Source organism: Veronia nyctiphanis (assembly GCF_004116385.1).
GTDB lineage: Bacteria > Pseudomonadota > Gammaproteobacteria > Enterobacterales > Vibrionaceae > Veronia > Veronia nyctiphanis.
Window position 1 is genome coordinate 1 of the sequence record NZ_PEIB01000027.1, and the last position, 57,671, is coordinate 57,671.

At 46.6% G+C, this 57,671-nt stretch carries 65 protein-coding genes (1 of these 65 running past the window's edge); 18 read left to right on the plus strand and 47 right to left on the minus strand.

Annotated features, from left to right (window positions below; all coding sequences use genetic code 11):
- Positions 1 to 270: 270 nt before the first annotated feature.
- Entirely contained in the window at positions 271 to 498 is a 228-nt protein-coding gene (locus CS022_RS17830) for a helix-turn-helix domain-containing protein (protein WP_129123419.1), read from the minus strand.
- A 172-nt stretch (positions 499 to 670) separates the two neighbouring features.
- A complete protein-coding gene (locus CS022_RS17835) occupies positions 671 to 1,111 on the minus strand; it encodes an SF0329 family protein (RefSeq protein WP_129123420.1) in 441 nt (146 codons plus the stop codon).
- Positions 1,112 to 1,550: 439 nt separating this feature from the next.
- On the opposite strand from CS022_RS17835, the gene CS022_RS17840 reads away from it, so the two are divergent.
- Together CS022_RS17840 and CS022_RS17845 are read left to right on the plus strand one after the other, a co-directional pair.
- A complete protein-coding gene (locus CS022_RS17840) occupies positions 1,551 to 1,802 on the plus strand; it encodes a type II toxin-antitoxin system HicB family antitoxin (protein WP_129123421.1) in 252 nt (83 codons plus the stop codon).
- 25 nt (positions 1,803 to 1,827) lie between these two features.
- Positions 1,828 to 2,085 carry a hypothetical protein gene (locus tag CS022_RS17845; RefSeq protein ID WP_129123422.1) on the plus strand — a complete coding sequence of 86 codons (258 nt, stop codon included), beginning with the start codon at positions 1,828 to 1,830 and terminating at the stop codon, positions 2,083 to 2,085.
- Here CS022_RS17845 and CS022_RS17850 read toward each other — a convergent pair.
- Positions 2,049 to 2,306, minus strand: coding sequence for a helix-turn-helix domain-containing protein (locus CS022_RS17850; RefSeq protein WP_129123423.1), 258 nt, complete (start codon positions 2,304 to 2,306; stop codon positions 2,049 to 2,051). The two genes, CS022_RS17845 and CS022_RS17850, sit on opposite strands and share 37 nt — an antisense overlap.
- A gap of 446 nt (positions 2,307 to 2,752) precedes the next feature.
- Between CS022_RS17850 and CS022_RS28210 the strand changes: the two genes are divergently transcribed.
- The 6 genes from CS022_RS28210 to CS022_RS17880 all read left to right on the plus strand — a co-directional run bounded on the left by CS022_RS28210 (position 2,753) and on the right by CS022_RS17880 (position 6,936).
- Entirely contained in the window at positions 2,753 to 2,944 is a 192-nt protein-coding gene (locus tag CS022_RS28210) for a response regulator transcription factor (protein WP_129123424.1), read from the plus strand.
- A 23-nt stretch (positions 2,945 to 2,967) separates the two neighbouring features.
- Positions 2,968 to 4,212, plus strand: a complete 1,245-nt coding sequence (locus tag CS022_RS17860) for an HlyD family secretion protein (RefSeq protein ID WP_129123425.1) — start codon at positions 2,968 to 2,970, stop codon at positions 4,210 to 4,212.
- Entirely contained in the window at positions 4,212 to 6,338 is a 2,127-nt protein-coding gene (locus tag CS022_RS17865; protein WP_129123426.1) for a peptidase domain-containing ABC transporter, read from the plus strand. Before CS022_RS17860 ends, CS022_RS17865 begins: the two co-directional genes overlap by 1 nt.
- Before the next feature lie 163 nt (positions 6,339 to 6,501).
- A complete protein-coding gene (locus tag CS022_RS17870) occupies positions 6,502 to 6,636 on the plus strand; it encodes a class IIb bacteriocin, lactobin A/cerein 7B family (protein WP_161569668.1) in 135 nt (44 codons plus the stop codon).
- 11 nt (positions 6,637 to 6,647) lie between these two features.
- Positions 6,648 to 6,800, plus strand: a complete 153-nt coding sequence (locus CS022_RS17875; RefSeq protein ID WP_129123428.1) for a class IIb bacteriocin, lactobin A/cerein 7B family — start codon at positions 6,648 to 6,650, stop codon at positions 6,798 to 6,800.
- 1 nt (position 6,801) lies between these two features.
- A complete protein-coding gene (locus CS022_RS17880) occupies positions 6,802 to 6,936 on the plus strand; it encodes a class IIb bacteriocin, lactobin A/cerein 7B family (protein ID WP_129123429.1) in 135 nt (44 codons plus the stop codon).
- A gap of 490 nt (positions 6,937 to 7,426) precedes the next feature.
- On the opposite strand, the gene CS022_RS17885 is transcribed toward CS022_RS17880, so the two are convergent.
- Entirely contained in the window at positions 7,427 to 7,756 is a 330-nt protein-coding gene (locus tag CS022_RS17885; RefSeq protein ID WP_129123430.1) for a hypothetical protein, read from the minus strand.
- Complete coding sequence (locus CS022_RS17890; protein ID WP_129123431.1) at positions 7,749 to 8,123, minus strand: hypothetical protein; 375 nt, start codon at positions 8,121 to 8,123, stop codon at positions 7,749 to 7,751. Before CS022_RS17890 ends, CS022_RS17885 begins: the two co-directional genes overlap by 8 nt.
- Before the next feature lie 527 nt (positions 8,124 to 8,650).
- Here CS022_RS17890 and CS022_RS17895 point away from each other — a divergent pair.
- The 5 genes from CS022_RS17895 to CS022_RS17915 all read left to right on the plus strand — a co-directional run bounded on the left by CS022_RS17895 (position 8,651) and on the right by CS022_RS17915 (position 13,778).
- Positions 8,651 to 8,872 (plus strand): hypothetical protein, encoded by a 222-nt coding sequence (locus CS022_RS17895; RefSeq protein ID WP_129123432.1) that lies wholly within the window; start codon positions 8,651 to 8,653, stop codon positions 8,870 to 8,872.
- Positions 8,869 to 10,236, plus strand: coding sequence for an MvaI/BcnI family restriction endonuclease (locus tag CS022_RS17900; protein ID WP_129123433.1), 1,368 nt, complete (start codon positions 8,869 to 8,871; stop codon positions 10,234 to 10,236). The genes CS022_RS17895 and CS022_RS17900 overlap by 4 nt, the downstream gene beginning before the upstream one ends.
- Before the next feature lie 20 nt (positions 10,237 to 10,256).
- A complete protein-coding gene (locus tag CS022_RS17905; protein WP_268967909.1) occupies positions 10,257 to 10,769 on the plus strand; it encodes a very short patch repair endonuclease in 513 nt (170 codons plus the stop codon).
- A 73-nt stretch (positions 10,770 to 10,842) separates the two neighbouring features.
- A complete protein-coding gene (dcm, locus tag CS022_RS17910) occupies positions 10,843 to 12,573 on the plus strand; it encodes a DNA (cytosine-5-)-methyltransferase (protein ID WP_129123435.1) in 1,731 nt (576 codons plus the stop codon).
- Between the two features lie 80 nt (positions 12,574 to 12,653).
- Positions 12,654 to 13,778 (plus strand): hypothetical protein, encoded by a 1,125-nt coding sequence (locus CS022_RS17915; protein WP_129123436.1) that lies wholly within the window; start codon positions 12,654 to 12,656, stop codon positions 13,776 to 13,778.
- Between the two features lie 44 nt (positions 13,779 to 13,822).
- Here the strand turns inward: CS022_RS17915 and CS022_RS17920 are convergent, their stop codons facing one another.
- From CS022_RS17920 to CS022_RS25490, 13 genes are all read right to left on the minus strand, one after another.
- Positions 13,823 to 14,407, minus strand: a complete 585-nt coding sequence (locus CS022_RS17920; protein WP_129123437.1) for a recombinase family protein — start codon at positions 14,405 to 14,407, stop codon at positions 13,823 to 13,825.
- Positions 14,408 to 14,557: 150 nt separating this feature from the next.
- On the minus strand, positions 14,558 to 15,370 hold the full coding sequence (locus CS022_RS17925) for an EVE domain-containing protein (protein WP_129123438.1): 813 nt from the start codon (positions 15,368 to 15,370) through the stop codon (positions 14,558 to 14,560).
- A 93-nt stretch (positions 15,371 to 15,463) separates the two neighbouring features.
- A complete protein-coding gene (locus CS022_RS17930) occupies positions 15,464 to 16,501 on the minus strand; it encodes a hypothetical protein (RefSeq protein ID WP_129123439.1) in 1,038 nt (345 codons plus the stop codon).
- A 337-nt stretch (positions 16,502 to 16,838) separates the two neighbouring features.
- Positions 16,839 to 17,651, minus strand: a complete 813-nt coding sequence (locus tag CS022_RS17935) for a hypothetical protein (protein ID WP_129123440.1) — start codon at positions 17,649 to 17,651, stop codon at positions 16,839 to 16,841.
- 66 nt (positions 17,652 to 17,717) lie between these two features.
- Entirely contained in the window at positions 17,718 to 18,494 is a 777-nt protein-coding gene (locus tag CS022_RS17940) for a hypothetical protein (RefSeq protein ID WP_129123441.1), read from the minus strand.
- Positions 18,491 to 19,231 carry a hypothetical protein gene (locus CS022_RS17945; protein ID WP_129123442.1) on the minus strand — a complete coding sequence of 247 codons (741 nt, stop codon included), beginning with the start codon at positions 19,229 to 19,231 and terminating at the stop codon, positions 18,491 to 18,493. Before CS022_RS17945 ends, CS022_RS17940 begins: the two co-directional genes overlap by 4 nt.
- The gene (locus CS022_RS17950; protein ID WP_129123443.1) at positions 19,231 to 20,604 is read right to left on the minus strand and encodes an AAA family ATPase; all 1,374 of its coding nucleotides are present in this window, start codon (positions 20,602 to 20,604) and stop codon (positions 19,231 to 19,233) included. The genes CS022_RS17945 and CS022_RS17950 overlap by 1 nt, the downstream gene beginning before the upstream one ends.
- A 10-nt stretch (positions 20,605 to 20,614) precedes the next feature.
- On the minus strand, positions 20,615 to 20,965 hold the full coding sequence (locus CS022_RS26605) for a DUF1998 domain-containing protein (RefSeq protein WP_235869596.1): 351 nt from the start codon (positions 20,963 to 20,965) through the stop codon (positions 20,615 to 20,617).
- Positions 20,966 to 21,033: 68 nt separating this feature from the next.
- Positions 21,034 to 21,240, minus strand: a complete 207-nt coding sequence (locus CS022_RS26610) for a hypothetical protein (protein ID WP_235869599.1) — start codon at positions 21,238 to 21,240, stop codon at positions 21,034 to 21,036.
- Between the two features lie 20 nt (positions 21,241 to 21,260).
- On the minus strand, positions 21,261 to 21,602 hold the full coding sequence (locus tag CS022_RS26615) for a hypothetical protein (protein ID WP_235869605.1): 342 nt from the start codon (positions 21,600 to 21,602) through the stop codon (positions 21,261 to 21,263).
- 142 nt (positions 21,603 to 21,744) lie between these two features.
- Entirely contained in the window at positions 21,745 to 22,392 is a 648-nt protein-coding gene (locus CS022_RS26620; protein WP_235869607.1) for a hypothetical protein, read from the minus strand.
- A complete protein-coding gene (locus CS022_RS17960; RefSeq protein WP_235869609.1) occupies positions 22,385 to 25,579 on the minus strand; it encodes a helicase-related protein in 3,195 nt (1,064 codons plus the stop codon). The genes CS022_RS26620 and CS022_RS17960 overlap by 8 nt, the downstream gene beginning before the upstream one ends.
- A 533-nt stretch (positions 25,580 to 26,112) precedes the next feature.
- Positions 26,113 to 26,283 carry a hypothetical protein gene (locus CS022_RS25490; RefSeq protein ID WP_201746318.1) on the minus strand — a complete coding sequence of 57 codons (171 nt, stop codon included), beginning with the start codon at positions 26,281 to 26,283 and terminating at the stop codon, positions 26,113 to 26,115.
- A gap of 203 nt (positions 26,284 to 26,486) precedes the next feature.
- Between CS022_RS25490 and CS022_RS17965 the strand changes: the two genes are divergently transcribed.
- Positions 26,487 to 27,410, plus strand: a complete 924-nt coding sequence (locus CS022_RS17965) for a transcriptional regulator (RefSeq protein ID WP_129123444.1) — start codon at positions 26,487 to 26,489, stop codon at positions 27,408 to 27,410.
- 631 nt (positions 27,411 to 28,041) lie between these two features.
- On the opposite strand, the gene CS022_RS17970 is transcribed toward CS022_RS17965, so the two are convergent.
- From CS022_RS17970 to CS022_RS17995, 8 genes are all read right to left on the minus strand, one after another.
- Positions 28,042 to 29,583, minus strand: coding sequence for an HNH endonuclease (locus CS022_RS17970; protein ID WP_129123445.1), 1,542 nt, complete (start codon positions 29,581 to 29,583; stop codon positions 28,042 to 28,044).
- Positions 29,584 to 30,030: 447 nt separating this feature from the next.
- A complete protein-coding gene (locus CS022_RS24920; protein WP_161569669.1) occupies positions 30,031 to 30,195 on the minus strand; it encodes a hypothetical protein in 165 nt (54 codons plus the stop codon).
- 140 nt (positions 30,196 to 30,335) lie between these two features.
- A complete protein-coding gene (locus CS022_RS17975; RefSeq protein ID WP_235869642.1) occupies positions 30,336 to 30,818 on the minus strand; it encodes a lecithin retinol acyltransferase family protein in 483 nt (160 codons plus the stop codon).
- Between the two features lie 130 nt (positions 30,819 to 30,948).
- Positions 30,949 to 31,548: a recombinase family protein gene (locus tag CS022_RS17980; RefSeq protein WP_129123446.1), complete on the minus strand. Its 600-nt coding sequence runs from the start codon at positions 31,546 to 31,548 to the stop codon at positions 30,949 to 30,951.
- 152 nt (positions 31,549 to 31,700) lie between these two features.
- A complete protein-coding gene (locus tag CS022_RS27795; RefSeq protein ID WP_328590407.1) occupies positions 31,701 to 32,090 on the minus strand; it encodes a hypothetical protein in 390 nt (129 codons plus the stop codon).
- Entirely contained in the window at positions 32,087 to 32,767 is a 681-nt protein-coding gene (locus tag CS022_RS27800; protein WP_328590408.1) for a replication initiation protein, read from the minus strand. The genes CS022_RS27795 and CS022_RS27800 overlap by 4 nt, the downstream gene beginning before the upstream one ends.
- A gap of 415 nt (positions 32,768 to 33,182) precedes the next feature.
- Positions 33,183 to 33,494 carry a hypothetical protein gene (locus tag CS022_RS17990; RefSeq protein WP_129123447.1) on the minus strand — a complete coding sequence of 104 codons (312 nt, stop codon included), beginning with the start codon at positions 33,492 to 33,494 and terminating at the stop codon, positions 33,183 to 33,185.
- Positions 33,487 to 34,128 (minus strand): AAA family ATPase, encoded by a 642-nt coding sequence (locus tag CS022_RS17995; RefSeq protein WP_129123448.1) that lies wholly within the window; start codon positions 34,126 to 34,128, stop codon positions 33,487 to 33,489. Before CS022_RS17995 ends, CS022_RS17990 begins: the two co-directional genes overlap by 8 nt.
- Positions 34,129 to 35,285: 1,157 nt before the next feature.
- On the opposite strand from CS022_RS17995, the gene CS022_RS18000 reads away from it, so the two are divergent.
- From CS022_RS18000 to CS022_RS18005, 3 genes are all read left to right on the plus strand, one after another.
- Positions 35,286 to 36,500: a DUF6035 family protein gene (locus CS022_RS18000; RefSeq protein ID WP_129123449.1), complete on the plus strand. Its 1,215-nt coding sequence runs from the start codon at positions 35,286 to 35,288 to the stop codon at positions 36,498 to 36,500.
- Positions 36,501 to 36,844: 344 nt separating this feature from the next.
- On the plus strand, positions 36,845 to 36,994 hold the full coding sequence (locus tag CS022_RS24925; RefSeq protein WP_161569670.1) for a hypothetical protein: 150 nt from the start codon (positions 36,845 to 36,847) through the stop codon (positions 36,992 to 36,994).
- 41 nt (positions 36,995 to 37,035) lie between these two features.
- Complete coding sequence (locus CS022_RS18005; protein ID WP_129123450.1) at positions 37,036 to 37,581, plus strand: hypothetical protein; 546 nt, start codon at positions 37,036 to 37,038, stop codon at positions 37,579 to 37,581.
- A 12-nt stretch (positions 37,582 to 37,593) separates the two neighbouring features.
- On the opposite strand, the gene CS022_RS18010 is transcribed toward CS022_RS18005, so the two are convergent.
- From CS022_RS18010 to CS022_RS25495, 13 genes are all read right to left on the minus strand, one after another.
- A complete protein-coding gene (locus CS022_RS18010) occupies positions 37,594 to 38,178 on the minus strand; it encodes a recombinase family protein (protein ID WP_129123437.1) in 585 nt (194 codons plus the stop codon).
- Between the two features lie 150 nt (positions 38,179 to 38,328).
- Positions 38,329 to 39,141, minus strand: coding sequence for an EVE domain-containing protein (locus CS022_RS18015; protein ID WP_129123438.1), 813 nt, complete (start codon positions 39,139 to 39,141; stop codon positions 38,329 to 38,331).
- Between the two features lie 93 nt (positions 39,142 to 39,234).
- Positions 39,235 to 40,272, minus strand: a complete 1,038-nt coding sequence (locus CS022_RS18020; protein ID WP_129123439.1) for a hypothetical protein — start codon at positions 40,270 to 40,272, stop codon at positions 39,235 to 39,237.
- 337 nt (positions 40,273 to 40,609) lie between these two features.
- On the minus strand, positions 40,610 to 41,422 hold the full coding sequence (locus CS022_RS18025) for a hypothetical protein (protein WP_129123440.1): 813 nt from the start codon (positions 41,420 to 41,422) through the stop codon (positions 40,610 to 40,612).
- A 66-nt stretch (positions 41,423 to 41,488) separates the two neighbouring features.
- A complete protein-coding gene (locus CS022_RS18030) occupies positions 41,489 to 42,265 on the minus strand; it encodes a hypothetical protein (protein ID WP_129123441.1) in 777 nt (258 codons plus the stop codon).
- On the minus strand, positions 42,262 to 43,002 hold the full coding sequence (locus tag CS022_RS18035; protein WP_129123442.1) for a hypothetical protein: 741 nt from the start codon (positions 43,000 to 43,002) through the stop codon (positions 42,262 to 42,264). The genes CS022_RS18030 and CS022_RS18035 overlap by 4 nt, the downstream gene beginning before the upstream one ends.
- On the minus strand, positions 43,002 to 44,375 hold the full coding sequence (locus CS022_RS18040) for an AAA family ATPase (protein ID WP_129123443.1): 1,374 nt from the start codon (positions 44,373 to 44,375) through the stop codon (positions 43,002 to 43,004). Before CS022_RS18040 ends, CS022_RS18035 begins: the two co-directional genes overlap by 1 nt.
- Positions 44,376 to 44,385: 10 nt before the next feature.
- The gene (locus CS022_RS26625) at positions 44,386 to 44,736 is read right to left on the minus strand and encodes a DUF1998 domain-containing protein (RefSeq protein WP_235869596.1); all 351 of its coding nucleotides are present in this window, start codon (positions 44,734 to 44,736) and stop codon (positions 44,386 to 44,388) included.
- 68 nt (positions 44,737 to 44,804) lie between these two features.
- Positions 44,805 to 45,011, minus strand: coding sequence for a hypothetical protein (locus CS022_RS26630; protein ID WP_235869599.1), 207 nt, complete (start codon positions 45,009 to 45,011; stop codon positions 44,805 to 44,807).
- 20 nt (positions 45,012 to 45,031) lie between these two features.
- Entirely contained in the window at positions 45,032 to 45,373 is a 342-nt protein-coding gene (locus tag CS022_RS26635; RefSeq protein WP_235869605.1) for a hypothetical protein, read from the minus strand.
- Positions 45,374 to 45,504: 131 nt separating this feature from the next.
- Positions 45,505 to 46,164: a hypothetical protein gene (locus CS022_RS26640; protein WP_235869649.1), complete on the minus strand. Its 660-nt coding sequence runs from the start codon at positions 46,162 to 46,164 to the stop codon at positions 45,505 to 45,507.
- Positions 46,157 to 49,351, minus strand: coding sequence for a helicase-related protein (locus tag CS022_RS18050; protein ID WP_235869609.1), 3,195 nt, complete (start codon positions 49,349 to 49,351; stop codon positions 46,157 to 46,159). Before CS022_RS18050 ends, CS022_RS26640 begins: the two co-directional genes overlap by 8 nt.
- Positions 49,352 to 49,884: 533 nt before the next feature.
- Complete coding sequence (locus CS022_RS25495; RefSeq protein WP_201746318.1) at positions 49,885 to 50,055, minus strand: hypothetical protein; 171 nt, start codon at positions 50,053 to 50,055, stop codon at positions 49,885 to 49,887.
- Positions 50,056 to 50,258: 203 nt separating this feature from the next.
- On the opposite strand from CS022_RS25495, the gene CS022_RS18055 reads away from it, so the two are divergent.
- A complete protein-coding gene (locus CS022_RS18055; protein ID WP_129123444.1) occupies positions 50,259 to 51,182 on the plus strand; it encodes a transcriptional regulator in 924 nt (307 codons plus the stop codon).
- Positions 51,183 to 51,814: 632 nt separating this feature from the next.
- On the opposite strand, the gene CS022_RS18060 is transcribed toward CS022_RS18055, so the two are convergent.
- From CS022_RS18060 to CS022_RS18085, 8 genes are all read right to left on the minus strand, one after another.
- Positions 51,815 to 53,356 carry an HNH endonuclease gene (locus CS022_RS18060; protein WP_129123445.1) on the minus strand — a complete coding sequence of 514 codons (1,542 nt, stop codon included), beginning with the start codon at positions 53,354 to 53,356 and terminating at the stop codon, positions 51,815 to 51,817.
- A gap of 447 nt (positions 53,357 to 53,803) precedes the next feature.
- Positions 53,804 to 53,968: a hypothetical protein gene (locus CS022_RS24930; protein WP_161569669.1), complete on the minus strand. Its 165-nt coding sequence runs from the start codon at positions 53,966 to 53,968 to the stop codon at positions 53,804 to 53,806.
- Between the two features lie 140 nt (positions 53,969 to 54,108).
- The gene (locus CS022_RS18065; RefSeq protein WP_235869642.1) at positions 54,109 to 54,591 is read right to left on the minus strand and encodes a lecithin retinol acyltransferase family protein; all 483 of its coding nucleotides are present in this window, start codon (positions 54,589 to 54,591) and stop codon (positions 54,109 to 54,111) included.
- 130 nt (positions 54,592 to 54,721) lie between these two features.
- Positions 54,722 to 55,321 (minus strand): recombinase family protein, encoded by a 600-nt coding sequence (locus CS022_RS18070; protein ID WP_129123446.1) that lies wholly within the window; start codon positions 55,319 to 55,321, stop codon positions 54,722 to 54,724.
- A gap of 152 nt (positions 55,322 to 55,473) precedes the next feature.
- Positions 55,474 to 55,863 carry a hypothetical protein gene (locus tag CS022_RS27805; RefSeq protein ID WP_328590407.1) on the minus strand — a complete coding sequence of 130 codons (390 nt, stop codon included), beginning with the start codon at positions 55,861 to 55,863 and terminating at the stop codon, positions 55,474 to 55,476.
- Complete coding sequence (locus CS022_RS27810) at positions 55,860 to 56,540, minus strand: replication initiation protein (RefSeq protein WP_328590408.1); 681 nt, start codon at positions 56,538 to 56,540, stop codon at positions 55,860 to 55,862. Before CS022_RS27810 ends, CS022_RS27805 begins: the two co-directional genes overlap by 4 nt.
- Before the next feature lie 415 nt (positions 56,541 to 56,955).
- Entirely contained in the window at positions 56,956 to 57,267 is a 312-nt protein-coding gene (locus CS022_RS18080; protein ID WP_129123447.1) for a hypothetical protein, read from the minus strand.
- A protein-coding gene (locus tag CS022_RS18085) for an AAA family ATPase (RefSeq protein ID WP_129123448.1) crosses the window boundary here: on the minus strand, positions 57,260 to 57,671 show its 3' portion. Its footprint extends 230 nt past the window's final position; the window shows 412 of its 642 coding nt (coding positions 231–642); the start codon falls outside the window, past its right edge — the gene reads right to left on this strand; the stop codon is at positions 57,260 to 57,262. The genes CS022_RS18080 and CS022_RS18085 overlap by 8 nt, the downstream gene beginning before the upstream one ends.

Here is a 57,671-nt window from a genome sequence, read left to right on the forward strand (position 1 = left end):
ACGCAGTCGCGTTTGTCATACGTCCCCATCGTGCCTGTGTCTCTCAAAATAAAGCTGGCATAAAGCATTCATCAACCATGCCTAAAGCAAGATAAAGCATACCTAAAGCACATTTAAAGCAAGGTAATGCACAAATGATGCATTAAAACAGCACAAATGTAGCCGAAATAAAGCATTTATGAGGCATCTCATGAAAAGTAGCCAGAAAGTCCACTCGTTTCCCCCCGTCCTTACCAACAACGGCGGACTGGATGTCTGGAGGGGACAAAGCTACGCCGCCCGCTCGTCACCCTGCTTGCTAACTGCATTATGTAGCGCATAAGCAACCAGATAAAACATAGAGGGCTTACCTTCGCCCCTTACCAGCTTGCTTAGGGTGCTTTGTTGGAATGAATAGCCAACTTCGGCAGAAATAAGCTGCGCGGCTTTGTTCTGTGAGCCGGCTTGAGCAACAAGTTCGGCTATCCGTTGTTGAGGTGCTTTAGTACATATGGTCATAGTTTATGCTCCTGCGAAGAACTCAAAATAGATGACCAGCGCAGCGCCAGCAAAACTCGCAAAGACAGTGCCACCGACAATAAAAAAGTCCCGATGCTTTTTTATGAACTCAATTATTTTCATGTGTTGTTCTCCTTGATATGACACATTTAAATTTTTGTAGTGAGCCCGGTTATGTCAGCCGGGCTTCAATCACACGTATCGCCGCAGGGTTCGACAGCTTCTCTTTCAGGAGCGGTAAACGCCGCCTGCCAATTCTTTTATCCGACGCTTTGAGGATATCCGTCAGCCCCCAGTGATCATGTTCGAATACACGGTTAAACACCGCGTCTTTGGGGGTATCGATATACTCCCTGAGCAGGCTGGAGATATCTGAAACATCCATGATGTACGGAAAAGCGCCTGTCGGGGCTCTTTCCGGATTCTCCCTGCCCATAAAATCGCCGGGGTAGTCCCACAACACCTCTTTACCCAGCGTGAGCCAGTATCTCGGAATGTTGGTATCACCGTAATTTGATGCCATCCGGTAAGCCCTGCATTGCAGCTGGATCTTAAGCCCGTCAGCGACAAGCAGATAATACTCTTTCTGAAGTTTGCTCCAGGGCTTACTCATGTTTATAAAATCCTGACTGTAGCGGCCGGGTGAGGCGTATTGAGGGGGAACCGGTCAGGGAAAATAAAGGTAAGGTCGGCCAACGAGACTCTTCGAACGCTCCGGGAAGCGGGTCGGCAACAACCCCCCAGGCCCCAGTTTCGGACGCCCTAGGAGCCCCGTTGACACAACGAACATCTGAACGTTCCGGGGAGAAAGGCCAGTTGCCAACCTCAAACCCCTTAAGGAAGCTGTCCAAACTTCGTCAGTGATATAAAAGTAACGGCCTGCAGACAGGCTGTCAACGGTAGTTAAATCAATGGGATGCTGACCGGTTGGTTTGTCGTTAGGACGGGTGAAATACAGGCAGTGATCAGCAGATATCTGTCATGCTCTTTCTGGGTTTACGGTATGATTCGCAGGACACAGCATGTGATCAGAAGAACAGTGAGGAGTAAAAATGTTATATCCGGTAGCCGTTGAAGAGGGTAACGATGATCATGCCTTTGGTGTTGTTGTACCCGATATGCCGGGCTGTTTTTCAGCAGGAGACACACTTGATGAGGCGTTACAGAATGTGACTGAAGCCATTGTCCTGTTTCTGGAGGATTATTCAGAACTCCCCGCCGCTACGGAGCGCTCCACTCTGAAATCCGCCCCTGAATTTGAGGGCTGGACGTGGCATATGATTGAGGTGGAAGTGGATGTTTAATGACACCTGATGTGACTCATAGTCCGTGGCCTTTCAGGCAACAAAACCGGATAATAACAAGAAACACAGGGGAGCAGACATGACGCAGGATACCGACCCCGGGGTCAGCCTCGAGGAGCACTACAAAGGGTACGTGATTTACTTAGAAAACAACGCCGATCAGCATACCGGCGGCTACGAATACAGTGTGTCTGACGGAGACAATATTCTGACTGAAGGTCTGGAGTTTGACAGCGAGCAGGCGCTTCAGCAGGCCCGCGACTTTGTCGACGCGCTGGACTGAGTTTCCATTTCTGACAGGCGGGAGAGAAACCCGCCGGTTTCCGCCCCGAGCGCTGTCAGCAGTTTCTCGAGTGTATCAAGGGTGATGTTGCGGCGGTTGCGCTCGACCCCTGAAATAAAGGTTCTGTCGACACCGGACAGTTTCGCCAGTTTTTCCTGACTGAGCCCGGTCTCAAGCCGGACAACCCGCAGCAGTTGTGCGGTATTTTCCCGAACAGGCATATACGCCTCCTTCAATGATCACGCCGGCACAGTATCAGGGCATCAGTCACCTGACCACGGACTATGAATCACATTTTTTATTTAATACCGACGCCAAACCACTATAAGCACATTCCCAGAAGCATTCCTTAGTTTTATTACACGCTAGAGTGGAAAAATTAAAGTACTCATTCAAAAACACTGAAAGCTACCCTAATGTGTAGTTTTAAATTAATAAGTTTATAAAAAACAAAAAAAATAATATAAACCGAAGAATAAAAATCGAAAAATACTTACAAAAACATCTTCTCAACGATGAAATCAAAGCTAAGTCAATAAATAAAACGCCTTTATTTTAAGAATTGGCCTCAATTATTGATCCTGAGCCATACATTGAAATCTAGACATTTCCATTTGAGAAAATAGAAATACCATATGCAATATTGAAACAATAAAGGTATGAAAGTATGGAGTTCACACCGCGTCAATGCCAGATCATCAACCTAGTGGTTCAAGGCTACTCAAACAAGGAAATAGCTAAGAAACTGTTCATAACAGAAAACACTGTAAAATATCACTGCAAAGTCCTATTCGCTAAATTTGAAGTAACTAGCCGCACTCAGCTGATATTTAAATTCAGCATCAAAAAATCTGCATAATTATTAAAATCCAGGTATAAAAAATGACCCTATTCCGGCAACAAGCCGTTGATGAGCAGTATCAGCGGCTTTATGGTAGTGTAACTATCTCACCTCCTATATCTCTTCATATATTATCAGCAGTAATATTATCTGTTGTAAGTGTAATATTTATTTATATCTCTCTTGCAGACTATTCACGTAAAGAAAAAGTCAGAGGGTACCTGTTACCAGAGTCTGGAGTCCTGAAGGTTTATGCAAATCAATTGGGTACAGTTGACCAAATATTAGTAAATGAGGGAGACCACGTAGAACAAGGGCAAATATTAGCCAGAGTAACGTTAGCCCGAACAACTGTTACTGGTAGCGAACTGAATGAAAGCCTACTGGCAGAACTAGAGCAACAGCTTCTGCTTTTAAACACTGACAAAAGTCGTTATCAGAAATTAGCAAACATCAACCAGCAAAAGTTAAAACTAAAGCTCAGTGGGCTCACAGAAAGCTTGCTACTTATCAAACGCCAAAAAGATTTACTGGATAAGACTGTTGCTACACGTGAGGCGCAATATCGAAAACTTAAAGTGCTGGTCGATAATGGGCATGCAACAGAAACACAGCTTCAAGACCGCTACCAAGCGCTTCTGTCAGCTCGCCGTGACATGGAGGCAAATGCATCAAACAGGGTTACTGTTGAAATCCAATTCAATGATCTGAAAAGTGAGCTGGAAATGATACCACATCAACTCGGAATGGAGTTGACTGAAAATGCCAGGAGAAGGTCATTATTGACACAGCAAATAGAAGAAACACGGAACAACCATAAGTTTGCAGTAGTAGCGGTGGAGTCGGGAGTTGTTACATCTATCTCTGTTAAAGAGGGTGAGTTTCTTTCAAATAATCGCTCACTGATGAGCATATTACCTTCGGGCTCTGAACTCATTGCTGAGTTGCTTATCCCAACAAGATCTGCAGGTTTCATAAAGAGAGGAAGTGCTACCCGCCTTCGTTTTGATGCTTTTCCGTATCAGCGTTTTGGGTTGATGGAAAGTGAAATCTTTCAGGTTGATAAGGCTTTGACTCTGTCTAACAGTCACAATATCCCCTTATCCCTTAACGAGCCCGTGTACAGGGTAAGAACACGCCTGCCCTATCAGGCAATAACAGCTTACAACCAGAGTTTTCCGCTAAAGAGCGGCATGCTGCTCGAAGCAGATATTGTCATAGATCAACGCTCACTACTCGAATGGCTACTGGACCCTATCTTTAGTCTAAAAGGGAGAATAGGTTAATGAGTATTTCACATGTACAACAGGATGAGCCTATTAACCCAGTTACATTATTGGAGTATTCCGGACAACGACGCGTACCGCTTATCCTCCAAACAGAAATTGCCGAATGTGGGCTGGCATCGCTGGCTATGGTCGCATCCTACCATGGTCACAAAATTGATATGGCTGGGATCAGACGGCTTTTTACTGCAAATCATAGCGGTATGAACCTTCAGCAAATAATCGAGGTAGCCGATAAATTAAACATGGCAAGCCGCGCTCTTCAATGCCCTTTGGAAGAAATAGGAAACTTGGCTCTTCCATGTATATTGCACTGGGATATGAATCATTTTGTCGTTTTGACAGGGGTAAGCAAAAATAAAATTACGGTAAATGATCCAGGCATGGGAAAAGTAACTTTTACCACTGAAGAGTTCTCCAAACACTTCACCGGAATCGCCTTGGAGCTGACACCAACCAGTGCCTTTAAAAAAAGTGACAATCGCAAGCAAATGCGAATAACCCAGCTTTGGAGCAAAATAAGCGGGTTTAAACGAACATTATCAAGCCTCCTCGCGCTGTCTATGCTATTGCAAGTATTCGCGTTGACAACACCTTACTACATGCAATTGGTCATCGATGAAGTTCTCGTTAGCTATGATGAATCTTTGCTCGTAGTACTCGCAGCAGGATTTGGGCTTCTTTGTCTTATTTCGGTCATAACAAGCATACTCAGAAGTTACCTAATACTCAGAGTTTCAAGCATGATGAATATGCAAATGGGAGTAAATCTATTACGACACTTAATGCGACTGCCAATGACATACTTTGAAACTCGTCATGTGGGAGACATAGTTTCCCGTTTCGGTTCACTTGCAGCCGTTAGAGAGCGCATAACAACCGGGCTTGTAGAGACATTTGTTGACGGAATTATGGCTATTGCCGTTCTGGTAATGATGCTCCTTTACTCAGCAAAATTGACACTAGTTGTGGTCGCAGCCGTCGCTCTCTATGCATTATTACGCATTACACTCTACTACCCGTTCCATCGTGCAACTGAGGAATCAATTCAGGCAAGCGCAAAAGAACAGTCAAACTTTCTCGAGAATATCAGAGGTATTCAAACCATTAAGTTATTCGCCTGTGAACCTATGAGACAGGGAATATGGCAAAACCGTTTCGCTGAAGTTATCAACGCTGATATCAGGCTAGGTAAACTCAGGATCAGCTTTGATGCTATCAACACATTGCTATTTGGTATAGAAAATGTGCTAGTGATCTATTTTGCAGCAATGTTTGTCATGGATGGAGAACTAACAGTAGGAATGATCTTAGCGTTTGTTGCTTACAAGCGGCAACTCACTGAGCGCGCATCAAACTTCATTGAGCAGCTCATAGAGTTCCGTATGTTACGGTTACATATGGATAGAATTTCTGACATAGCCATGTCTGAGCAAGAGAGTGACAGAGATGGGGTTGGTATATCGGATAAAATTAAGGGGCGTATTGAACTGAAAGATATTAGCTTTGCTTACAGCGACAATGACCCAGAGGTTATATCAAATCTTAGTTTAACCATCGAGCCCGGTGAATCAGTAGCAATAACAGGTAGTTCAGGCTGTGGAAAAACAACACTTGTAAAAATAATGCTGGGACTTTTAACACCAACAAAAGGTCAGGTCTTAATCGATGGAGTCGATATCCGACAGGCAGGTTTAGTACCTTATCGAAAGTGTGTTGCAGCAGTAATGCAGGATGACCACCTTTTGACAGGCTCTATTGTAGACAATATATGCTTTTTCGATTCAGAGCCGGATCTGAATTCAATTTACAAGTGCGCGAAAATCGCTTCTATTCATGAAGACATAATCAAAATGCCAATGGGTTACAACACCATGGTGGGAGATATGGGAAGTCAGTTTTCTGGGGGACAAATACAACGTTTGCTTCTAGCTCGAGCGCTTTACCAGAAACCTGATGTACTATTTATGGATGAAGCAACAAGCAGTCTTGACGTAAATAATGAAGCAGTAATAAGCCAGCAAATTAAAGAACTTGAGATAACACGAGTAATTATTGCTCACAGACCTGAAACACTAAGACATTCAGGGCGTGTCGTCTTCATGGAAAAAGGAAGTATTTCATAACAATCCATAAAACCACCCTAAATGATCATTAAACTCTCACTCAATGTATTAAGTGAGTCGCAAAAAAAAAACAAGACTACTCTTTTAAGTAGTTAAAAACAAAAAACTTAAAAATTAATATACCAATCACCAGATAATGGTAAAACAAAAAAGGATTTATATTATGAAAACACTTAACACTAAAGAAATAAGCAATGTAAATGGTGGCGTACCTCCAATGTTAGTTGTATGGGGTGTATATACTGTTCTGGCACCAGCATTTGCTTATGGTGTTGCTAAAGGTGCTTCAGGTAACTAAGGAATAATAAAATGAAAGAGCTTAATAAAAACGAAATTAAAAATGTTAATGGCGGTCTTGGCCCACTAGTAATTCCAGTAGCTAAAGCCGTTGTTAGTGTTATTGGTGGAGTGAGTGGCGCAGCTGCCCTTGGGTATGTTCTGGGTAAGAAGCTAAGGGACTAAGATGAAAGAACTTAATACAGCAGAAGTAAAAGAAGTAGCCGGTGGAGCACTTCCTGTAGCAGTAATTGCTGTCACAGAAGCTATCGCATTTGTTGGCGGTGTGGCTGGTATTGCTGCTTGGTTACTTGACGATTAAGTAACTTATTGATGGAGCATGTGATTATAGATAGTTGCTTGCTCCATTTTAGATAAAGATCTAAAAAAAAATTAAAAAAATTCATAAAAAAACTTTTTTTATTATAATGATTTTTTTATGAGGTAAAAAAATGTTTGTTGAATATAAGCTGAATTTTTTCTTTCTATCTATAACTATAATACCATTTATTATAAGCTATATCCCTTCTATAAGAAGGTACCTTATCAGAGTGTCTTCAGGGGAAAGAAACCTTATCATCCCAATACTACCAGCTATACCATTAGCATTTCTTATGGGTATTGATAATACATTTTTTGGTAAATTCATCACTATTATATTTATGCTTTATTTTCTTTTTGTATATTCAATCGCTTTTTCTAATTACTTAGAAAAAGATAATAACTAACCAAACATATTAATTATTATCTTTAAAATAAAGACTTCGTGCCCTAAAAGGCATAACTTACGTAAGTTATGCCTTTTTCGTAATTTATTTAATTCTTGTACTGAGCCCGGTGAACTCACTGAATACCGACTCAAGCATGTCGCAGTAAACCCCTGACTGGCTGCTTATTTCCGGACACTCAAATGAGCGGCGGCAAAGCGTAAATGCTGAGACCGTATATGTATCTGACGGGTCAAGCACTATCCGGATTCGGTTAATACCACTTTTCGCAAACCGGGCAGGAAGATCAAACTGCAACCCCGGCGCCTCGAGAGCGACGAACTGCCGCGCCCCTGTCATGGCCACAAACCGGTTACCGCCCAGCTGGCTGAGAATGGTTCTGGCAACGGTGCGGTTATAGTCTGAATTATTCATTTTCAGCCTCCCACTCATCAGCAGCATCAATAAAGCACTCGAGAGCCTCAACCGTGTGTATCAGCCAGCCGTAAGGTCTCAGTGCCACATTCAGCGCCGTAACCATTTCATACACACTGGGGTTTAACGCCCGTAACTTGCAGTAAAGATCAAACAGCCGCTTATCCATCACTTCAGCCCGGAACGGGCGCAGGGAGCTCATTGCTGTGGAGCCTGAGTGATGCAACGGTGATACGTTGCCCGCCTGACGGGCATTTGTGGAGCAGGGTGCTGAAGGGACTGAACGTGACATGGCTTTTCTCCTCTGGGTTAGTGTCTCATCGCCGTTTTCGCCTGCCTGCCCGAACGCCTGCCGGGTTCTGGCCATCAGGGGCGCGCTGTCTGCGTTTATTTACCCTTGAGGGACAGGTTCAGGCATGCGAAGGGACTGCAAGGCAGCGGAAAAAGGTGAAGAGATACGGCAGGGGCTGAAGCAGTCGGGAAGAGCCGTGCACCCGTTGCGACACTTTGCCCGTCAGGCGGAAGGCTTTGGATCTTTAAGCTCTGGTTGTTGTTCCGGGAAAGCATCGAAAGAACAGTTTCGTAAAACAAGAAATGACCCGTCTTGGCGGCTACATTCCCGGTGTGGAAGTACTCTGTCGAACATCGACAGACATTTGTTCAAAGGGGTGTCCGATTGGACACCACAACCAAAAAAAATAATAAACAAAAACATATTAATTCACACTAAACACATGTAAAAGTATTATAAATCAATTATTTACTTAATTTATCGTGGTTTAACATTACCCATTTTATGTTTTTATGTAATTGATCTGTTGATCATTAGTGGATATAGTCTCCCCCGAAATCTCATATATGACACTTAATCTCATAAATGAATCGGGAGACACAGTGATGTGGAAAACCAGCAAAACGGAACATCGTGCAGTTCATACCTCAGAATTTGATGAATGGGGGAACTGCCCTCAGTGTGGCCAACACGAGGCAGACTGCGAGTGTCCCGGACCTGCGGATCTTTTCATGAACGGTGAGGAGGACAACACAGACAGCCCTGCCCAGAATACACTCCCGGAAAGACCTGCCCCACAAAAGCCGGAAACAGAAACGCTATGACGAATACTTTCGAACATCACTACAGTGATATCAGACAAATCCTTGCCAGTTTCCCTGAAGATACTTTCACCCATGTACTGGCCAAGGTGTTACCCAAAAACGCCAACGACAAAAACCAGATTTACTGGTCGGCAGATTTCAACATGCTCGGCTCTCTGTTCGGTTTCCGATTCGGCGACCGCGGTCCCGTTACGAGCAACAAAAAGGGCGGGGCCAATAAAGGCCGGAGTATCCCGGAAGCGGTCTTTGAACAATTCAGCTGGATCACTGAAGACGGTCGGGCTGTACCGGCGCCAAGGGTGAAAATGCTTATCTATGCCCAGTACCCGGAGATGCGGCTCAGCGGATTCAAAACAGAAACCAACGAGATCCCCGCGTCACTCTCGGTGAGTTTTACCAAAGAAAACCCGGAGGCAAAACGCATCATGATCCTGGGCCGCACCTACACCGGCGGTGCCGCGGCAATGATAGTGATCCCGCAGGGAGATCTGGAGAAACAAATCCTCGCCACACCCGGCTTTATGGGATCACGGGTTGTCAGGCTCCTTCATGAACAGCATCGCAACATCAATGACCTCAGGGATCGGCTGAAACAGGCCGCCGGGCAGTGGATGCCGGGCGTGAGAAGGACCCGAGACGACACCACCATCCCGTTTAACGGCACCCAGGTCTGCGGTTACACCCTTGAGGACGCCCTTGAAATCATCCCCAACGCTGATAAAAACGGCGATTATATGGGGATCGAGTTAAAGGCGCACACCGCGAAGAAACTGACCCTGATGACCACAGAGCCGGATATGGGGCTTTATGCAAAAAACTTTGCTGATTTTATGACTACCTACGGCTATGAAAAGAGCGGGGCATGGCGCTGGACCGGGATCCATAAAGAAGGCATGCGCAGTGAGCGTTCAGGGCTGACACTGAGAATAATGGGTTACAACCGGAACCAGCCAATTTCCGGTCAGCTTATTGCCGGTGAGCTCTATATCGGCCTGTTTGACAGTGAGGAAAACCTGGCCGCGGGCTGGAGCATGGAGCGGATTCTGGGTGGCTGGGATGCCAAACACAATGAGACTGTGTATGTGAAAGCCACCCGGAAAAACACAGAGAACCCAGAATTGCTCAACAGCGGTCACAAATATGAGGTCCGGTTTGACAATGAGGTACTCTGGTGCCGGGGAACCAACCCGGAGCGGCTGCTCAATGCCATACTGGATCATGTCATTATTATTGACCCGGCACCGAAATATGATCCGGCCAATCCCGGAAACAACAAACGCCGTACCCAGTGGCGGGTCAATGACATTCATAAAGCCGTACCGTCACTCTATGAAAACTATGAGCATACGGATCTGTTCAGCTGACAGACAGCGTCGGAGGCAGGGTGAAATCCGAAGCAGTTACAGAAAGCCGCCGGCGCAATATGCAGGCCATCCGCGGCAGGGACACCCGTCCGGAATTACTGGTAAGAAAAGCCCTTCATGCGCGGGGCTTCCGCTACCGGATCGCACCCGCCACACTGGCGGGAAAACCGGATCTCTGGTTACCGAAATACCGCGCGGCAGTGTTTGTCAGTGGCTGCTTCTGGCATGCCCATGACTGTGACCGGTTCCGTCTTCCCGCCACCCGGCGGGACTTCTGGGCAGACAAACTCAGCAGTAACGTAAGGCGCGACAGGAAAACGCTGGCCACACTCGCAAAAGCAGGTATCCGCGTGTTGGTGATATGGGAATGTTCCCTGAAAGGGCCCGGACGCCTTCATCAGGATCTGGCCGTCAGACTGACAGAGACATGGCTCAGGAGCGGCAGCAGGTTTGCTGCAATAGACAGTGAGGGACTGTGCTGTTTTTCACAGCCGGAGTATGCCAGGATGACAGGCATCATAACCACTGTATAAAAAGCCATGAAAAACTCACAAAGGGAATATTGTGTGATAAACTTTCACACAAATAACCCAGTGAGGAAACCCCGTGCAGCACAAAGAATACATCATTGACGGAGACCGTGTCGACGAACAGCGGATACTTGAGCAGAAAAAAAAGACCAATCAGCTGCTTAAGCTCCTTGTCGAGATCTACGACCAGAAAAACCTCGCCATCCGTCTGGCTGCACCGGACATCAACCTTCCTGTCTCACGGGAAAAAATCAACCAGTGGAAAAAAGCCCCCGACAAAAGCGATATCATCTTCAGCGAACAGGCCATGGAGCACATCCGTGCTGCCCTGCTGCCGGCCAGGCCCGCCCACTGGGATAACCCTGATTTCACCTTTATTGACCTGTTTGCCGGTATAGGCGGCCTGCGCAAAGGCTTTGAGGATATCGGCGGTAAATGTGTCTTTACCAGCGAATGGGAACGTCAGGCCCGCCGGACGTATCTTGCCAACCACTTTGTTGACGAGGAAGAACTGCCTTACTTTCTTAACGAGGAAAACGACCCTCATCCTTACAGCGGGGAAAGCTGGCAGGCCAACAACAGTATGATGGACATTACCCGTGTGACCCTGAGCGGTGATCACAGGTTCAATGCCGATGAGAAACAGCGGAATATCCTGCGCCGGATCCCGGAACATGATGTGCTGCTGGCCGGATTCCCCTGCCAGCCCTTCTCCCTAGCCGGCGTCTCCAAGAAAAACTCCCTCGGCCGCTCACACGGGTTTGAGTGTGACACGCAGGGCACCCTGTTTTTTGATGTAGAGAAAATCATTGAAGCCAGACAGCCGAAGTTCTTCGTGCTGGAGAATGTCAAAAACCTCAAAAGTCATGACAAGGGCAACACCTTTGCCACCATTATCCGGGCTCTCGATGCGCAGGGTTACCACGTCCTCAACGTCACCACTGAGGGCAATGACATCGAAGAGGCCATCGGTGTGGTAAGAAAGCGGAAAAATGATCCCACAATCATTGACGGTGTGCGCTTCACACCCCAGCACCGTGAGCGGGTGGTACTTGTCGGTATCCGCCGCGACATACTGAACGCAGAGCTCGAGCAGCTGAGCCTCGGTAATATACCTGTGCCGGAGCAACGCTATACCGTGAGAGATATCCTGGTGGATCTCTCAGAGGAAGACACGGCACGTTATACCCTGACCGAGAACCTGTGGAATTACCTTTATCACTATGCACTGAAACACCAGACCAAAGGTAACGGGTTCGGGTTCGGTCTGGTTGACCCCACCGATCCCGATGCGGTTACCCGTACCCTGTCGGCCCGCTACTATAAGGACGGCTCGGAAATTCTGATTAACCAGCACGGGCTGACACCGGAATACCTTCAGAGAAACCGTGAGCACGGCATCCGTAAAAATGCCGATCGCGCTGAGGCGGCAACGGCTTTCGCTGAGGAGCAGGCCGCAGATAATCCGGCGTTTACTGACGCGGAGTACAAAGCATGGATCAAAGAAGGTGAAAAGCGGTATGACGAAGAGCATGGCCGCTATGCGCCGGAATTTGACGCTTCATGGCGTACCCCGCGCCGGCTGACACCACAGGAATGCGCCCGGCTGATGGGGTTTGAGAAGCCGGAGCATGACCGTGAGGACGCGGATACTGATTTCAGGATCGTCTGTGCCGACAATAATGCTTACAAGCAGTTCGGTAACTCCGTGGTCGTCCCGGTATTCCGTGCCGTGGCGCAACTTCTGGCGCCGCATATCAGACAGGCGGTAAACAACAACGGCCGTGAAGCCGGTGACGCGGCCTGATATCAAAAGACAGGGCTGTAACGCAGCCCTGAGTATCAGGGACTGGTAGGTTAATACATACAGAACAGGCAGGGAAGCTCATGAAGGATTGCATCGAGTATTTTTTCGAATGGGAAGGAAGCAAGCGTATTGAGTCGTTTGCAAGTGAGTATTTATTTCATACCCAAGTAAGAAAATATTATGGAAGCCACGCTTCCTTCGACTGGTTCATGGACTTCCCTGATACAAAGAATTCTCCACTATTCATTCGATTCACGGGTAAAGAGCCCGTCAGAAACCTGAATATTGCTGATCGAAAGTTCACTCATCATCTTCTGAAGCTTGGCGCCAGGGTTATTTTTGCACGCTATAACCCTGACACAGACAGCTTCGAAGCGGCGCCGGTGACAGAAAAAGTAAACGGTTTAACTACTCCACCACCAGATGATGCCGCCTTTCTTATCATGCGGGAGGCAGGAAAAACTCAGCCCGACACTCCAAAAGTTGCACGTAACAAGGACAATGCCCGGATAAAGATCAGGCAAGTCTGTGAGGCGCTGGGTACAAATATTGTAAAGCACCTTCATCTGCAACGCCGTTTCATCAACAGTGTACTGAGGCCGGCATTACATAGGCACCCCTCTGATATTGATACAGTCTGTCTCTCTGGCCAACATCTGCACATTATAGAATTTAAAAGAAAATTCCCTGCGCGCAATTACCTGACACCAATGGAAGGGGTTACAAATGAATGTATAAGACGCAGTGTACAAGAGTATTGCGGGAAGACTTATAAACGACAGACTGACATTTACAATCATCTCTGCGCGAAAAAGCTTGTAAAAGTTACCAATCACTCAGTTTATGGTTTGGATGCGGGACATGTAAATGCGGCAAGATGGTACTCAGAAAACGGACTACCTTACAGCCTCATACACTGGGAAAAAGGACAGAAAGACAGATCCCGACCAGTACAGAGCATTGAACATATAGATACCGGCTCATGGAACTTCCTGCAAGAGGAAACTCTGAAGTTTAACCTACCTTACACACTGAGATTTGTGGGTATCAACTTCACGTTCGGCAAAAACAGCGGTATGAACGGTTCTGTCAGGATACAGAAAATGATAGACGGAGCATCTTTCAAAAAAAGAAAGGGCGTAAGCCATTCAGAGCAGTTTTCAGTGACCTGGAAAAAAGCCTCATATCAACAGCAGATAATGTAAGTATTTCAGTTCCGCAAGAGCTTACTGCCTGACATACAGAAAATTCACTTATTCCAGTGCCTTTTTACCGTCGCAATTCCCAGCCCCAGAGCCGTCGCTGTTTTTGACTGACTTAGCCCCTGCTCACGACATTGCTTGACCTTTGCTGTAGTAGCCGTTGCTTCAGGCCTGCCAAGGCGTTTACCCTCGGCGCGGGCACGGGCAAGCCCTTCCTGGGTCCGTTCCCTTATCCGGTTACGCTCGAATTCGGCAAAGGCTGAAAACATCTGAAGCATCAGTTTGCCCTCTGCAGAACTCAGGTTCTGTACCGGCAGATCGAGAGAAACGACATGAACCCCCCTCTCTGTCAGCATCTCAATGGTCTTCTGGATATCGATATTGTCACGCCCCAGGCGATCGAGTTTCAGCGCAACCAGCGTATCCCCTGCTTCAAGTTTATGATCAACAAGAGTCCGAAACGCTTTTCGCTGCATCGCAGGCGTTGAGCCGCTGACCGTTTCGCTGATCACGCGGTGCGGCTGCACATCATACCCTCGACTTCGGATAGCAAGGATCTGGTTTTCCGTATCCTGTTCAATGGTCGATACCCTGCAATAGGCAAAAATCCGTCCGGTCGTGGCAGTATTCATGAAAAAGAGCCCTTAAAGCATCAGGAAAGGGTATCAATAATACTAACAGGTATCAGATAATAAAATGGCTGTTTTTTGATACCATGAGAATAGTCACATCATTTGGTATCATAAAACGACCAGTTAATAATACCTGCTTAGCGACGCGCACTACACAACTGACGCATGCAACTTCATCAATGTTTCCATAGGATCGGCACTCTCAATACGGTGGACTGCAACATGGCAATTAGCACATAAAATAGCTAAATCAGTAATTTTGGTTTTTTTACCAGCTCTGAGTTTACTCAAGGGGACTTTGTGATGAGCCTCCGCATAATCAAAACCATAAAGCTCTGAGAATTTAAAACCACATGCTTCGCAAAAAAGCTCACCATGAGTTTCGATAAACTTAGCTTTGGCCTGCTTTACGAGAACCGGATCCCGCTCCCTTACGATATGAGTTCTCACTGCCTTTCTTGTCTCGTCTGAGCTATATTCAGCCAACTCTAAGGGCTCACTCCCGCCGCCCCACAATGACATCACTTTGCTGAACTGCTCCGAAGATATCCGGAAGTTTGTACCCTGCCTCGCAGTAAGAAGCTGCATTTTTTCAAGGATTGGCTCTCTCTCCAGTAAGGTCGATTCAACAAGCCCCTGTTTCACACTTAACCTGACATCATCTAATTTCACACCCACTTTTATTTCAGATACTTCCCTTTTACTCCAATATTTTTCAAGCAGGTTTTCAGGGTGAAGAACTTTGTCCTTATGCACGGGATTTTCTTCAACTGTTCCAAATGCAACAAGGCCATAAGGATCACTGGATTTCCCCTTGGACCGCCAGAAGAAAACCTTGTCACCCACTTTGATCTCGTCCTGGTGTTTGGGGTGCTTAACAGCCCAGTAGACGTAACGAAAACCACTAAGATATTTATCAATATCAAAGTCTTCACGGTTACCTCTAAAAATCCAATACGACATAAAATCACCCGACAGAAAAGAAAAGCAGGCACTATACGCAAAATACACCGTGAAGGCCCGCTGTTGCGGGCCTTGTGCTTAAATAACCCTGCGTTACTTAGACGCCACCCTGGACGGCAGTGAGTAATAAACATCACGACGGACGTAAGGTTCACACACCTGTGGCGGCAGCAATGACAACCCCTCCATAAGGTTTACGTTGCTCACACGGCCTTCCATATAATCCTTGAGAGACGATTTATACAATGGAAATTCAGGTGACGAACCGTCTCCCCAGAAACCATGACTGATATTGGAGAAGAAACTGTCGCCACGAATAACATCATTCGATATCAGGTAAACATGGTTGCGGAACTGATCGTTACCCGGGTAAGACACAGAGCCGAACGATATCCCGTTCACATTGGTATTTGAGGCACGCTTAAACAGGAATGAATACCCTGTTCTCGGGCTGTGCCAGCTTATATCTATCCCTTTCAAAGAGACATTTGAAAACTTGCTGCCCTCCGAGTTAAGAACCAGCAGTGTACTGTCGTACTCCACTTTATGATTAAACGAGTCGATGAAAACATCACTGAACACAGAATCATTCACCGACCGCGAAAGCAGTGCCTGACCATTGAATTCAGAATGCCCGCCACTGATCGTTAACCCGTCAATGCCCGACGAATAAACGGAGTTAAAAACCGACAGAAACGGTTTGTTCACTGACGGCCCTATCAGCGTCAGGTTATTTATTGATGCGTTTGACAGCTTCTCCGCCACAAGATATTTCTTGGCTGCACCCGACGGAAAATCATACAGAGGCTGCTCAAGCACCAGATCATAGAGCTTGCCGGTGAAACGGCGGTTAAAAAGGGGCCCCTGCAGTGCAAGATGACTCACTTTATAGCCGTTACCCTCGATATTAAAGTTGTAGGCACCGCGTTTATTGCCGAGCGGCTGCATACCATAACAATCAATGTCATTGGTCAGACGGTAGGTATCTTTTTTATATCGTGCACCGTCAAGCATAGAGACAAAATCCTCACAGGTACTGACATCAAACACCTCTTCTGATGACGCTGTTGCGTGCGAAGCGACACAGACTGATGCAAGTGCCAATACGTTTAACGTTTTCGTGAATTTCATAATTTTCCCTTAAGTATATGGATAAAGCCTGCAGGGAACCCCTGACAGACATACCTATGTTAAAAGGAAAAACCCTCTGTAAATTATTAAGTTACCGACACAAAAAACGAGGTCTGTCGTAGCAGGACAGACCTTCATAAAAAGCAGGGTTGTCAAACTTCGACAGGGCTTTAAGGCGAAAATGTCGAAGTCCGACAGGCCCGGAAAGCAGGTATCACAGGGGGACACAGAAAAGACACAATTCTGGCCTGTCGAAGATGGACAAAGCGAAGGGCTGAGTGGGTTTGTTCAGGCCTGGTGTGTCGAACCCGGACAGGGCGAAAGATTGAAAATCAAATCACAAGACAGTTACGAATGTATATTTATCTTCCAGTTGCTGATAGCAGATTAACCCAACTCCCAGAGATGCAAGACAGTTTTCCAGATCCGGATTTTTATCCATCTCTGGTAACACCAGATATTTACAGACATCAGGGTTACCGGCCGCATGCATCATCAACTGGCCAACCCCGGTATACAAAGACTGAGTGTCCGTTGAGGTTTTGACTTCATAGAGAGCTTTAAGGCAACCGCCAGATTCCAGTGCAAGGTCAATTTTCTGAGTGTTATAAACGTCGCCCTCCGGATGCATAAGTCCGACGAACTCGTAAAGTGCATCAACCACTGAGCCATGCCTGACTATCGCCTGACCCGACTTTCTTGCCTTGACTGACTTGCTGCCACTGAATTCAGACGAAAAGTGTTTTGTTCCCTGCCCGACAGCATCACTGGTTTTCCTGCGGGCAAGCTTAATATCCAGCTTTGTAACAGCATATGGCCGGATCCGCTCCCAGAGCTGACTGTCAGACATCCCGTCAAGTTCGGACAGCACAGATTGATTAAGTGCAGACAAAGGACCCGGGTTACCGTTTTCATCCTTCCAGCCCTCACGTGAGTTTTTAAGATGGCTGTCGAAACGGTCTCTGGTGTTTTTCAGGCTGTTGTAGAACTCTTTCTCTGTTCTTCCCAGGCCATATGAGGGATAAAATTTACTGATTGCCTCCTTCCATACGGCGGTACCGAGGCAAGGTGGAGGAGACGACTGGCCAAGACGGGACAAAAAGTAACCTATCTCAGCGAGTTCTTTTTTTACGGTGTCTGAAAGATGCATTAACAGTGAATCCGGAAAGAGAATTGGAACAAAAAAAGTGCAGACTGAATCTGCACTTTCTCTGGTCTAGCTGAAACTGCTGGATTTCTGGATCAGTTTCAGCGGACGGAGAGTTTCAAACAATGATACCATCTTCGCCCTGAATTCAGCATCCACGCACCACTCAGGAGAAAGCTTTAACATTACACCTGATTCATCGACCTCAAACCGCGACATATCAGGCAGGTGTCGCTGAAGATTCACCATTTCCCTGACGAACTGACCAACAAACTTACTCATTCCTTTCGGGCCATTCGCATCGATCACACGGAGTGCCAGATAGCCTGATCCCTCCGGACGGTGAACAAGTGAAAGGTCAAACCCTGACAGGGGTTTTATACCTTCAATACTGTATGTAAAGGTTCCGGCTGACGATATAACCTCTGTAAGCCATTCATGAGAAAGGGCTTCAGTATGATTGTTATCACAGACATCCGGCACGGCATCTGTGGAATCTGGCACTTCAATATCAATGCCGGTACTCACAGGTACCGTTTCAATAGCGGGCTCAACCGGTGCTTCTGAACCAAACACACGGTTATAAACTCTTGCCGCAATATTCTGTACGTCTTTCCGACAGTGGCCGGACAGTTTTCTTCTCTCTTCAGAAAGATAACTGTACCCGAACCTTGTCAGTGAAAAGGCGTATGCCAGGTCGTACACCTTGTCGCCAATCAATTCTGCTTTTGCAGCCCTGAGGCGCTTCAGCATTTCCGGTTCAGGATTCAGGAGTGCCAGTGCTATTGCCCGCAGAACAATTGAATTCTCATCTGTGAATGGAATATTAATCCGCTCGTTATTCACGAGCTTTGTAACCGCACCTGACCATATTCTGAAGTTTTCAGGCTCGGCAACCTTACCGGAGACAGCTCAGTGAATTCATCAAGCACTGCTGCAGGAGCCCAGCCCACATCTATATTTTTGCGGGTACAGAGGCGTAAAAACTCTGAGGCAAGAACAAGCTGCTCTGAACCGGACTCAAGGGAAAGCAGGAGCCCAAGTGTATTCAGATCATCAGATAACACATTCTCAATACTTGCCATATCCCGCTGATTGTCATGTACCGACAGCCATTGATGTGCAAGTGCGAGTATGCCGTCGGCATAAGGTGCTTCTGCAAGGAATTTGTTTACGGCATCATCACAAACATCTGTCAGCTCCGGATGATCCTGAGCCGGAGATGATGCCACCGGCTCAGGCAGCGCAGCACACCGTAATGCAGTGACATCAAAATTTTCGTAGCTTCTGTCAATAAAGTTGGCTTTAGCCTCCTCTGAGACAAACCAGGCAGTCTTCAATTGTGACAGGGGAACAAAACCCGATGGCGCTACTTTTGATGCAGATAGCTCCAAAACGATATCTTTTTTGTCTATACCGCCCACCGAACAGATTGACGAAAGCTCCTTTACACTCAAAAGAGGCGATCCGCCCAGCGTTTTACAAAGCGCAAGCGGCACGATCTCGTAAGACAGAACGTAGCGGCGGAACGTCTTGAGAGGAATAACCGCAAAAGAGGAAAGCGCGCTGAAAGTGGTTTCCATTAATTGTGTTCTCTATATTCAATCAGGTTTGATCCCTGAGCCGGTAAATAATCAAAACAGCCGGGCCTGATACCGGGGCTCTCTTTACACAGAAAGAAAAGCTCCGAGCGGGCTCTTGAGCAAATGACATACATATTCATCTTAAATGTTGTCTCATCAGTATCATCTACCGAAAACTTCTGTAGATTGGGCACGAATACCGCATCAAATTCAAGCCCTTTACAACTCTGTCGGTGCAGTATTGTAACCACGCCCTGGGTATCAAAAATCAGGTTCTCGCTGTCTTTGCTATTATTGCTGCTGTACAATTGTACTGTATATCCAGACAGTCTTTTTTTGAGCTCCTCTCCAAAAAAAGCAATATCCTGTAGAGAGTCGACAACAATCCCCACTTCCAGCCCCCCTCTCACATCAAGGTAGCTGGCGATATAATCCACCTGAGCTTCGTATGACGGAGATGAGACAAAAACCGGGCGGTTTCCTTCTCTTACAGGAAGATTGGGTACACCAGTCGACAGACCTACATAAAAATGACGGGCAACCAATGCAATCTGTCGGGTATTCCGATAATTTTCAGTGAGAGAAAATTCTCTTCCTGAGCTGATTCTCAGTGCTTTCCGGATGTCGTCAAGAGAAGAGTTACTGTCAACATGAATCCGCTGATTCTCATCAGCCAGAATAGTGATGCCTCCGTTTTCCATCTCACTTCTGGCTGCTTTGAGAAAGCGAAACATATCCGGCTCAAAGTCCTGAGCCTCATCAATAATAAGATGCCCCCAGTCAACACGTTCACTGCCTTCCAGTTCGATATAACTGTCTCTCATTGACATCCAGTCATAACGCCATTTTTCGAGTTCTGGTGGCTTATAATTTTTCCCTGTCCACTTCAAATAATCAGCGGGGCAATCCTCGTAATTCTCACGAGGGACGTACCACATACCTAGTTTCCGAGAATTAGGATTGTACATCTTAGGATCCCAGCGGCCTCCCAACTTCTTCAACTCCTTATGCTCACCATATGAACAGTGAACGTAGGCACGGTCTCCCTCAAGTAAAAGGCGAGAACCATGTCCGCCCTTACCTACTATCCTGTGATTAGACCACCATTTATACATCCAGGAGTGCATCGTAGAGGTGGTAACACTGTCACCAAGATTTGCAGCAACATTCTCTGTAAAACGCTTTAGAACACGGTTATACATCAATACAGTCACTTTCTTTTTTCTTCGGGCCAGTGCTCCGGCCCGGAGAAATGCAATCACTGTCTTACCTGTTCCAGGTGCGCCGGAAACAAGGATACATCCGTCTTCAGGTGCCTCCTCAAAGATATCGAGCTGTTCATCACTGAGTTGTCTGGTATTAGGTAGCTGCATCAGTCAACTCCTACTGAAATAGCGTCAACCACCGGACCAAAAAATCCCCGGAATTTGTTGTCACCGATAAGCAGCTTTCTGTCCAGAAGCAGGTTGTTATATTCACAGCTGGTTTCTGAAACAGTGTACAGGAGTGGCAGGAGGACTTATTAAGCCCCATCACTCCCTGGGCCTCCATTTCACTGCAGACCGGATCATTAGAGCACCAGCCAGCAGTTTCCAGTGCTGCGAGAATAGCCGGAAAAATCCTGTCAGGCTCTCCCTGTTGAACAAGACCGCCCAGACTGCCTTCAGAATCACCATCCGCGGTGTATATCAGTATCCCGGCCTGATCATCACCTGCATAAATACGCTCACGCAATGAACCACTTGAATAACCGCTTTCGAAAGACAACTGCCTTATGAGAAGGTGGGCGAGTGTATGCAGGATTATGAACTTGGAACTCGGATCAGGCAGGTACGATGAGCACAATGGCCATGTCTGGATCGGGTATCTTCAATACGGCGTTTGAGCTCACCATCAATATTCGCTTCCCAGTCAAGAATACTTTTCTGGCTGAGCTCTATGAAGATACCCTCACCAAAGACCTCAATGGCTGGTAACCATGTATGACTGGTTCGCGTATCATTCATCATCACGATGTTCTCGTTGGGCTCTATCCGCTCAAAACCACAAAATGCGCGAACTTCCCTAAGTTTATCAATGAGTACGATTTTGCTGATAAATTTATCGAGGCCGAACGTCTCTTTCTTATCAGGGGATGTGGCCCGAGCTTGAACGTGGATGACACCTTACTTTCCACAGCAGAATCAGTCATCACCTGCCACTCTGCCGCACGAAGTTCGTGATCCTTCGGAACCCGGAATTCGCGCTTCTCCTGCTTTGAGGATGTCATTGCAGCAATAATGTCATCAGCTTTCAGCCCTGTTTCTTCCGCAATTTCACCAGAAAAAAACTTAATCCGCTTCTGGTTTTTTTCTTCAATCGCTTCACGCAAGTTATCGATATCCTGTGCATCTTTGATTTTGCTGTATACAGGGTTACCGACACTGTGCGTATCGTATGGAATATCAAGCGCCGATGCCGTGATTGGATAATAGAGATTACTTGCACCACGCTGAAGAACCCTTAAAGGCTCATCACAATCCCTTTCGGAATAACTTTTTGACTCCCAGGCTGAGTCGATGAGCAGCGACTCCCAAGAGCACCGGTATTAAGGATATCTGCGAGGCTGCTCTCGGCACCACAACCGGGGTTTTCACAACAGATTTTAAGTGCGCCAAGGCCGCTGCCCTTGCCTTTGGCAGAGCGGAAATAAAGATCCGGCTTATCACATATCTTTTTCGCTTCGCGATGAGCCAGTAATCCCATGGCACATCCTGAAGATGGCCCTTCTGGCATGCCGCAACAAAACGCATTGGAACAAGCACCCTTTTTTTACAGGAAGGATTCGAACAGACCGGGACACCACTGTCATTTTTTTCGTCATCAGAGCGCCACTTCTTCAGTTTTCTGCACTTTGGGCAGAACATCCATTTCGGAAAACGGACTGTGATGAGGGAGTTATATGGTTTAGGAGTACCGAACTGACTCTCGACAACAGGAGGCCTCTTTAATGCATAAACCCCGGCTTCTCTGGTTAAACGTTCAAGTTTTATCTCTTCCAGCTTTTTTGGCCAGTGGGATATATCCATCACAACGAGAGACTCATCGCCAACATCCAGAATTGCACCGGGCCCGAAAGGACTGATCAGCTGTGAACTGCGGAATGATCGTGTCTTAGACATTGTCTTCACCTCTGACAAACAAGTTGGTTTCAGTATCTACATTTCTCATGGAATTCAGTGTTGGCCAGGCTCTGTCTTTCAGCTGGCTCTCAAATGCCTGAATTAGTGGTTTAAACTGTTTGCCTGATTTATTGGCTTCATAATGAGTGAGTTCATCCTCACTGACCCGGTTTGACCATTCCTCTACCAGAGAATCGAGGTAATCAAATGCTGTTTTCTTTTCCTTCTCTGTCACCCCCTCCATGGCTCTCGATATACGCTCAACCAGTGACTTATAAATCTCTTTAAACTCACTGTTATTGCGGTCAAAGTTTTTCGCGCTCTGGTTGTCACGCAGGTAACCAGACACACGGACAGCAGCTATCAAGGCAGCATGCATGGCACGCTCCATCGCTGGCAGGGCCCATGGCGTCACACTGGTTGGCTCCACATACCGGTAAAGGGCCTGATGATAATTTTTGAATGACTCATAGTGAGACCTGTCACGGGGCTTTGACGGCGAGTATAAAGTCAACACGATGCCCGGTGGACGGCTTTGCTTACGACCAACCCGGCTGGATGCCTGAATATATTCTGCCGTGGCTTTGGGTTGACCGTTGATGATCATGTTGCCCAGGCGCTCAATATCCACACCAACAGAGATCATATTTGTACATGGCAGAATATCGACAGCATCAGGGAGCCCCTTCTCAAGGTTTTTCAATACCTCAGGAATTCTTGCACCCTCAACATTGGCACTGAGTTCCTCCACTGTATCTACCTGCCTCGGAGTGTCAGATATCACCTTAATACGTTCAGGAATATCATCACGCGACAGCGTCATTGTTTTACTGAGCTCACGCCGGCTGTTGTGATAGATAGGCAGTGTCCAGTAACTGTCCAACAGAGTATCTGCAAAGCCTTTTTCCTCAGGTGCCTGCAGCAATGCAGCAGCGGCCTGAACCAGGGCTGTCTGTCCGGTATGACCTGATGGCATCACGCCAACATACAGGCGGCCGGGGCTGTCGCTGTCTTCTTTGGAAAAGAAGGAATCGGCCTCATCAGTGCCCGATGGAGGAAAGATGTTTACACTTCGTCCGAAGAGACGGTTGGACTGCTGCGCAGCACTGCGGATAGTTGCGGTTGCCGCAATGACTTTCGGGCGTCTTCCCAGTCTCTCCATCGCTGTATCAAAACCGGCTTCATAGATACCTGCAATAGTGCCCAGAGGCCCTGAGATAAGATGAAGTTCATCCTGGATAATCAATGAGGGCGGGAGATACCTGCTGTCGCCGAAAAATATCGAAGCCTCTGCTTTCCAGGTAAGACGGGCAAACTTATCTACAGTACCGATGAGCATGCTGGGTGTTTTTTTATAAAGCCCCTCATCAACGACCTGAATTGGGAGAGAGTCGTGGAATTCACAGTCCTGAGACGGGCAGAAAAATTCGAAGTGACTGTCATCACAACGGATACCATAGTCATCACTTTCATCAGAGTAACCTTCAGGAAATATCGAGGTCCCACACCATGGGCAGGACTGTAACTGAAAGCTGTTCTCAGGCTTTGGCGCTTCCCGCTGGGTATTGAATTTTGTGTGGGCTTTCTTGAAGTCATTGGGTGTACTGCCTTCACCTGCCCACAGGCCAAGAGAAAATTCAGACTCACCAAGTTCAGGGATGGAAGTTCTCATCGACTCGAGGGCACATATCAGACTACCTGCTCGCTGGAACTGCTGAGAGGTAAGGAGACGCAGTGTGTAGCGCTTAATGACAGCGGTGCCTTCCCCTTCACTGCCGTATTTAAGGCGACGGAAAAGCATCTCCCAGGCAGCAACAGCAAGGTATGCTTCGGTCTTGCCGCCACCGGTAGGAAACCATAGAAGATCAACTTCATCATGAGTAGGCGGATAATTGCCCTGCTCATCAGGAATTATTGACTCAAGAACAAGCAACTGAAAGGCAAGCTGAAATGGCCGCCACTTGAAGGTACGCTTCACTTCTTCGGAAAGATAGTCAGGGGCAGTGTATCCCCAGTTTTTTTGTCTGACGGTACCGGCAAACTTACTGCCACTGTGAATCATCTGCATCAGCATTGCCTTGTTGGCAAGCCTGAATGCCAGCATTGCAGTCTCCGACTGCTTCAGTTTCCTGATACCATCATCCATTCGCTCAGCAGCCATACGCAGTTTTGCGATCACCGACTTTTTAGCGTCTGAATAACGACTGTCCAGCACTTCCTCATCAAGCTCATCAATCCAGGATCTGTATGCATTGATCAGTTTTTTGTACCCATCAAGAAGGTTATCAGTGGATAACGATTCGGTATCAGCAATCGCAGCGATACTAAGGATATCTTCATCAAGGTCGTGATATTTTTTATAATCAAGATCAGTGCTGAAACCTTTCACTGAGTGACAAGGCATAGATTCAGTTTTCAGAACCACAGGTGATTTATCTGAGCCCAAGCGCCAGTCAACTGACACGCCGTGGCCAACAGCCCAGGGCACCCGCTTCCGGTATGTCATCGCCAGCTGTTTTTGCTCGTCATCCAGTTTGAAACGATCGCTGCTCGGATACTCCCTGATTGCACCGCTTACAACACTGATTTTTATACCTGACTGATAAAGGCATTTTGAGGGATCCAGTCTTTCACCGGAATTTTCTATATTAGATATTGCTACAGTGACAACTTTACCACCGCCATATGAGCGGACAGATACATCCAGTCTCGCTTTGCCATCAAAGATTTTTTCATCCTGAACGCTTCCCCTGTTGAGGGAGATGTCCCTGACTTCAGACAGCACGGAGCGCTGCCAGACAAAATCCTGACCTTTTTTATATTGACCGGCCTCAATCTCAAGCTTGCAGACTAAATCTGCATCAGCGGCAAAAGATATCGCCATAGAGGAAGGTTTGAAGTCATTATTCAATGACTCTGAGTCGCGATCAGAATCATCTACACGGGCCGCGGCCGGAAATAATGTACCCATCAGGTAGCGTTTGTGAGGTGCATCTTCAAGCTTTTCCTCCACACCACCCGCTGGGCCTACTAACTGATCTCTTACGTAGGAAATCAGCAGATCTCTGTCTTTGAGGTAAGGGTTTTTATTCATAATGCCTGATAAATAGTCCAGCACCACCAGTACTGGTGACGCTAATTGTTGCTGGGTATATAGCCTGTACCTGAATGACAGCAGGATAACCAAAGTGCCATAGACCTTATAAAGTGTATGGAAAAACTAACATGGTCATCGTGTATTCAACAGATCCACACTGAAACTATTGCGACTGAACGCGCAACTTATAAGCACCTGTAAATGCCGTGTTGTTTAACCGGAAAAAGACTGTTTCACCCCGTTAAACAGGGGTACAAAAATGTACCCCTCAGCAACAAGTCATCCCGGCAATGAACGAAAGTGTGAAACCACACTTTCCCATCTACCGAAGCGAAAGCGTGGGTATGCGCAAACATGTACAATTTTTGGCTTTCGTGAACGTTGGTTGGCTGTAAACCTGACTTTAGACGCATGATTTGACCCTCAAAATTCATAAAAGAGGGATCCCGACGATTGATATGGAAAACACAAGGAAGTAGTATCAAAGGTTCAAACAGGAGTGACACTACTCACTATGCTGGGTTGGGACCTCTTAGTGTAGACCCTTTTACTGCTGCGCCAACAGCAATAAAAAACCATATCTGCACGTTGAAAAGCACATCTACGCAAATAGATGTGCTTTTTTATTTCTCTTTTCTAACACCTTTGAAAGGCTTACCGTCACTTTTGACATCCATAAACCGGCCTGTCTCTGCGTCTCTTTTTACCCAGTGTCCTGAACCAGTCTGCGTCTGTGAACGGGATCTTACTGCACCATGTCGGCGGTTATCACCTGATTTACCATTTGTTGCCATATGAAGCCCTCTCTATTTACAAATCAATCAGTTAAGGCTTACCTTAACAATGAGAATCTTATAGCACCTATCTTATTCGATCAATACACAAACACATAAAAAATCACAAAAAACACTTAACACGTATATTTATGATACGTGCATGAACAATTCATGCTAGAATAGAGCCTATAAAAGACAAAAAAAACAATGACTAAGTAGCTATGAATTTTTTTGACATACAGAAGAAAGATGTTGTGCTTGCGGACCGCATGGCTTACATAGATTTTAAATTAAGGTTCACCGGTTCAATCAACCGCTCGGATCTCAACGAGATATTCGGACTGGCGGAAGCTGCTGCATCCAAAATGATGACTAAATATCAGGAGTTCAAGCCAGGTAATATGACATATGACAGGGCTAAAAGAGCTAATACGATTGTCCAAAAGAAATTCTCGCCATTGATTGACGTCGATGCCGAAACTGCTCTGGGTATGCTGGCTAACGGGTTTAACAGAAATAAACTGGGCGGAAAGCCAATGCTCCCATATCAGAGGCTGGGGAAAATAGAAAAGCAGCTGGATACTGAGAGTGTTGCAAAAATAACGCGGGCTATAACAACAGGAAACGCAATTACCACTGTATATCTGTCTGAAAACAGTGATATGCATGGACGAAGAGAGTTATTTCCCCTGGCTATTGTCTATGACGGAAACCATTGGATTTTCAGGGCATATGAAGCTTCAGGTAACAAAGCACTGAAGTTTAAAAACTACGCTTTTTCAAGAGCCACGAAAGTAATTGAAAAGCATGATAACAAAAGGGACGTTACACAAACACTGGGCGCCGATACTGAATGGAATACACAGGTCCCGCTTGTATTAGTTCCGCACCCAGACAGAACACCTAAGGAAGTTGACAGAATAAAAGCGGACTTTGGGTTTAAGGACCAGAGTAAGCTGATAATTACAGAGAAAGTTGCATTGCTCTGGATGATAAACAAGCAATGGTCAATAGATGACCGCAGCGATGAGCAGATAAAAAAGGACAACAATGAGATTGAAAAAGGTCTAAAAAAATCGCCTTACTACAACTTCAAGTTAGAAAATAAAGAGATGCTCGATATCGTAATAGCTAACTTAAAGTAATATCTGCGAACAGGCCTTTAATTCGACAAATACCTTACTAACACCGCGGCCAACCCGCGCTGTGCCCACCTATAAAACACCACATAAACGGAAAAGATCACAGAACTGACAACACCAGATATGCCCTGCCCTTTCACCTTGTGGGGCGCAGCTGGGCGGGTGGGGGATGCGGTGGCTTTTGCGTGATACTGGCTGGCCAGAAACGCACGGCGGCAAAGCCGGCGCTGCCTGCGCGAAGCACGGCAGGAAAAGCGACGGAGAGAGGAACCTGAACCTGCGGAAAATTTAACATAACTTCGCGCAATACGGCGAAGCCGAACGGCGCGCAGCGACGGCGTATTGTGACCAAGTTATGTTAAGGCAGACATTATGCAGGGCGGAACGACCGGAATAATGGCTGACGTAATTTGAGCACTGCCTCTGGGGTCAGCAAGGAGACAGACTGTCCGCAGCAATCAACCGACTTAACAACCACCCGATCCTGCCGCACGGCCTTTGTGTCTTAGCAAAGGCCGTACTTCGCCTTGTAGCGTTGCAACCGAAGCACCGAACGAATGAAAACATTTGTAGTTTATGTTTATACAACGATACGCAATATTTAGCCTGCTACGAAACTCACCAAGTTATAGTGTTAATTTTTCGCTGAAGTATTACAGTATGGATGCATCAATGCGCCATTCTCGACACTCCCCATGCCACCTTCTTGTTTCCTAACTATATGATCAAAAGAGATCGAATTTTGGTGTATAAAACCTTTACAATAAGTACATGTACTAGTTTTAGGTAAAGTTTCTTGGATATATATTTGGGATTTTACGTCGGTTGAGAATCTTGCAGATGTTATCTTTACATCGTCAATTTTGTTTAAGAACCCATACTCACCTAGGACTTGCTCAACAATTTCATTTTCTGGCTCTTTTCTCTGGAGTAGATTTATAATCAAGCTTGTTGCTTTGTATACATGCTTGTGGCTTTTTGTACCACTTCCATACTTAGCATTAATACCAGATATGAAGTGCTTGTAATTGAATAAGAATCTCTCAAGATCTTTACGAATCATGATGAAAGATCTTATTGTTTGTGGGTTTTTTTCAATATCATTTACTATATCTACCCATGCTAGGATTGTTGAATATATATGATTTCCGCGTTTATTATAGAAATATACAAGTGGATGTAATCCCAGAGATGAAGGGTGCGACGAATTAATCCTTCTTAAGAATTTTCTAACATTTTTTAGGTACTGAACAGTTAACTTACCATCAGGGTCTTCACTAACTTTACTAGTATTCTTAGGTACTCCATTACATTTTTTAACAAGATCAAAAATGAAGCTATTGGTCTGGGGAGAGTTGTGTTTTTTAACCAAAGGAAGATCTAAAGTTCTGATAGCTCCAGAAATCTTCGGTTGAAAAATTAAACCGTGAATCTCTTTGGAAATTGACTCCACTTCTTGCATCACAGCAGGCTCAAATTTTGACCAATATTGATGACCTACACCGGCACGAATAATAGCCCTAGAAGCAATTGCAAATGCTTTTCTTCTTGATTGGAGAAGTTCAATTTCAGTATCGCTTATCTTCGATGCTTTTTGGTTAATCTTAAAAAAAGATTGTTCGGCTTTGTCAGCTCCCCCACTAACCCATTGCAACTGGATTGAGGTCCTACCAAGACTGAGAGCTTTTTCAAGCATGTCTCTATCTCGATTATCGGGATCAGCTGTCGCTTTCTTATAATCGCTGTATGGCCTGACTGTATTTTTAATCTTCTCTCGTGTTTTGTTTGCAATATCTCTTTGTTCTTCGTCAATTTCGTTATTAAAAAAGTGCTGAGATATCTTGCCATCACCATAATCGTCGTTTATCCAGGCAATTAATGCGCCTAAACGGTGTGCTCCATCGATAACAAAGTTATATGGTCCCGAATTCCACAGTATGACAGCAGGGATCAAATCTCCATCTATAAAGCTCTGAATAAACTCACATAGCTGGTCATCTCCCCAATCAGATGTTTCTCTTTGGAAGTCTGGTTTTCTGAGTCCTGCATAAAAAAACTCGCCACGCTCTAAATCTTTTACGCTAACGTTCTGATTAAACGAAGATGCTCGAGAGTTAGTTTCGATAACTTCAAAATCCTCTCTGGAGATCAATGCATCCAAATTTACATTTGGCATATTACTACCCTTACTAATTTTTTCATTCTGTGCTCAATACATCTGACTTGAATATTCACCACATCGGCAAATATGTCTTGTCTCTTCGCACCACTAAGCTGAATCAGTCTTTGAAATGGTAAATGACTTTCGGTTGCTAACTAACAGTCATTCGGTGATAGGTTCAACCTGAGTGAGGATCCTATCGGCTTGATGCCTCATGCAGCCACAGCCATAATTTCTGAAAACCACTATTGTTTAATCGTTTACAAATTTCTTTCATTAGGCATATGCATTGAATTAAAAGGATCTAATTCAATGCATATGTCTAGAATTTAAAGCTCGATTCTACCAATAGTCTTATTTTTTTCGAGATTATTTGACCTGCTCAGAGTGTGTTCGCTCGTAAAGTAATCAATAACTTATTTAAGTATTTGATTTGATCTGAGGGTAAGTTGTCAAAGGATATTAACTAAAACCTACTTCATCACCCTCCCCTGCCGCACGGCCTTTGTGTATTTTCAAAGGCGGTGCGTCGCCTTGTAGCGTTGCGAAGCATCGCGCCCCGGGACCGGGGAAGGGGCGATAAGAAAAGCGCAGAAAAGTGTGCATGAACCACCCGTTTCCGGCCATGACGGCACCCCGCAGGGTGCGCAACGCGTACCGTTTCTTCGGGGTGTTTGCCGTGATGGCCATGGGTGGTGAGGGAATGCTTTTCAGCAGCATTATTTACAGGACGGGAAAACACAATAAACTTAATTAAGTTACGTAAGTTATTCTTTTTTCTCTGTCGCTTTTGTTGCAAGAACGGCGATACCTGCAACAGCCAACGCGCCAGCCAGATACTTTATTGCAGTCGGTTTCTCGGCGAGCAACCCAACCAATGACGCGCCTGCAACAGCTCCGCCGACAGCCGACGTTACCTGACGGGATGTCACCTCAAGCCCGGTACAGAATCTGACGAAGTGTTCGCAGTTATTGCTGGTCACCGAGTATACCCACTCCCCTATCTGTGTGCGTGCAAGAGCCAGTGTTTCCTCCGGGCTTTTTACCGGTGTGAAGTCCGCGACGTAAGTCGGCTTTCCCTTTACCACCTCATCCCATGTTTCTTCCCGGACAGTACCGTTTCTCTCTGTCGCTGAGATAAGCATAGGCTTACCCTTGCTGCAGACTCTGTCCGTGACCAGTGAGTAATGTTGATAAAACCCGAAGTCGGATACAACAATGTTACCCGGCTGTACAATCAGTTCTTTCAAAGGTTTCTCCTCAAATGTTGTCGCACATTACTGTGGGTAACGTTATGTATTTTCAATCTAAAGTATTGAATAATTTATATTTAAATAAGTTAAATAACTTACTACAAAGCATAACTTACGTAACTTAATCTCACCTTAATCCCTTCCTCTTTACATAGTCACCGAGGGTACTGGGCGCCGCTCCGACCAGACGGGCGGTCTCGCGGATACTGAGGCCAAGGCGGATATATTTTTCTATCTGATCGTATTTGGGGTCAAGTTTGTGATGGCTGGCCGGGCCTTTGGGGCGGCCGAGGGACAGCCCTTTTCTCCGCCGCGCATCGAGCGCCTCGCGGGTGCGGATCCGGATAAATTCGCGCTCCACCTCACCGGCAAGCCCGAGCACGGTGGCGAGAATTTTTGACTGCAGGGAGCCGTCGAGCTGCATGTTCTGTTTGGCAATATGTACCTGAAGCCCTTTTTCCATACACAGCTCCAGGATCTCGAGTACCTGAAGTGTCGAGCGGGCCATGCGGGTCACTTCGGCAAAGACAATGGTGTCCCCCTCCCCCATGCCGTCGAGTAACGGACCGAGCCGTCGCTGATGCCATTTCTTGCTGCCGCTGACACTGTCTTCGACAAAGGAGAGATTACTGATCCCCTGTGCGTTGGCATATTCCAGAATACCGTGTTTCTGACTGGCAACGTCCTGACTGTCGGTGGATACCCTGAGGTAGGCATAGCTGGCCATGGTGCTCTCCCTGCCGGAAAAATCTCATCATGGCGCAGAGGAAAAATGACAGCAATACCATATATCACAATATGTTATGAAAAGGCATAAGCCACGTAAGTTATGAAAAGTAGTAAGTTACGTAACTTATTTATTTGCGTAACTTACATCCGTTAATCACGCTCCGCGGCATCGGTCATCTGTGTCAGGCGATACCTGAAATTGTCGTCGACCGGCATGTCTTCAGGCATGGTAATGATCCCAAGCTCCACCGACTGCAGTGCCAGCCGGTGACGGGCGTCAAGTTCGCCGCGGTGCGGGTAACTCATCACGATATTCCATGCCTCACGGGCAAGAACCAGCATCGGGTTGTCAGGCTCCGCCTCCGTGGCCAGTTTGTCGCGCTCGAGCCTTGCGGCCTTCTCCACCGCCGAGCGCCATTCATACAGAAACTCCACCGCCACCATTTTGCGGCCGCGCATGATCGGCGCGAAACCGAGGTTGCCGGATTTCTCATCGACAAGGAACGACAGCTCCGCCATCACGTCCGGGCTGTTGCTCATTTCCTCAATCGGTTTGCGGATACAGCGTTCAACAAACACTTTGTTCTGGGCATAGCTGCCCTTGATGAGTTTCCCCTTCTCATCAAGCAGCCCGTAGAGCCCGTGGAGCTCTGTAATTGTCTGGGGATGCAGACGGGTGCCTGCGTCCTTAAAACGCGACAGAAGCGTGTACAGGCGCTTGGAATGCTCGGATTTGAGGCTGCGGAAGGCTTTGTGCTGATCTGGGCATGTCCGGCTGAGTAGTCAACGTAGGCTTTGATCAGCTCCGGGTTCGGTACGATGGAGAGCTCCCCTTTCTGGTACTGTACCCTTGCAAACAGCGGAATGAAGTCAAAGGACTCGGTATCGTCGCTGCTCAGGCCCACTTTCCGGCTCGACAGCCTGTCCGCGACCGGACGCAGGGTCGGGTAAAGTTGCTTTGATGACAGCCCGAACCAGTCTTTCAGCACATCAGAGTGAAAGGTATAACGCGGGGCATGGATATCCCGTTTTTCGATATAGTCTGTCCAGTGGTCACGGTTGAGGCGGGTCAGGAACAAAGCCATCATGTCGTGCTCACGGGCCGTCAGCCCCAGCTGACTGAAGATCAGCTCGTGGCTTTTTTTGAAGAACTGCCGGGGCAGGTCTTTCGGGGTCTCCGTGGTTACCTGAAAGCGCTTATCGCTGTTATCGGTCATTTTCACCGTGCCTATGGTCACAAATTTTTAGTGTCTTACCGGATAATACTAAAAATCTGTAACCATATCTGCCAAATTTCGCCCGGGAGACTAAAAAACAGTAACCATAGGGGACAGAAGCAGCTACAGACTAAAAAAGTGTAGCCATAACACTAAAAAAAAGATCATTTAGACTAAGTTTTTGTGACCAAAAACTAAATATTTGTTACCTGAAAGGGATAAAAGACTAAATTAATGTAACCGTTAGACTAAAAATATGTAACCTTAAATAGGTTAAGAGATTGATAGTTATGGGATTTCTCCACCCTATAGATCTTTATAGATCTCTTATAGATCTTTTATAGAGTTTTATAGAGAGTTATAGAGTCTGTGGACAGTGGATAACCTGCGGTTACCCAACAGCCCACAGCCACCATCAGTGATTTTGTTTCTGTTTTTCTTTTTCCAGGAGCCTGACGATTTTCTCATCACTCTGCGCAGCAAGCAGGGCAAGGGCAGTTTTGACCACATCAGAGCGGTTACAGCGAAACTCCCGTGGCTTGAGTGATAACTCGTCAATCAGCCTGTCATCGCTGTCAGTGAGCGACAGGGTAACGCGCTTGAACACCCGGCTTTTCGCCGGTTTTTCGGAGGCCTTCGCGGCACTGTTTTCAGGTGCGGCATCGTTAGCACCGCTGGCGAAGGCATCAATTTCATCTGTGGTCGGGCGTCGGCGTGGTTTAACCATGGAATACTTCCTCCATCAGTGCTTCGATTTCCTGTTTTGCCTTGGCATCCTTCCATTCAAATACGGTGCGCCCTTCAGAGATACAGTCGCGGAATGCTTTACGGTCATACACCATGGAGTTTGCCATGCTGAACTCAGGAAATTCATTCAGGTAGGTGCGCGCATCCTCAGCTTCTTTGATCACCGGGTTGGTCGGGCACATGTTGAGCACCAGATAGCCCTTGAGAGTAGGGTTCAGATCCTGCGCCTGAATGAAGACCTCAGCCAGATGGGGCAGGGTGTCGAGATCATACTGGGACGGTCGGGAAGGTGAGAGCAGAATGTCCGCCACCACCATGCCGGTTCGGAGCTCACGGCTGTCACGGCCTGCGGTATCGGCCAGCACGTAATCATATTTCTGGGCCAGATCGCGAAGAGTCTGGTTGATGTTGCCCGAGGCCTGAACATGGGGAATATTCGACAGCTCCGGGTTTTCCTGACGATCCTGAGCCCAGCGCTCTGAGCTGCCCTGTGGATCGGCATCAACGAGAATGACATCCTCACCGCGGCTGATAAGCCATCCGGCAACGTTCACTGCCAGTGTGGACTTGCCGCAGCCGCCTTTCTGACTGCCAAACAGTATGATTTTCCCCATTATGTGCGTCCTTATATCAATGCCGTCGGAAGTGTAACTGACATCAGTTACATCAATATCGTAAATTGCATCATTTATATCACTTACGTAAGTGTAGTAACTTGTTTCAGTGAAGTAAACAGATAAGCCACTGACTGAAAGGCGCTTTATCTTCAATGATGAACAATAAGTGTGTCTGGGCGCATTTTCGAATATTGCTCAGAACGGTGTGCTATTTTGAAATCATTTTAAAGTTATAGTGCATTATAAGTTTACGGACAGATCAGATAATAGGGTAACTGATGGATCACACAGGCCTTACAGGATCAAAAACCGATCGCGCAAACCCATTCTGGCTGTAATCGATTACAACCTTGTGCTGTTAGGGTGACGGGTTAATGACAATCACCGGGGCAGGAGCCCGGACACTCTGACACAGGTCACCGGCTGGGACCTGGTCGTTGCGGGGAGCACCACGCCAGCGACATTAAATAACTGGGAGCCGGGGACGGGCTGTACCGAAACCAACCCAGCCGGTAACTGTAAACGGCCGTCTTGACGGGGACGCTGTGCTGGCATGCGGTAAGGCAGCACAGATAAACAGGTTAAGGCTTACCGGTGACACGGTAACATTGTGATGCCGGGCTGTAAGGGCTCATACGGCAATCACTCTAAAATTTCATCAGTTATGTTATTTACGTAACTGACTTAAGTGATGCATTGATACCGCCAATCCCAGACCAGTCCAGAAACGGAAGGGAGTGACGCCCAGACCTGCAGCGGTGTGACGAGCCGCGCGGCTATGCCCAGCCCCAACTAATCTGCCGCAGAAAATCCGTACCTGATAAAGCCGTTTACAGGAAAAACAATGCCTATCATTGATGGGAAGCAGGGTTGATGTTAACGCCGTTCTCTGGCATCACCCAGCCCCCGTCATAGATACCTATTGCCTGAACAAAAATAACGCTCGTGTTTTCCGGACAGCCGGGGAGGGGATCGGGAAGTATACGGCGGGGTGTTTTGTTTACCCCTTACGCTTGCGCGTTTTTTCGCGGGCGCTGCGCGGAAATACGCGACGTTGTCCGGACGGGCGGTGCGCCGCAAAATCCAAAATTAACATTTTTATCAGAATAGGAGCTGGGTTTATTTCTGTCAGAAATCTATAAGGGGAGTAAGCAATGTCTGACCAGAAAACGCCGAGAGAGTTTATCTATGACCCGGCTAACGACCGGAAAATCTGTGTCAGAGAGCAACTTGCCCGGCTCGATGAAGAGAGACGTTTCCAGCTGAGACGGCTGATCAGGGAAGGGCACCGTAAATTTCTTTGTACGAGCTGTTTTCAAAACCTCCACCTTGCAGCAAAAAAGAACCCTCAGAAGAAAAAACTAACCTTCTACTACAAGCACTATCCAAACTCTGAGCCATGCCCACAGAAACAAGGCGTGGTGCTGAGCGATGAAGAGCAACTGGCTCTCAGATACAATGGCCTGAAAGAAGGCCAAAAGCACAAAGACAACAAAATCTTTATTGCAGATACCCTGAAAAACGACAAGCTAGGGCGCTTCGAGGCCGTTGAAAAAGAGCAGACCTTCAGGGAAGTTAGTCCTGTTGGTATAGCCAAACAATGGCGACGTCCGGATGTCAGTACCACCATGGTACCGGAAGGACACAGAGTTGTGTTTGAACTGCAGATGTGTACCACCTATATCGATGTCATCATCGCGCGGGAAAACTTTTACCGAAACAGTGGTGCGTTCGTCGTCTGGGTATTGCTGGATTTTAATCTTGCGCGCTGCAGTAATCTGGATATTGCTTACGGCAACATGGCCAATCTGTTCCTGCTGACTGACGAGGCCAAGGCAAAGTCCAAGGAAACGGGCGAGCTTTGGTTCCACTGTTACTACAACCTGCCGGACATTAATACCACAACACTCGAGCTCAACACCGAATGGCATAATGAACTGGTACCGTTCAGCGCACTGACGTTCGACAGCTATTTTGGCAAAGTGTTTTACAAAGATATCCCGACAATAAAAGCACAGAAGCTGGAAGAAATCGCCCTGCTCAAAAAACTGAGGGAAGAAACAAGGCTAAGGGAAGAAAAAGAAAAACTCGAACAGCAAGCCAGAGAAGAAAGAGAAAGAGTTGAAAAACAGGCGCGTGAGGAAAAAGAAGCCCGTCGCCGCGATGCGCAGACAAAAGCAAGTCTCAGGGTAATTGACAATGAGTTTAAGAGCGCAAGAAAAAGTAAGAAAAAACAGGTGAAAAACATCGCGGGGGCACTGAAATTGCGCAACAAAAATGAAGAATTTTGCAAGAGATGCAACAGCATAAACAAAATCAGAAAAATGGGCCGCTTCACTATCTGTACGAAATGTGCCCAGCTACTGTGACTCACTTTCACGTGACCGGCAGGATAAGAGCATAAAAACAGATCTGATAGACACGCCCTATGTGGTCTTCAACCTTCAGCGTTTCAGGGTTGGCTATTAAAGGGAAGCCTTTGAGAGCATCGATTCGTTTGGTGCATTGAAATTATCCTCCCCGATTAACCCGTGTTAGAAGAAGCCGAATTTTACGACCAATCTCTTGAAGCCAGTCGGTTACTCGTTCACTAATCTACCGTCAGGGAGGCAGGGGTATCCGCGGACATCATTACCTTCACAGAGAACGGCAACGGATCCGGTCAGGGAACAAATCACTGACAGTCACCAGGCTCAAGCAGCAGACGCAAGAAATGACTCCGGACGAAGTCGTCAGGGCACTCGGCCCCATTTACGACGAGCAGGAAAAAGACAGAACCCGTGTAACAACGTTCAAAGAGAAATACATACAACAGGACCGCCGGATAAAGACCATTTTTCAGCAAAATGGGAAGCGGAAGTGACTGGGGTTTCAAAGGGGTCTCCCCTTTGGCTCGCGGGATAGATGACAGCGACGCAGTCGCGTTTGTCATACGTCCCCATCGTGCCTGTGTCTCTCAAAATAAAGCATTGCGGGAAGACTTATAAACGACAGACTGACATTTACAATCATCTCTGCGCGAAAAAGCTTGTAAAAGTTACCAATCACTCAGTTTATGGTTTGGATGCGGGACATGTAAATGCGGCAAGATGGTACTCAGAAAACGGACTACCTTACAGCCTCATACACTGGGAAAAAGGACAGAAAGACAGATCCCGACCAGTACAGAGCATTGAACATATAGATACCGGCTCATGGAACTTCCTGCAAGAGGAAACTCTGAAGTTTAACCTACCTTACACACTGAGATTTGTGGGTATCAACTTCACGTTCGGCAAAAACAGCGGTATGAACGGTTCTGTCAGGATACAGAAAATGATAGACGGAGCATCTTTCAAAAAAAGAAAGGGCGTAAGCCCATTCAGAGCAGTTTTCAGTGACCTGGAAAAAAGCCTCATATCAACAGCAGATAATGTAAGTATTTCAGTTCCGCAAGAGCTTACTGCCTGACATACAGAAAATTCACTTATTCCAGTGCCTTTTTACCGTCGCAATTCCCAGCCCCAGAGCCGTCGCTGTTTTTGACTGACTTAGCCCCTGCTCACGACATTGCTTGACCTTTGCTGTAGTAGCCGTTGCTTCAGGCCTGCCAAGGCGTTTACCCTCGGCGCGGGCACGGGCAAGCCCTTCCTGGGTCCGTTCCCTTATCCGGTTACGCTCGAATTCGGCAAAGGCTGAAAACATCTGAAGCATCAGTTTGCCCTCTGCAGAACTCAGGTTCTGTACCGGCAGATCGAGAGAAACGACATGAACCCCCCTCTCTGTCAGCATCTCAATGGTCTTCTGGATATCGATATTGTCACGCCCCAGGCGATCGAGTTTCAGCGCAACCAGCGTATCCCCTGCTTCAAGTTTATGATCAACAAGAGTCCGAAACGCTTTTCGCTGCATCGCAGGCGTTGAGCCGCTGACCGTTTCGCTGATCACGCGGTGCGGCTGCACATCATACCCTCGACTTCGGATAGCAAGGATCTGGTTTTCCGTATCCTGTTCAATGGTCGATACCCTGCAATAGGCAAAAATCCGTCCGGTCGTGGCAGTATTCATGAAAAAGAGCCCTTAAAGCATCAGGAAAGGGTATCAATAATACTAACAGGTATCAGATAATAAAATGGCTGTTTTTTGATACCATGAGAATAGTCACATCATTTGGTATCATAAAACGACCAGTTAATAATACCTGCTTAGCGACGCGCACTACACAACTGACGCATGCAACTTCATCAATGTTTCCATAGGATCGGCACTCTCAATACGGTGGACTGCAACATGGCAATTAGCACATAAAATAGCTAAATCAGTAATTTTGGTTTTTTTACCAGCTCTGAGTTTACTCAAGGGGACTTTGTGATGAGCCTCCGCATAATCAAAACCATAAAGCTCTGAGAATTTAAAACCACATGCTTCGCAAAAAAGCTCACCATGAGTTTCGATAAACTTAGCTTTGGCCTGCTTTACGAGAACCGGATCCCGCTCCCTTACGATATGAGTTCTCACTGCCTTTCTTGTCTCGTCTGAGCTATATTCAGCCAACTCTAAGGGCTCACTCCCGCCGCCCCACAATGACATCACTTTGCTGAACTGCTCCGAAGATATCCGGAAGTTTGTACCCTGCCTCGCAGTAAGAAGCTGCATTTTTTCAAGGATTGGCTCTCTCTCCAGTAAGGTCGATTCAACAAGCCCCTGTTTCACACTTAACCTGACATCATCTAATTTCACACCCACTTTTATTTCAGATACTTCCCTTTTACTCCAATATTTTTCAAGCAGGTTTTCAGGGTGAAGAACTTTGTCCTTATGCACGGGATTTTCTTCAACTGTTCCAAATGCAACAAGGCCATAAGGATCACTGGATTTCCCCTTGGACCGCCAGAAGAAAACCTTGTCACCCACTTTGATCTCGTCCTGGTGTTTGGGGTGCTTAACAGCCCAGTAGACGTAACGAAAACCACTAAGATATTTATCAATATCAAAGTCTTCACGGTTACCTCTAAAAATCCAATACGACATAAAATCACCCGACAGAAAAGAAAAGCAGGCACTATACGCAAAATACACCGTGAAGGCCCGCTGTTGCGGGCCTTGTGCTTAAATAACCCTGCGTTACTTAGACGCCACCCTGGACGGCAGTGAGTAATAAACATCACGACGGACGTAAGGTTCACACACCTGTGGCGGCAGCAATGACAACCCCTCCATAAGGTTTACGTTGCTCACACGGCCTTCCATATAATCCTTGAGAGACGATTTATACAATGGAAATTCAGGTGACGAACCGTCTCCCCAGAAACCATGACTGATATTGGAGAAGAAACTGTCGCCACGAATAACATCATTCGATATCAGGTAAACATGGTTGCGGAACTGATCGTTACCCGGGTAAGACACAGAGCCGAACGATATCCCGTTCACATTGGTATTTGAGGCACGCTTAAACAGGAATGAATACCCTGTTCTCGGGCTGTGCCAGCTTATATCTATCCCTTTCAAAGAGACATTTGAAAACTTGCTGCCCTCCGAGTTAAGAACCAGCAGTGTACTGTCGTACTCCACTTTATGATTAAACGAGTCGATGAAAACATCACTGAACACAGAATCATTCACCGACCGCGAAAGCAGTGCCTGACCATTGAATTCAGAATGCCCGCCACTGATCGTTAACCCGTCAATGCCCGACGAATAAACGGAGTTAAAAACCGACAGAAACGGTTTGTTCACTGACGGCCCTATCAGCGTCAGGTTATTTATTGATGCGTTTGACAGCTTCTCCGCCACAAGATATTTCTTGGCTGCACCCGACGGAAAATCATACAGAGGCTGCTCAAGCACCAGATCATAGAGCTTGCCGGTGAAACGGCGGTTAAAAAGGGGCCCCTGCAGTGCAAGATGACTCACTTTATAGCCGTTACCCTCGATATTAAAGTTGTAGGCACCGCGTTTATTGCCGAGCGGCTGCATACCATAACAATCAATGTCATTGGTCAGACGGTAGGTATCTTTTTTATATCGTGCACCGTCAAGCATAGAGACAAAATCCTCACAGGTACTGACATCAAACACCTCTTCTGATGACGCTGTTGCGTGCGAAGCGACACAGACTGATGCAAGTGCCAATACGTTTAACGTTTTCGTGAATTTCATAATTTTCCCTTAAGTATATGGATAAAGCCTGCAGGGAACCCCTGACAGACATACCTATGTTAAAAGGAAAAACCCTCTGTAAATTATTAAGTTACCGACACAAAAAACGAGGTCTGTCGTAGCAGGACAGACCTTCATAAAAAGCAGGGTTGTCAAACTTCGACAGGGCTTTAAGGCGAAAATGTCGAAGTCCGACAGGCCCGGAAAGCAGGTATCACAGGGGGACACAGAAAAGACACAATTCTGGCCTGTCGAAGATGGACAAAGCGAAGGGCTGAGTGGGTTTGTTCAGGCCTGGTGTGTCGAACCCGGACAGGGCGAAAGATTGAAAATCAAATCACAAGACAGTTACGAATGTATATTTATCTTCCAGTTGCTGATAGCAGATTAACCCAACTCCCAGAGATGCAAGACAGTTTTCCAGATCCGGATTTTTATCCATCTCTGGTAACACCAGATATTTACAGACATCAGGGTTACCGGCCGCATGCATCATCAACTGGCCAACCCCGGTATACAAAGACTGAGTGTCCGTTGAGGTTTTGACTTCATAGAGAGCTTTAAGGCAACCGCCAGATTCCAGTGCAAGGTCAATTTTCTGAGTGTTATAAACGTCGCCCTCCGGATGCATAAGTCCGACGAACTCGTAAAGTGCATCAACCACTGAGCCATGCCTGACTATCGCCTGACCCGACTTTCTTGCCTTGACTGACTTGCTGCCACTGAATTCAGACGAAAAGTGTTTTGTTCCCTGCCCGACAGCATCACTGGTTTTCCTGCGGGCAAGCTTAATATCCAGCTTTGTAACAGCATATGGCCGGATCCGCTCCCAGAGCTGACTGTCAGACATCCCGTCAAGTTCGGACAGCACAGATTGATTAAGTGCAGACAAAGGACCCGGGTTACCGTTTTCATCCTTCCAGCCCTCACGTGAGTTTTTAAGATGGCTGTCGAAACGGTCTCTGGTGTTTTTCAGGCTGTTGTAGAACTCTTTCTCTGTTCTTCCCAGGCCATATGAGGGATAAAATTTACTGATTGCCTCCTTCCATACGGCGGTACCGAGGCAAGGTGGAGGAGACGACTGGCCAAGACGGGACAAAAAGTAACCTATCTCAGCGAGTTCTTTTTTTACGGTGTCTGAAAGATGCATTAACAGTGAATCCGGAAAGAGAATTGGAACAAAAAAAGTGCAGACTGAATCTGCACTTTCTCTGGTCTAGCTGAAACTGCTGGATTTCTGGATCAGTTTCAGCGGACGGAGAGTTTCAAACAATGATACCATCTTCGCCCTGAATTCAGCATCCACGCACCACTCAGGAGAAAGCTTTAACATTACACCTGATTCATCGACCTCAAACCGCGACATATCAGGCAGGTGTCGCTGAAGATTCACCATTTCCCTGACGAACTGACCAACAAACTTACTCATTCCTTTCGGGCCATTCGCATCGATCACACGGAGTGCCAGATAGCCTGATCCCTCCGGACGGTGAACAAGTGAAAGGTCAAACCCTGACAGGGGTTTTATACCTTCAATACTGTATGTAAAGGTTCCGGCTGACGATATAACCTCTGTAAGCCATTCATGAGAAAGGGCTTCAGTATGATTGTTATCACAGACATCCGGCACGGCATCTGTGGAATCTGGCACTTCAATATCAATGCCGGTACTCACAGGTACCGTTTCAATAGCGGGCTCAACCGGTGCTTCTGAACCAAACACACGGTTATAAACTCTTGCCGCAATATTCTGTACGTCTTTCCGACAGTGGCCGGACAGTTTTCTTCTCTCTTCAGAAAGATAACTGTACCCGAACCTTGTCAGTGAAAAGGCGTATGCCAGGTCGTACACCTTGTCGCCAATCAATTCTGCTTTTGCAGCCCTGAGGCGCTTCAGCATTTCCGGTTCAGGATTCAGGAGTGCCAGTGCTATTGCCCGCAGAACAATTGAATTCTCATCTGTGAATGGAATATTAATCCGCTCGTTATTCACGAGCTTTGTAACCGCACCTGACCATATTCTGAAGTTTTCAGGCTCGGCAACCTTACCGGAGACAGCTCAGTGAATTCATCAAGCACTGCTGCAGGAGCCCAGCCCACATCTATATTTTTGCGGGTACAGAGGCGTAAAAACTCTGAGGCAAGAACAAGCTGCTCTGAACCGGACTCAAGGGAAAGCAGGAGCCCAAGTGTATTCAGATCATCAGATAACACATTCTCAATACTTGCCATATCCCGCTGATTGTCATGTACCGACAGCCATTGATGTGCAAGTGCGAGTATGCCGTCGGCATAAGGTGCTTCTGCAAGGAATTTGTTTACGGCATCATCACAAACATCTGTCAGCTCCGGATGATCCTGAGCCGGAGATGATGCCACCGGCTCAGGCAGCGCAGCACACCGTAATGCAGTGACATCAAAATTTTCGTAGCTTCTGTCAATAAAGTTGGCTTTAGCCTCCTCTGAGACAAACCAGGCAGTCTTCAATTGTGACAGGGGAACAAAACCCGATGGCGCTACTTTTGATGCAGATAGCTCCAAAACGATATCTTTTTTGTCTATACCGCCCACCGAACAGATTGACGAAAGCTCCTTTACACTCAAAAGAGGCGATCCGCCCAGCGTTTTACAAAGCGCAAGCGGCACGATCTCGTAAGACAGAACGTAGCGGCGGAACGTCTTGAGAGGAATAACCGCAAAAGAGGAAAGCGCGCTGAAAGTGGTTTCCATTAATTGTGTTCTCTATATTCAATCAGGTTTGATCCCTGAGCCGGTAAATAATCAAAACAGCCGGGCCTGATACCGGGGCTCTCTTTACACAGAAAGAAAAGCTCCGAGCGGGCTCTTGAGCAAATGACATACATATTCATCTTAAATGTTGTCTCATCAGTATCATCTACCGAAAACTTCTGTAGATTGGGCACGAATACCGCATCAAATTCAAGCCCTTTACAACTCTGTCGGTGCAGTATTGTAACCACGCCCTGGGTATCAAAAATCAGGTTCTCGCTGTCTTTGCTATTATTGCTGCTGTACAATTGTACTGTATATCCAGACAGTCTTTTTTTGAGCTCCTCTCCAAAAAAAGCAATATCCTGTAGAGAGTCGACAACAATCCCCACTTCCAGCCCCCCTCTCACATCAAGGTAGCTGGCGATATAATCCACCTGAGCTTCGTATGACGGAGATGAGACAAAAACCGGGCGGTTTCCTTCTCTTACAGGAAGATTGGGTACACCAGTCGACAGACCTACATAAAAATGACGGGCAACCAATGCAATCTGTCGGGTATTCCGATAATTTTCAGTGAGAGAAAATTCTCTTCCTGAGCTGATTCTCAGTGCTTTCCGGATGTCGTCAAGAGAAGAGTTACTGTCAACATGAATCCGCTGATTCTCATCAGCCAGAATAGTGATGCCTCCGTTTTCCATCTCACTTCTGGCTGCTTTGAGAAAGCGAAACATATCCGGCTCAAAGTCCTGAGCCTCATCAATAATAAGATGCCCCCAGTCAACACGTTCACTGCCTTCCAGTTCGATATAACTGTCTCTCATTGACATCCAGTCATAACGCCATTTTTCGAGTTCTGGTGGCTTATAATTTTTCCCTGTCCACTTCAAATAATCAGCGGGGCAATCCTCGTAATTCTCACGAGGGACGTACCACATACCTAGTTTCCGAGAATTAGGATTGTACATCTTAGGATCCCAGCGGCCTCCCAACTTCTTCAACTCCTTATGCTCACCATATGAACAGTGAACGTAGGCACGGTCTCCCTCAAGTAAAAGGCGAGAACCATGTCCGCCCTTACCTACTATCCTGTGATTAGACCACCATTTATACATCCAGGAGTGCATCGTAGAGGTGGTAACACTGTCACCAAGATTTGCAGCAACATTCTCTGTAAAACGCTTTAGAACACGGTTATACATCAATACAGTCACTTTCTTTTTTCTTCGGGCCAGTGCTCCGGCCCGGAGAAATGCAATCACTGTCTTACCTGTTCCAGGTGCGCCGGAAACAAGGATACATCCGTCTTCAGGTGCCTCCTCAAAGATATCGAGCTGTTCATCACTGAGTTGTCTGGTATTAGGTAGCTGCATCAGTCAACTCCTACTGAAATAGCGTCAACCACCGGACCAAAAAATCCCCGGAATTTGTTGTCACCGATAAGCAGCTTTCTGTCCAGAAGCAGGTTGTTATATTCACAGCTGGTTTCTGAAACAGTGTACAGGAGTGGCAGGAGGACTTATTAAGCCCCATCACTCCCTGGGCCTCCATTTCACTGCAGACCGGATCATTAGAGCACCAGCCAGCAGTTTCCAGTGCTGCGAGAATAGCCGGAAAAATCCTGTCAGGCTCTCCCTGTTGAACAAGACCGCCCAGACTGCCTTCAGAATCACCATCCGCGGTGTATATCAGTATCCCGGCCTGATCATCACCTGCATAAATACGCTCACGCAATGAACCACTTGAATAACCGCTTTCGAAAGACAACTGCCTTATGAGAAGGTGGGCGAGTGTATGCAGGATTATGAACTTGGAACTCGGATCAGGCAGGTACGATGAGCACAATGGCCATGTCTGGATCGGGTATCTTCAATACGGCGTTTGAGCTCACCATCAATATTCGCTTCCCAGTCAAGAATACTTTTCTGGCTGAGCTCTATGAAGATACCCTCACCAAAGACCTCAATGGCTGGTAACCATGTATGACTGGTTCGCGTATCATTCATCATCACGATGTTCTCGTTGGGCTCTATCCGCTCAAAACCACAAAATGCGCGAACTTCCCTAAGTTTATCAATGAGTACGATTTTGCTGATAAATTTATCGAGGCCGAACGTCTCTTTCTTATCAGGGGATGTGGCCCGAGCTTGAACGTGGATGACACCTTACTTTCCACAGCAGAATCAGTCATCACCTGCCACTCTGCCGCACGAAGTTCGTGATCCTTCGGAACCCGGAATTCGCGCTTCTCCTGCTTTGAGGATGTCATTGCAGCAATAATGTCATCAGCTTTCAGCCCTGTTTCTTCCGCAATTTCACCAGAAAAAAACTTAATCCGCTTCTGGTTTTTTTCTTCAATCGCTTCACGCAAGTTATCGATATCCTGTGCATCTTTGATTTTGCTGTATACAGGGTTACCGACACTGTGCGTATCGTATGGAATATCAAGCGCCGATGCCGTGATTGGATAATAGAGATTACTTGCACCACGCTGAAGAACCCTTAAAGGCTCATCACAATCCCTTTCGGAATAACTTTTTGACTCCCAGGCTGAGTCGATGAGCAGCGACTCCCAAGAGCACCGGTATTAAGGATATCTGCGAGGCTGCTCTCGGCACCACAACCGGGGTTTTCACAACAGATTTTAAGTGCGCCAAGGCCGCTGCCCTTGCCTTTGGCAGAGCGGAAATAAAGATCCGGCTTATCACATATCTTTTTCGCTTCGCGATGAGCCCAGTAATCCCATGGCACATCCTGAAGATGGCCCTTCTGGCATGCCGCAACAAAACGCATTGGAACAAGCACCCTTTTTTTACAGGAAGGATTCGAACAGACCGGGACACCACTGTCATTTTTTTCGTCATCAGAGCGCCACTTCTTCAGTTTTCTGCACTTTGGGCAGAACATCCATTTCGGAAAACGGACTGTGATGAGGGAGTTATATGGTTTAGGAGTACCGAACTGACTCTCGACAACAGGAGGCCTCTTTAATGCATAAACCCCGGCTTCTCTGGTTAAACGTTCAAGTTTTATCTCTTCCAGCTTTTTTGGCCAGTGGGATATATCCATCACAACGAGAGACTCATCGCCAACATCCAGAATTGCACCGGGCCCGAAAGGACTGATCAGCTGTGAACTGCGGAATGATCGTGTCTTAGACATTGTCTTCACCTCTGACAAACAAGTTGGTTTCAGTATCTACATTTCTCATGGAATTCAGTGTTGGCCAGGCTCTGTCTTTCAGCTGGCTCTCAAATGCCTGAATTAGTGGTTTAAACTGTTTGCCTGATTTATTGGCTTCATAATGAGTGAGTTCATCCTCACTGACCCGGTTTGACCATTCCTCTACCAGAGAATCGAGGTAATCAAATGCTGTTTTCTTTTCCTTCTCTGTCACCCCCTCCATGGCTCTCGATATACGCTCAACCAGTGACTTATAAATCTCTTTAAACTCACTGTTATTGCGGTCAAAGTTTTTCGCGCTCTGGTTGTCACGCAGGTAACCAGACACACGGACAGCAGCTATCAAGGCAGCATGCATGGCACGCTCCATCGCTGGCAGGGCCCATGGCGTCACACTGGTTGGCTCCACATACCGGTAAAGGGCCTGATGATAATTTTTGAATGACTCATAGTGAGACCTGTCACGGGGCTTTGACGGCGAGTATAAAGTCAACACGATGCCCGGTGGACGGCTTTGCTTACGACCAACCCGGCTGGATGCCTGAATATATTCTGCCGTGGCTTTGGGTTGACCGTTGATGATCATGTTGCCCAGGCGCTCAATATCCACACCAACAGAGATCATATTTGTACATGGCAGAATATCGACAGCATCAGGGAGCCCCTTCTCAAGGTTTTTCAATACCTCAGGAATTCTTGCACCCTCAACATTGGCACTGAGTTCCTCCACTGTATCTACCTGCCTCGGAGTGTCAGATATCACCTTAATACGTTCAGGAATATCATCACGCGACAGCGTCATTGTTTTACTGAGCTCACGCCGGCTGTTGTGATAGATAGGCAGTGTCCAGTAACTGTCCAACAGAGTATCTGCAAAGCCTTTTTCCTCAGGTGCCTGCAGCAATGCAGCAGCGGCCTGAACCAGGGCTGTCTGTCCGGTATGACCTGATGGCATCACGCCAACATACAGGCGGCCGGGGCTGTCGCTGTCTTCTTTGGAAAAGAAGGAATCGGCCTCATCAGTGCCCGATGGAGGAAAGATGTTTACACTTCGTCCGAAGAGACGGTTGGACTGCTGCGCAGCACTGCGGATAGTTGCGGTTGCCGCAATGACTTTCGGGCGTCTTCCCAGTCTCTCCATCGCTGTATCAAAACCGGCTTCATAGATACCTGCAATAGTGCCCAGAGGCCCTGAGATAAGATGAAGTTCATCCTGGATAATCAATGAGGGCGGGAGATACCTGCTGTCGCCGAAAAATATCGAAGCCTCTGCTTTCCAGGTAAGACGGGCAAACTTATCTACAGTACCGATGAGCATGCTGGGTGTTTTTTTATAAAGCCCCTCATCAACGACCTGAATTGGGAGAGAGTCGTGGAATTCACAGTCCTGAGACGGGCAGAAAAATTCGAAGTGACTGTCATCACAACGGATACCATAGTCATCACTTTCATCAGAGTAACCTTCAGGAAATATCGAGGTCCCACACCATGGGCAGGACTGTAACTGAAAGCTGTTCTCAGGCTTTGGCGCTTCCCGCTGGGTATTGAATTTTGTGTGGGCTTTCTTGAAGTCATTGGGTGTACTGCCTTCACCTGCCCACAGGCCAAGAGAAAATTCAGACTCACCAAGTTCAGGGATGGAAGTTCTCATCGACTCGAGGGCACATATCAGACTACCTGCTCGCTGGAACTGCTGAGAGGTAAGGAGACGCAGTGTGTAGCGCTTAATGACAGCGGTGCCTTCCCCTTCACTGCCGTATTTAAGGCGACGGAAAAGCATCTCCCAGGCAGCAACAGCAAGGTATGCTTCGGTCTTGCCGCCACCGGTAGGAAACCATAGAAGATCAACTTCATCATGAGTAGGCGGATAATTGCCCTGCTCATCAGGAATTATTGACTCAAGAACAAGCAACTGAAAGGCAAGCTGAAATGGCCGCCACTTGAAGGTACGCTTCACTTCTTCGGAAAGATAGTCAGGGGCAGTGTATCCCCAGTTTTTTTGTCTGACGGTACCGGCAAACTTACTGCCACTGTGAATCATCTGCATCAGCATTGCCTTGTTGGCAAGCCTGAATGCCAGCATTGCAGTCTCCGACTGCTTCAGTTTCCTGATACCATCATCCATTCGCTCAGCAGCCATACGCAGTTTTGCGATCACCGACTTTTTAGCGTCTGAATAACGACTGTCCAGCACTTCCTCATCAAGCTCATCAATCCAGGATCTGTATGCATTGATCAGTTTTTTGTACCCATCAAGAAGGTTATCAGTGGATAACGATTCGGTATCAGCAATCGCAGCGATACTAAGGATATCTTCATCAAGGTCGTGATATTTTTTATAATCAAGATCAGTGCTGAAACCTTTCACTGAGTGACAAGGCATAGATTCAGTTTTCAGAACCACAGGTGATTTATCTGAGCCCAAGCGCCAGTCAACTGACACGCCGTGGCCAACAGCCCAGGGCACCCGCTTCCGGTATGTCATCGCCAGCTGTTTTTGCTCGTCATCCAGTTTGAAACGATCGCTGCTCGGATACTCCCTGATTGCACCGCTTACAACACTGATTTTTATACCTGACTGATAAAGGCATTTTGAGGGATCCAGTCTTTCACCGGAATTTTCTATATTAGATATTGCTACAGTGACAACTTTACCACCGCCATATGAGCGGACAGATACATCCAGTCTCGCTTTGCCATCAAAGATTTTTTCATCCTGAACGCTTCCCCTGTTGAGGGAGATGTCCCTGACTTCAGACAGCACGGAGCGCTGCCAGACAAAATCCTGACCTTTTTTATATTGACCGGCCTCAATCTCAAGCTTGCAGACTAAATCTGCATCAGCGGCAAAAGATATCGCCATAGAGGAAGGTTTGAAGTCATTATTCAATGACTCTGAGTCGCGATCAGAATCATCTACACGGGCCGCGGCCGGAAATAATGTACCCATCAGGTAGCGTTTGTGAGGTGCATCTTCAAGCTTTTCCTCCACACCACCCGCTGGGCCTACTAACTGATCTCTTACGTAGGAAATCAGCAGATCTCTGTCTTTGAGGTAAGGGTTTTTATTCATAATGCCTGATAAATAGTCCAGCACCACCAGTACTGGTGACGCTAATTGTTGCTGGGTATATAGCCTGTACCTGAATGACAGCAGGATAACCAAAGTGCCATAGACCTTATAAAGTGTATGGAAAAACTAACATGGTCATCGTGTATTCAACAGATCCACACTGAAACTATTGCGACTGAACGCGCAACTTATAAGCACCTGTAAATGCCGTGTTGTTTAACCGGAAAAAGACTGTTTCACCCCGTTAAACAGGGGTACAAAAATGTACCCCTCAGCAACAAGTCATCCCGGCAATGAACGAAAGTGTGAAACCACACTTTCCCATCTACCGAAGCGAAAGCGTGGGTATGCGCAAACATGTACAATTTTTGGCTTTCGTGAACGTTGGTTGGCTGTAAACCTGACTTTAGACGCATGATTTGACCCTCAAAATTCATAAAAGAGGGATCCCGACGATTGATATGGAAAACACAAGGAAGTAGTATCAAAGGTTCAAACAGGAGTGACACTACTCACTATGCTGGGTTGGGACCTCTTAGTGTAGACCCTTTTACTGCTGCGCCAACAGCAATAAAAAACCATATCTGCACGTTGAAAAGCACATCTACGCAAATAGATGTGCTTTTTTATTTCTCTTTTCTAACACCTTTGAAAGGCTTACCGTCACTTTTGACATCCATAAACCGGCCTGTCTCTGCGTCTCTTTTTACCCAGTGTCCTGAACCAGTCTGCGTCTGTGAACGGGATCTTACTGCACCATGTCGGCGGTTATCACCTGATTTACCATTTGTTGCCATATGAAGCCCTCTCTATTTACAAATCAATCAGTTAAGGCTTACCTTAACAATGAGAATCTTATAGCACCTATCTTATTCGATCAATACACAAACACATAAAAAATCACAAAAAACACTTAACACGTATATTTATGATACGTGCATGAACAATTCATGCTAGAATAGAGCCTATAAAAGACAAAAAAAACAATGACTAAGTAGCTATGAATTTTTTTGACATACAGAAGAAAGATGTTGTGCTTGCGGACCGCATGGCTTACATAGATTTTAAATTAAGGTTCACCGGTTCAATCAACCGCTCGGATCTCAACGAGATATTCGGACTGGCGGAAGCTGCTGCATCCAAAATGATGACTAAATATCAGGAGTTCAAGCCAGGTAATATGACATATGACAGGGCTAAAAGAGCTAATACGATTGTCCAAAAGAAATTCTCGCCATTGATTGACGTCGATGCCGAAACTGCTCTGGGTATGCTGGCTAACGGGTTTAACAGAAATAAACTGGGCGGAAAGCCAATGCTCCCATATCAGAGGCTGGGGAAAATAGAAAAGCAGCTGGATACTGAGAGTGTTGCAAAAATAACGCGGGCTATAACAACAGGAAACGCAATTACCACTGTATATCTGTCTGAAAACAGTGATATGCATGGACGAAGAGAGTTATTTCCCCTGGCTATTGTCTATGACGGAAACCATTGGATTTTCAGGGCATATGAAGCTTCAGGTAACAAAGCACTGAAGTTTAAAAACTACGCTTTTTCAAGAGCCACGAAAGTAATTGAAAAGCATGATAACAAAAGGGACGTTACACAAACACTGGGCGCCGATACTGAATGGAATACACAGGTCCCGCTTGTATTAGTTCCGCACCCAGACAGAACACCTAAGGAAGTTGACAGAATAAAAGCGGACTTTGGGTTTAAGGACCAGAGTAAGCTGATAATTACAGAGAAAGTTGCATTGCTCTGGATGATAAACAAGCAATGGTCAATAGATGACCGCAGCGATGAGCAGATAAAAAAGGACAACAATGAGATTGAAAAAGGTCTAAAAAAATCGCCTTACTACAACTTCAAGTTAGAAAATAAAGAGATGCTCGATATCGTAATAGCTAACTTAAAGTAATATCTGCGAACAGGCCTTTAATTCGACAAATACCTTACTAACACCGCGGCCAACCCGCGCTGTGCCCACCTATAAAACACCACATAAACGGAAAAGATCACAGAACTGACAACACCAGATATGCCCTGCCCTTTCACCTTGTGGGGCGCAGCCTGGGCGGGTGGGGGATGCGGTGGCTTTTGCGTGATACTGGCTGGCCAGAAACGCACGGCGGCAAAGCCGGCGCTGCCTGCGCGAAGCACGGCAGGAAAAGCGACGGAGAGAGGAACCTGAACCTGCGGAAAATTTAACATAACTTCGCGCAATACGGCGAAGCCGAACGGCGCGCAGCGACGGCGTATTGTGACCAAGTTATGTTAAGGCAGACATTATGCAGGGCGGAACGACCGGAATAATGGCTGACGTAATTTGAGCACTGCCTCTGGGGTCAGCAAGGAGACAGACTGTCCGCAGCAATCAACCGACTTAACAACCACCCGATCCTGCCGCACGGCCTTTGTGTCTTAGCAAAGGCCGTACTTCGCCTTGTAGCGTTGCAACCGAAGCACCGAACGAATGAAAACATTTGTAGTTTATGTTTATACAACGATACGCAATATTTAGCCTGCTACGAAACTCACCAAGTTATAGTGTTAATTTTTCGCTGAAGTATTACAGTATGGATGCATCAATGCGCCATTCTCGACACTCCCCATGCCACCTTCTTGTTTCCTAACTATATGATCAAAAGAGATCGAATTTTGGTGTATAAAACCTTTACAATAAGTACATGTACTAGTTTTAGGTAAAGTTTCTTGGATATATATTTGGGATTTTACGTCGGTTGAGAATCTTGCAGATGTTATCTTTACATCGTCAATTTTGTTTAAGAACCCATACTCACCTAGGACTTGCTCAACAATTTCATTTTCTGGCTCTTTTCTCTGGAGTAGATTTATAATCAAGCTTGTTGCTTTGTATACATGCTTGTGGCTTTTTGTACCACTTCCATACTTAGCATTAATACCAGATATGAAGTGCTTGTAATTGAATAAGAATCTCTCAAGATCTTTACGAATCATGATGAAAGATCTTATTGTTTGTGGGTTTTTTTCAATATCATTTACTATATCTACCCATGCTAGGATTGTTGAATATATATGATTTCCGCGTTTATTATAGAAATATACAAGTGGATGTAATCCCAGAGATGAAGGGTGCGACGAATTAATCCTTCTTAAGAATTTTCTAACATTTTTTAGGTACTGAACAGTTAACTTACCATCAGGGTCTTCACTAACTTTACTAGTATTCTTAGGTACTCCATTACATTTTTTAACAAGATCAAAAATGAAGCTATTGGTCTGGGGAGAGTTGTGTTTTTTAACCAAAGGAAGATCTAAAGTTCTGATAGCTCCAGAAATCTTCGGTTGAAAAATTAAACCGTGAATCTCTTTGGAAATTGACTCCACTTCTTGCATCACAGCAGGCTCAAATTTTGACCAATATTGATGACCTACACCGGCACGAATAATAGCCCTAGAAGCAATTGCAAATGCTTTTCTTCTTGATTGGAGAAGTTCAATTTCAGTATCGCTTATCTTCGATGCTTTTTGGTTAATCTTAAAAAAAGATTGTTCGGCTTTGTCAGCTCCCCCACTAACCCATTGCAACTGGATTGAGGTCCTACCAAGACTGAGAGCTTTTTCAAGCATGTCTCTATCTCGATTATCGGGATCAGCTGTCGCTTTCTTATAATCGCTGTATGGCCTGACTGTATTTTTAATCTTCTCTCGTGTTTTGTTTGCAATATCTCTTTGTTCTTCGTCAATTTCGTTATTAAAAAAGTGCTGAGATATCTTGCCATCACCATAATCGTCGTTTATCCAGGCAATTAATGCGCCTAAACGGTGTGCTCCATCGATAACAAAGTTATATGGTCCCGAATTCCACAGTATGACAGCAGGGATCAAATCTCCATCTATAAAGCTCTGAATAAACTCACATAGCTGGTCATCTCCCCAATCAGATGTTTCTCTTTGGAAGTCTGGTTTTCTGAGTCCTGCATAAAAAAACTCGCCACGCTCTAAATCTTTTACGCTAACGTTCTGATTAAACGAAGATGCTCGAGAGTTAGTTTCGATAACTTCAAAATCCTCTCTGGAGATCAATGCATCCAAATTTACATTTGGCATATTACTACCCTTACTAATTTTTTCATTCTGTGCTCAATACATCTGACTTGAATATTCACCACATCGGCAAATATGTCTTGTCTCTTCGCACCACTAAGCTGAATCAGTCTTTGAAATGGTAAATGACTTTCGGTTGCTAACTAACAGTCATTCGGTGATAGGTTCAACCTGAGTGAGGATCCTATCGGCTTGATGCCTCATGCAGCCACAGCCATAATTTCTGAAAACCACTATTGTTTAATCGTTTACAAATTTCTTTCATTAGGCATATGCATTGAATTAAAAGGATCTAATTCAATGCATATGTCTAGAATTTAAAGCTCGATTCTACCAATAGTCTTATTTTTTTCGAGATTATTTGACCTGCTCAGAGTGTGTTCGCTCGTAAAGTAATCAATAACTTATTTAAGTATTTGATTTGATCTGAGGGTAAGTTGTCAAAGGATATTAACTAAAACCTACTTCATCACCCTCCCCTGCCGCACGGCCTTTGTGTATTTTCAAAGGCGGTGCGTCGCCTTGTAGCGTTGCGAAGCATCGCGCCCCGGGACCGGGGAAGGGGCGATAAGAAAAGCGCAGAAAAGTGTGCATGAACCACCCGTTTCCGGCCATGACGGCACCCCGCAGGGTGCGCAACGCGTACCGTTTCTTCGGGGTGTTTGCCGTGATGGCCATGGGTGGTGAGGGAATGCTTTTCAGCAGCATTATTTACAGGACGGGAAAACACAATAAACTTAATTAAGTTACGTAAGTTATTCTTTTTTCTCTGTCGCTTTTGTTGCAAGAACGGCGATACCTGCAACAGCCAACGCGCCAGCCAGATACTTTATTGCAGTCGGTTTCTCGGCGAGCAACCCAACCAATGACGCGCCTGCAACAGCTCCGCCGACAGCCGACGTTACCTGACGGGATGTCACCTCAAGCCCGGTACAGAATCTGACGAAGTGTTCGCAGTTATTGCTGGTCACCGAGTATACCCACTCCCCTATCTGTGTGCGTGCAAGAGCCAGTGTTTCCTCCGGGCTTTTTACCGGTGTGAAGTCCGCGACGTAAGTCGGCTTTCCCTTTACCACCTCATCCCATGTTTCTTCCCGGACAGTACCGTTTCTCTCTGTCGCTGAGATAAGCATAGGCTTACCCTTGCTGCAGACTCTGTCCGTGACCAGTGAGTAATGTTGATAAAACCCGAAGTCGGATACAACAATGTTACCCGGCTGTACAATCAGTTCTTTCAAAGGTTTCTCCTCAAATGTTGTCGCACATTACTGTGGGTAACGTTATGTATTTTCAATCTAAAGTATTGAATAATTTATATTTAAATAAGTTAAATAACTTACTACAAAGCATAACTTACGTAACTTAATCTCACCTTAATCCCTTCCTCTTTACATAGTCACCGAGGGTACTGGGCGCCGCTCCGACCAGACGGGCGGTCTCGCGGATACTGAGGCCAAGGCGGATATATTTTTCTATCTGATCGTATTTGGGGTCAAGTTTGTGATGGCTGGCCGGGCCTTTGGGGCGGCCGAGGGACAGCCCTTTTCTCCGCCGCGCATCGAGCGCCTCGCGGGTGCGGATCCGGATAAATTCGCGCTCCACCTCACCGGCAAGCCCGAGCACGGTGGCGAGAATTTTTGACTGCAGGGAGCCGTCGAGCTGCATGTTCTGTTTGGCAATATGTACCTGAAGCCCTTTTTCCATACACAGCTCCAGGATCTCGAGTACCTGAAGTGTCGAGCGGGCCATGCGGGTCACTTCGGCAAAGACAATGGTGTCCCCCTCCCCCATGCCGTCGAGTAACGGACCGAGCCGTCGCTGATGCCATTTCTTGCTGCCGCTGACACTGTCTTCGACAAAGGAGAGATTACTGATCCCCTGTGCGTTGGCATATTCCAGAATACCGTGTTTCTGACTGGCAACGTCCTGACTGTCGGTGGATACCCTGAGGTAGGCATAGCTGGCCATGGTGCTCTCCCTGCCGGAAAAATCTCATCATGGCGCAGAGGAAAAATGACAGCAATACCATATATCACAATATGTTATGAAAAGGCATAAGCCACGTAAGTTATGAAAAGTAGTAAGTTACGTAACTTATTTATTTGCGTAACTTACATCCGTTAATCACGCTCCGCGGCATCGGTCATCTGTGTCAGGCGATACCTGAAATTGTCGTCGACCGGCATGTCTTCAGGCATGGTAATGATCCCAAGCTCCACCGACTGCAGTGCCAGCCGGTGACGGGCGTCAAGTTCGCCGCGGTGCGGGTAACTCATCACGATATTCCATGCCTCACGGGCAAGAACCAGCATCGGGTTGTCAGGCTCCGCCTCCGTGGCCAGTTTGTCGCGCTCGAGCCTTGCGGCCTTCTCCACCGCCGAGCGCCATTCATACAGAAACTCCACCGCCACCATTTTGCGGCCGCGCATGATCGGCGCGAAACCGAGGTTGCCGGATTTCTCATCGACAAGGAACGACAGCTCCGCCATCACGTCCGGGCTGTTGCTCATTTCCTCAATCGGTTTGCGGATACAGCGTTCAACAAACACTTTGTTCTGGGCATAGCTGCCCTTGATGAGTTTCCCCTTCTCATCAAGCAGCCCGTAGAGCCCGTGGAGCTCTGTAATTGTCTGGGGATGCAGACGGGTGCCTGCGTCCTTAAAACGCGACAGAAGCGTGTACAGGCGCTTGGAATGCTCGGATTTGAGGCTGCGGAAGGCTTTGTGCTGATCTGGGCATGTCCGGCTGAGTAGTCAACGTAGGCTTTGATCAGCTCCGGGTTCGGTACGATGGAGAGCTCCCCTTTCTGGTACTGTACCCTTGCAAACAGCGGAATGAAGTCAAAGGACTCGGTATCGTCGCTGCTCAGGCCCACTTTCCGGCTCGACAGCCTGTCCGCGACCGGACGCAGGGTCGGGTAAAGTTGCTTTGATGACAGCCCGAACCAGTCTTTCAGCACATCAGAGTGAAAGGTATAACGCGGGGCATGGATATCCCGTTTTTCGATATAGTCTGTCCAGTGGTCACGGTTGAGGCGGGTCAGGAACAAAGCCATCATGTCGTGCTCACGGGCCGTCAGCCCCAGCTGACTGAAGATCAGCTCGTGGCTTTTTTTGAAGAACTGCCGGGGCAGGTCTTTCGGGGTCTCCGTGGTTACCTGAAAGCGCTTATCGCTGTTATCGGTCATTTTCACCGTGCCTATGGTCACAAATTTTTAGTGTCTTACCGGATAATACTAAAAATCTGTAACCATATCTGCCAAATTTCGCCCGGGAGACTAAAAAACAGTAACCATAGGGGACAGAAGCAGCTACAGACTAAAAAAGTGTAGCCATAACACTAAAAAAAAGATCATTTAGACTAAGTTTTTGTGACCAAAAACTAAATATTTGTTACCTGAAAGGGATAAAAGACTAAATTAATGTAACCGTTAGACTAAAAATATGTAACCTTAAATAGGTTAAGAGATTGATAGTTATGGGATTTCTCCACCCTATAGATCTTTATAGATCTCTTATAGATCTTTTATAGAGTTTTATAGAGAGTTATAGAGTCTGTGGACAGTGGATAACCTGCGGTTACCCAACAGCCCACAGCCACCATCAGTGATTTTGTTTCTGTTTTTCTTTTTCCAGGAGCCTGACGATTTTCTCATCACTCTGCGCAGCAAGCAGGGCAAGGGCAGTTTTGACCACATCAGAGCGGTTACAGCGAAACTCCCGTGGCTTGAGTGATAACTCGTCAATCAGCCTGTCATCGCTGTCAGTGAGCGACAGGGTAACGCGCTTGAACACCCGGCTTTTCGCCGGTTTTTCGGAGGCCTTCGCGGCACTGTTTTCAGGTGCGGCATCGTTAGCACCGCTGGCGAAGGCATCAATTTCATCTGTGGTCGGGCGTCGGCGTGGTTTAACCATGGAATACTTCCTCCATCAGTGCTTCGATTTCCTGTTTTGCCTTGGCATCCTTCCATTCAAATACGGTGCGCCCTTCAGAGATACAGTCGCGGAATGCTTTACGGTCATACACCATGGAGTTTGCCATGCTGAACTCAGGAAATTCATTCAGGTAGGTGCGCGCATCCTCAGCTTCTTTGATCACCGGGTTGGTCGGGCACATGTTGAGCACCAGATAGCCCTTGAGAGTAGGGTTCAGATCCTGCGCCTGAATGAAGACCTCAGCCAGATGGGGCAGGGTGTCGAGATCATACTGGGACGGTCGGGAAGGTGAGAGCAGAATGTCCGCCACCACCATGCCGGTTCGGAGCTCACGGCTGTCACGGCCTGCGGTATCGGCCAGCACGTAATCATATTTCTGGGCC

Coding starts and splice junctions, on each gene's coding strand:
- CS022_RS26640 (WP_235869649.1), bottom strand. CDS start 46,164: ATGTCTAAGACACGATCATTCCGCAGTTCACAGCTGATCAGTCCTTTC.
- CS022_RS17830 (WP_129123419.1), bottom strand. CDS start 498: ATGACCATATGTACTAAAGCACCTCAACAACGGATAGCCGAACTTGTT.
- CS022_RS26630 (WP_235869599.1), bottom strand. CDS start 45,011: ATGATGAATGATACGCGAACCAGTCATACATGGTTACCAGCCATTGAG.
- CS022_RS27810 (WP_328590408.1), bottom strand. CDS start 56,540: ATGACCGATAACAGCGATAAGCGCTTTCAGGTAACCACGGAGACCCCG.
- CS022_RS18020 (WP_129123439.1), bottom strand. CDS start 40,272: ATGAAATTCACGAAAACGTTAAACGTATTGGCACTTGCATCAGTCTGT.
- CS022_RS27805 (WP_328590407.1), bottom strand. CDS start 55,863: ATGAGCAACAGCCCGGACGTGATGGCGGAGCTGTCGTTCCTTGTCGAT.
- CS022_RS17965 (WP_129123444.1), top strand. CDS start 26,487: ATGAATTTTTTTGACATACAGAAGAAAGATGTTGTGCTTGCGGACCGC.
- CS022_RS17890 (WP_129123431.1), bottom strand. CDS start 8,123: ATGGCCAGAACCCGGCAGGCGTTCGGGCAGGCAGGCGAAAACGGCGAT.
- CS022_RS27795 (WP_328590407.1), bottom strand. CDS start 32,090: ATGAGCAACAGCCCGGACGTGATGGCGGAGCTGTCGTTCCTTGTCGAT.
- CS022_RS28210 (WP_129123424.1), top strand. CDS start 2,753: ATGGAGTTCACACCGCGTCAATGCCAGATCATCAACCTAGTGGTTCAA.
- CS022_RS17995 (WP_129123448.1), bottom strand. CDS start 34,128: ATGGGGAAAATCATACTGTTTGGCAGTCAGAAAGGCGGCTGCGGCAAG.
- CS022_RS17980 (WP_129123446.1), bottom strand. CDS start 31,548: ATGGCCAGCTATGCCTACCTCAGGGTATCCACCGACAGTCAGGACGTT.
- CS022_RS17920 (WP_129123437.1), bottom strand. CDS start 14,407: ATGAATACTGCCACGACCGGACGGATTTTTGCCTATTGCAGGGTATCG.
- CS022_RS18070 (WP_129123446.1), bottom strand. CDS start 55,321: ATGGCCAGCTATGCCTACCTCAGGGTATCCACCGACAGTCAGGACGTT.
- CS022_RS17900 (WP_129123433.1), top strand. CDS start 8,869: ATGACGAATACTTTCGAACATCACTACAGTGATATCAGACAAATCCTT.
- CS022_RS25490 (WP_201746318.1), bottom strand. CDS start 26,283: ATGGCAACAAATGGTAAATCAGGTGATAACCGCCGACATGGTGCAGTA.
- CS022_RS17935 (WP_129123440.1), bottom strand. CDS start 17,651: ATGCATCTTTCAGACACCGTAAAAAAAGAACTCGCTGAGATAGGTTAC.
- CS022_RS18025 (WP_129123440.1), bottom strand. CDS start 41,422: ATGCATCTTTCAGACACCGTAAAAAAAGAACTCGCTGAGATAGGTTAC.
- CS022_RS18040 (WP_129123443.1), bottom strand. CDS start 44,375: ATGCAGCTACCTAATACCAGACAACTCAGTGATGAACAGCTCGATATC.
- CS022_RS18035 (WP_129123442.1), bottom strand. CDS start 43,002: ATGGAAACCACTTTCAGCGCGCTTTCCTCTTTTGCGGTTATTCCTCTC.
- CS022_RS17865 (WP_129123426.1), top strand. CDS start 4,212: ATGAGTATTTCACATGTACAACAGGATGAGCCTATTAACCCAGTTACA.
- CS022_RS17945 (WP_129123442.1), bottom strand. CDS start 19,231: ATGGAAACCACTTTCAGCGCGCTTTCCTCTTTTGCGGTTATTCCTCTC.
- CS022_RS17970 (WP_129123445.1), bottom strand. CDS start 29,583: ATGCCAAATGTAAATTTGGATGCATTGATCTCCAGAGAGGATTTTGAA.
- CS022_RS17850 (WP_129123423.1), bottom strand. CDS start 2,306: ATGCCTGTTCGGGAAAATACCGCACAACTGCTGCGGGTTGTCCGGCTT.
- CS022_RS17950 (WP_129123443.1), bottom strand. CDS start 20,604: ATGCAGCTACCTAATACCAGACAACTCAGTGATGAACAGCTCGATATC.
- CS022_RS18010 (WP_129123437.1), bottom strand. CDS start 38,178: ATGAATACTGCCACGACCGGACGGATTTTTGCCTATTGCAGGGTATCG.
- CS022_RS24920 (WP_161569669.1), bottom strand. CDS start 30,195: ATGGCCGGAAACGGGTGGTTCATGCACACTTTTCTGCGCTTTTCTTAT.
- CS022_RS24925 (WP_161569670.1), top strand. CDS start 36,845: ATGACTCCGGACGAAGTCGTCAGGGCACTCGGCCCCATTTACGACGAG.
- CS022_RS17930 (WP_129123439.1), bottom strand. CDS start 16,501: ATGAAATTCACGAAAACGTTAAACGTATTGGCACTTGCATCAGTCTGT.
- CS022_RS17860 (WP_129123425.1), top strand. CDS start 2,968: ATGACCCTATTCCGGCAACAAGCCGTTGATGAGCAGTATCAGCGGCTT.
- CS022_RS17880 (WP_129123429.1), top strand. CDS start 6,802: ATGAAAGAACTTAATACAGCAGAAGTAAAAGAAGTAGCCGGTGGAGCA.
- CS022_RS17915 (WP_129123436.1), top strand. CDS start 12,654: ATGAAGGATTGCATCGAGTATTTTTTCGAATGGGAAGGAAGCAAGCGT.
- CS022_RS18005 (WP_129123450.1), top strand. CDS start 37,036: ATGACAGCGACGCAGTCGCGTTTGTCATACGTCCCCATCGTGCCTGTG.
- CS022_RS18015 (WP_129123438.1), bottom strand. CDS start 39,141: ATGTCGTATTGGATTTTTAGAGGTAACCGTGAAGACTTTGATATTGAT.
- CS022_RS18055 (WP_129123444.1), top strand. CDS start 50,259: ATGAATTTTTTTGACATACAGAAGAAAGATGTTGTGCTTGCGGACCGC.
- CS022_RS17870 (WP_161569668.1), top strand. CDS start 6,502: ATGAAAACACTTAACACTAAAGAAATAAGCAATGTAAATGGTGGCGTA.
- CS022_RS27800 (WP_328590408.1), bottom strand. CDS start 32,767: ATGACCGATAACAGCGATAAGCGCTTTCAGGTAACCACGGAGACCCCG.
- CS022_RS18000 (WP_129123449.1), top strand. CDS start 35,286: ATGTCTGACCAGAAAACGCCGAGAGAGTTTATCTATGACCCGGCTAAC.
- CS022_RS17885 (WP_129123430.1), bottom strand. CDS start 7,756: ATGAATAATTCAGACTATAACCGCACCGTTGCCAGAACCATTCTCAGC.
- CS022_RS17835 (WP_129123420.1), bottom strand. CDS start 1,111: ATGAGTAAGCCCTGGAGCAAACTTCAGAAAGAGTATTATCTGCTTGTC.
- CS022_RS17875 (WP_129123428.1), top strand. CDS start 6,648: ATGAAAGAGCTTAATAAAAACGAAATTAAAAATGTTAATGGCGGTCTT.
- CS022_RS25495 (WP_201746318.1), bottom strand. CDS start 50,055: ATGGCAACAAATGGTAAATCAGGTGATAACCGCCGACATGGTGCAGTA.
- CS022_RS17925 (WP_129123438.1), bottom strand. CDS start 15,370: ATGTCGTATTGGATTTTTAGAGGTAACCGTGAAGACTTTGATATTGAT.
- CS022_RS26610 (WP_235869599.1), bottom strand. CDS start 21,240: ATGATGAATGATACGCGAACCAGTCATACATGGTTACCAGCCATTGAG.
- CS022_RS17840 (WP_129123421.1), top strand. CDS start 1,551: ATGTTATATCCGGTAGCCGTTGAAGAGGGTAACGATGATCATGCCTTT.
- CS022_RS17990 (WP_129123447.1), bottom strand. CDS start 33,494: ATGGTTAAACCACGCCGACGCCCGACCACAGATGAAATTGATGCCTTC.
- CS022_RS24930 (WP_161569669.1), bottom strand. CDS start 53,968: ATGGCCGGAAACGGGTGGTTCATGCACACTTTTCTGCGCTTTTCTTAT.
- CS022_RS26620 (WP_235869607.1), bottom strand. CDS start 22,392: ATGTCTAAGACACGATCATTCCGCAGTTCACAGCTGATCAGTCCTTTC.
- CS022_RS18080 (WP_129123447.1), bottom strand. CDS start 57,267: ATGGTTAAACCACGCCGACGCCCGACCACAGATGAAATTGATGCCTTC.
- CS022_RS18060 (WP_129123445.1), bottom strand. CDS start 53,356: ATGCCAAATGTAAATTTGGATGCATTGATCTCCAGAGAGGATTTTGAA.